Below are 50,714 nucleotides of genomic sequence, written 5' to 3' on the forward strand. Positions count from 1 at the left end.
CCAATGCTTGTTTCACAACTGTAGGTACTAAGCCATCTAACTTACCACCATACCTAGCCAATTCCCGTATACCTGTAGAGCTTACAAAGGCATATTTATTATTGGTCATAATAAAAACAGTTTCAATCTCATCATCCAAATATTTTGAAAACAAAGCACGTTGAAATTCATATTCAAAGTCACTTAAAGCTCGAAGTCCACGGATGATGATATGACTATCTCGTGATTTCACATACTCATTCAACAAACCGCTTCCAAAATCAACTTCAATGTTAGAAATATGTGATACAGATTGACGAATTAACTCTGCCCTCTCATCCAAAGTGAATAAATACTTCTTATTTGGATTTTCTAAAATTACTACTATTAACTTATCCACTAATTTACTAGCGCGCTCAAATATATCTATATGTCCATTTGTAACAGGATCAAAACTACCTGGACAAACTCCAATTCTCACAGTATAAGCCCCTTTCTATGGTTCTCGACAAAGAATGTCAACGCGAGTATACCCAAAGGATAAAGCTTTCACAACCACCCACTTAGGCAATAATTCTAGAGTTTCATTCTTATGGCGTTCTATAATTAAAAAGCCATCTTCGGTAAGTAATTGTAACTCGTCCACTAAGTCCAAAGTTTTTTGAACATACCCTTTTTCATAAGGGGGATCTGAAAATATTAACTGAAACTGCTTTCCTTGTAACCGTGTAAGTGCTGATTCCATAGTACATTTCATAATTTCTAATCGATCATCTACTTTACAGTGTCGGCTATTACTTTGGATACAATCAACAGTGCGTGTATCTACTGCGATGGCATGACTAGCACCTCGACTTAAGGACTCTATGGCTAATGCGCCAGTACCCGAAAACAAATCTAGCACCTGAGCTTCAAAAAATCCTCTTCGACTTTGTATAACATTACAAATACTCTCACGCACTCGATCTTGTGTAGGTCTTGTATCCATCCCCTTCGGAGCCTGTATAGTATGCCCTTTGGCTGTTCCTGAAATAATTCTCATATAATTTACTACCTATACTTGTATATTCTACATGATTTTACTATGGGGTACAATAGATTTTTTATAAAATCTTCCTCATAATCTGTTACTTATTACAAACTTCTTGTTTTACATCTCGCATCATTAACTGCATCAACACCTCAGCAGGAGAAACTTGATGATATAATACCTCATACAAAGCATTAGTAATAGGCATATCAATCCCTTTTACTTTAGCTATGTCATATATAATACGTACTGCAAAAAAACCTTCTACCACCATTTGGGATCGATTAATGATATCCTCCATAGTTTCTCCATTTGCCAACTTTTGTCCAGCTCGCCGATTCCGACTATGGGGACTCATACAAGTAGCGATTAAATCTCCCATTCCTGAAAGCCCTGCATAGGTTTCTGATTTTGCTCCCATGGCAACACCAAACTTTGTCATTTCATGAAGACCACGAGTTAATAAGGCTGCTAACAAATTATCTCCTAATTGCATGCCATGTGCAATTCCCGCTGCTAAAGCAATAATATTTTTTGTGGCTCCTCCTAGTTCTACGCCGATTACATCTGTATTCCCATACACTCGAAAACTAGGACCTCCCAAAGCACGTTGCAAACTACATATAGCATCTTCATTTTGACTTGCTACAACTGTGGCAGCCGGCAAACCACTGCCTACTTCTTCTGCATGATTAGGCCCAGATAAAATAGCCGTTGCTTTCACTAAGCCCTGTACCTCTTCTTCAATAACCTGAGATAATCGCTTTTCACTATCTTTTTCCAATCCTTTAGAGCAACCTACTATAATCATAGAAGGTCCTAGATAGGGCTTTAATTCTTGTAGAGTACGCCTCACATAAGTTGATGGAGTAACCATCAATACCACTTCTGCATCTTGTAAAGCTTTGCTATAAGAATGTTGAAACTCTAAAGTAAGTGGTAAAACTACATCTGGCAAATAAGGGTTAATACGATATTCACGCAAATAATTTGCTTTTTCTTCCGTGCGACAATACATCGTCACTTGATGCCCCGCCTCTAGCCCTTTTAGAGCTAATGCAGTGCCCCAGCTACCTGATCCAATGACTGCAATTTTCATAATTACTTATCCTTTGTAATACGTTTAACAGCTAATTCTTTTCCTTGCAAAAGACGTACAATATTTTCTCTATGACGGAATACGACAAATAATGCCGCTATAGCGCCAAAGATGATGTATGGTAAAGGTTCAGATAAACAATACATCACAATAGGCACAAGAGTAGCTGCTACGATAGATCCTAAGGACACATAGGAAGTAAACTTGACAATAATGCCCCATACAGCAAAGCAAATTATAGCCGCTATAGAAGATAATGCAATGAGTACCCCCAATCCTGTCGCAACCCCTCTACCGCCAGAAAAGCCAAGAAAAATAGACCAATTATGACCAATCATAGCACATAAGCCACCTACAATCATCCATTCTGGATTCGGCGAAAATAAGAGAACTCCTATGGCACCCTTTCCAGCATCCCCTAGGAAAACAGGCAAAGCAGCTTTCATCCCTAGTACACGATACGTATTGGTAGCACCAATATTTTTACTACCATATTGACGTACATCTGTATGAAAACATAGCTTTCCAATAATTAAACCTGTAGGAATAGAACCTATTACGTATGCAAGTAAAACTAATACAACAATTTCCACCGTTATCATTCTTCATCAGATCCCTTCTTACCACGAAGTACTAAGCGAATTGGAGTTCCCTCAAATCCAAAGGATTCTCGAAGTCGATTTTCTAAGAAACGCATATAGGAAAAATGAATCAATTCAGGTTCATTCACAAATAATATAAATGTTGGCGGTTTTACACTAGCCTGTGTCATATAATAAATTTTAGGAATACGTCCACCACGAGATGGCACTGGATTAACTGTTTGTGCATCCGATAACAATTGATTCAACACACTTGTAGAAATACGCATATGTTGTTGCTCAGATACATATTTAATTAATTCTGCTAAGCGATGAACACGTTGTTTCGTTAAAGCTGAAGCAAACAAGATCGGAGCATAACGCAAAAATCCCATTTCATCATATATATCTTCTGTGAATCGCAATGTAGTTTTATCGTCTTTTTCAATCAGATCCCATTTATTGACAACGATGACTAAACCTTTTCCAGATTCATGAGCATAGCCAACAATTTTTTTATCTTGTTCAGTTACTCCATCTGTAGCATCTAATACTAAAACAACAATATCAGAGCGATCAATAGCACGGAGAGAACGAACAATACTATATCTTTCTACAGGTGCATCAATACGAGATTTACGTCGCATACCTGCTGTATCGATTAATACAAAATCCTGTCCATCATGACTCCAATGGGTGTCGATAGAATCACGTGTTGTACCAGCCACATCACTAACAATAACACGTTCTTGACCTAATAAGGCATTTGTTAGAGATGATTTACCCACATTAGGACGCCCAATCAAGGCTACATGGATTGTATCTTCATCTTCCTCACTAGCACTTTGTGGAGGAAAATGTTTCACTACATCATCAAGTAAATCACCTAAATTCATCAAATTTTTAGCAGAAATACCAATTGGATCACCAATACCTAAATTATAGAACTCATAAATATTAGCCTCTTGATTTACACTATCGATTTTGTTAACTACTAAAATCACAGGCTTACCACTAGCACGCAACAAGTTGGCCACTTCTTCATCAGCAATGGTAATCCCTTGCTTACCATCTACAACAAAGAGAATCACATCAGCTTCTTCAATCGCTAGTTGTGCCTGAAAACGCATCATTTTAGGAATTTCATGACTTTCTGCAGTAATAAACTCAATCCCACCAGTGTCAATCATAGTAAATTCACGTTGTAGCCATTCTGCATCAAAATAAATTCTATCCCGTGTAACACCTGGAATATCTTCTACGATCGAAATTCGTTTATTAACAATGGCATTAAATAATGTAGACTTTCCTACATTCGGTCTTCCTACGACCGCAACTAATGGTTTTGACATGCTTTCACCTCATATTTCAACTTCCTCAAAGGAAGAGTAAGAACACATAGTTTATCAACTTATATTGTATCACATAAACGAAAGCAAAAAAGAACAGTAAGTCCATTGGACCTACTGTTCTTCTATTATCTAGAAATTATTCAGCTTCTTCTTCAGTTGCTACTGGTTCCATTAACTCAGTTAATTTTAAACCTAATTTCTTTTCATCTTTGTTGAAAGAAATTACTTCTACTTCTACTTCTTGACCGCGGCTCAAGTAGTCTTCTACTTTTGCATTACGTTGTTTAGTCACTTGAGAGATGTGAAGTAAACCTTGGATATCATCGTTGATAGCAACAAATGCACCGTATTGTACTGTGCGAACTACTTTACCAGTTACTACATCACCTACATGGATAGTTTCTTCTGCAACGTCCCATGGGCTTTTGGATAATGCTTTTAAAGATAAAGAGATTTTGCTGTTTTCTTCATCAAAGGATTGTAATTTAACATCGATTTCTTGACCTACCGCTAACACGTCTTCAACGCGTTTAATTTTTTGCCAAGAAATGTCGGAAATGTGAAGTAAACCTTCGATTCCTCCGATATCAACAAATGCGCCATAAGGCATGATTTTACGAACAGTACCTTTGTAAGTACCGCCAACTTCTACATTTGCTAACGCTTCTTTTAATTTAGCTTGGCGTTCCACTTCAAGTACTTCACGACGAGAAAGAACTAAACGGTTTTTCTTTTCTTCAACTTCAAGTACTTTAGCTTCGAATTCTGTACCTACTAAGTTATCAAGGGATTTCACGAAGTGAATGTCACCTTGGGAAAGTGGAATAAAACCACGTAAAGACTTAACAGTTACGACTAAACCTGCAGGAATTGCATCCACACCTTTACAGATGATTGGTTCATCTTTTTCTTGTGCTTCAATAACATATTGCCAATCTTCATCTTTAGCCAAACGAGTGATAGAAAGATAAATTGGGCTATCTTCTTTGATGTGGTTAAGGATAACAGCTTTGATTTTATCGCCTTCCTTTAATACATCTTTAGCAGAAGCTGGTGTAGGGTATGCCATTTCTTTTCTCTCTAGTTGTGCTTCTGTTTTGTAGCCAAAGGATACATATGCACGTTCGTCATCGATTTGTACAACTTCCCCTTCAATCACATTACCTTTCTTAAATTCTTCTGCTTGCGCTTCTGATGCTGCAAATAATTCTGCAAAATTTTCCATCGTCTGAATGACCTCCTTAATTATCCAGTCTGGTGTCGATGCACCAGCCGTGACTCCTACTGTTGTGACGTCTTTCAACCACGTCATTTGTATTTCAGTAGCAGTTTCGATGTGGTATGTAGTACACCCTACATCACGACATACTTCTGCTAATCTAGTCGTGTTGCCGGAGTTCTTCCCACCTACCACGATCATAAGATCCACTTCTTTCGCCAAAGCTACAGCAGAATTTTGACGTTCCTCAGTAGCCTGACAAATTGTCTTGAAGATCTTTTGATCATTAGATTTTTGTTCTAATATTTTTATTATACTTTGAAACTTAAATTGTGAAAAGGTAGTTTGTACTACAACTCCAATTTTTTCCACGAATTGAATATTTCTAGCATCCTCTTCTGTTTCTACTATAATACCTTTATTACCTGCCCATAGATTAATACTCTTTACTTCTGGATGTTTCTTTTCACCCAAGATAATGAGCGTAAGCCCTTCATCAACAACTGACTTCGCATCTCTTTGTGCTTTTTGCACATGAGGACAGGTGGCATCTATAACTGGTAAACCTCTTGTTTCTGCCTCTTCATATACTTCTGGACCAACCCCATGGGAGCGAATGATAATAGTACCTTCTTCTACATCACTCAATTCATTAATGGCATAGACACCATTATCTTCTAACCGACCTACTACTTGAGGGTTATGAATAATTGGTCCCAATGTATAACTCAAATCTTGTGAGTCTGCTGCTTTTTCTGCCATAGTAACAGCACGCTTTACGCCGTAGCAAAACCCACAATTTTCTGCTAATCGTATTGTAAACATAGCATTCCCCTATTTATACTTACCTGCTTTATATTCATCAATCATAGTTTGGATAGCTGTTTTTACCACATTATTCACGTCTGCAATAGCCTCTACAGTTGCTTTTGCTTTTGCTACTACAATCGGTTTTCCAATAATAACAGCTACTTCTCCACGAATCATTTTATCGCTTCCTACAATGGCTATCGGTACTACTGGTACCCCTGTACGCAACGCCATCGAAGCTACGCCATCGTGAAAGCGCCCTAAAGAATCACCCTTTTGTCGTGTCCCTTCTGGAAAAATACCAAGCATTAAATTATCCTTCAATAAATTCATAGCATGACGAATAGCTAATTTATCGACTCCACCTCGTCGCACCGGAAAGGCTCCTAGCCAAGTACAAACTAATTTAGAAATTGGATTTCTAAATAGCTCTTCTTTTGCCATGAAGTTCACATGACGTGGTAATGCAAAGCCACATAAAGGAGGGTCATTATTACTCTTATGGTTTGGAGAAATGATGACCGGCCCTTCTTTAGGTACATTTTCTTTCCCATATACCTTTGTGCCATACCACCATCCATAAACGATGGTAAACGCAGATCTCCATAAGCATTCAGAAAATTTATCCATGATGCCCTCCTAGTTCCGCTTTACGAATTAAGTCAACAAGAGTTTGAACAGTTTCTTCTATACTAAGATGATCCGTTTCTACAACCACTGCATCATCTACGCATACAAGAGGAGATTCCTTTCGATTCATATCCATGGCATCTCGCTCTGCTACAGTACGACATACTTCTTCCAAAGAGATATTCTCGGAATCTTTCAACTCCAACCAACGTCGATGCCCACGAGTCTCCACAGATGCTGTTAGATAGACTTTTAATTCCGCATTAGGTAACACAACAGAACCAATATCCCTACCATCAAGAATCACACCGCCCGCTGATGCCATGTGACGTTGCATTTCTACCAACTTAGTGCGCACTGCTTTTTGTGCAGCCACTTGAGACACGTGACTTGTCACATATTGCGTACGGATATCTTGGGATACATCTGTTCCATTTACCCATACAGATAAACCCGTTTCTTCTACACGTAGTTCTAATTGAATCTTAGACAAAGCAGCTTCTACTGCATCTACATCATCAATAGATATACCCGCATTCAGTAGTGCCCAGGTAATGCCACGATACATAGCTCCTGTATCAATATATAAATACCCTAATTTCTTGGCTACTACTTTAGAAATACTACTTTTACCTGCACCAGCAGGACCATCAATGGCTACGGAAATTCGTCGATTCATATTAGACTCCTCCTTCTGCTGCATGAGTAGCAGCTACGTAGGCTGTAGAAAACGCAACTTGCAGATTATAGCCCCCTGTGAACGCATCCACATCCAAGACTTCTCCTGCCATATATAAACCATGCACCAATTTAGATTGCATCGTTTTTGGATCTACTTCTTTTACAGAAATGCCACCAGCTGTCACAATGGCCTCCGCTATAGGGCGAGGTTTATGTACGGTGAGTCGCATATGTTGTATGGCATCCACTAGTCGCAAGCGCTCCTCTTTGGTAATATCGTGAATCGCCTTGGTTCCTTCTAATTCTGCTAATTGACATATAACTGGAATTAACTTGGATGGCAATAAACCTTTCAATACGTTCACTAATTGCTTATTTTGAGACTCACTGAAATCACGTTGTACCCGCTTATCTAAAACCTCTTTAGTTAATGCTGGTTTTAGATTAATTTCAATAGTAATGGGATCTACCTTTTTCTTCAATAATTTGGTCACTGTATGAGAAGCTGATAAAATAATCGGTCCTGTGACCCCAAAATGGGCAAATAGCATTTCTCCAAATTGTTTTGTCTGCACTTTATCTTTCGCAATAATAGAGACTTCTACATTTTTAAGGCTCAGCCCCATTAAGTCTTTCACCCAATGTTCTTTTGTTTCTAAAGGAATTAAAGATGGTCTCAATTCCACGATAGAATGTCCCACAGAAGAGGCTAATTCATAGCCATCTCCAGTGGAGCCAGTCAATGGATAGGACATCCCACCTGTTGCGATGATGGCTGCATCGCACTCATAGGTTCCTTTATCTGTAATCACACCTGTAATAGCGCCATCTCGTACGATTAAATCCTTAACACTTTCTTCTAAGTGAAGTTGTCCACCTAATTTACGATACGTGTCTATAAAAGCATTGCGCACATCCGTTGCTTTATCAGACTCTGGAAACACACGGCCACCGCGCTCAACCTTAGTAGGGACACCCCAACTATTGAGCAAATGAATCATATCTTCATTTGTCCATTGTTGGTACGCACTATATAGAAATTTTCCATTTCCAGGCGTTTGCTTAATAAAATCTTCTATAGGAGCTGCATTGGTCACATTACAACGCCCTTTTCCTGTAATCCCCATTTTAAGGCCCACCATCTTCATTTTTTCAATGATACGCACAGAGGCACCTAATTGTGCAGCTCGGACGCCAGCCATAAGACCTGCAGCGCCACCACCGATGACAATAATTTTTTTCATATGTATCCTTATTTTATCGCTTGTAATTGTTTCACTTCTTCACGAGTTAATTTACGAAAAGCCCCACGTTTCAACCCTTTCAAATTCAATCCCGCATAATTGATGCGTTTCAAATTATGAATAGAGTACCCAAAGTGTTCAAACATACGGCGTACTTGACGATTACGCCCTTCATGGATGGTAATTTCTACAGTGGTAAGACCTGTTTTTCCATTAAATCCGTAGTCTGTAATTTCGCAAGGCGCCGTCATACCATCTTCTAGTTTGATACCTACTGCTAACTGTTCTAAATGTTCATCAAGCACACGATCTTTTACTTTTACTTCGTAGGTTTTCGTCACACCTTTTGATGGATGCGCTAAATTTTGCGCCATAGTTCCATCATTCGTCAATAGTAATAATCCTTCTGTATGGTAGTCTAATCGGCCTATAGGATAAATACGAACTTTTACAGAGTTAATATAATCCATAACAGTTTTGCGTCCTTCAGGATCTGTAATAGATGTAATCACCCCTTTTGGCTTGTTAAAAATATAATATTCCAATGCCTCTGGCTCCAATAGTTGTCCATCCACTTTAACGCGGTCCCGTGTAGGATTTACCTTTGCACCCAGTTCTTTTACATATTTACCATTCACAAGTACTTTGCCAGAAGTAATCAATTCTTCTGCTTTTCGTCGTGATGCCACACCACAACGGGCAATATATTTTTGCAAACGTTCTAGTTCCATATTAATCTCCTTCTATATCTATGGATAACCCCGCTGAAAGAGGCATAGACTGTTGCAATTCTTCAATAGAATTGGCACCTACAGTCCTTAAAAAGTTATCCGATGTTCCGTAAATTACAGGACGTCCGATAGTTTCCTTTCGTCCTAACTCTACAATCATGTCACGGGCCAATAATTGTTTTAATACTTTTTCACAGTTCACACCACGAAATTCTTCTACTTCACCTTTTGTGATAGGCTGTTTGAAAGCAATTACAGCCAACGTTTCCATAGCCGCTCCAGATAGCTTTTCATCTCTATGGCGAATTTTAGTAACAAATTCACTGCATTCTTGGGCGCTCACTAGTTCTATGCCCGATGCACTTTTACGAATCCTAATTCCTCGCCGTTCCTGTACTAACCTTTCTTCGTAACCTTTGATAGCTTTTTCAACTTCTGGTGCATAGACTTCAAAAATATCTGCTAATGTATCTATCGTTAAAGGGGTAGCTGCTGCAAATAATACAGCCTCTAACTGCTGAAATTCAATGCTATTCACAGCGCATCTCCTTCTTCTATACCTTCTACAATCACGTTATATATATCGTGATTGCCCACTATAATTCGCAATAGTTGACGTTTCATTAACTCTAATAATGCCAAAAATGTAACCACACTTTCTTCCTTCGTCTGTACCGAAGCAAATAAATTTACACAGGGCACTTGTTGATTCCTCGTCGCTAGTAATACATCTTCAATCCCTTGTTCCAATGTATATTCTTCACGTTCCATCATAACTTTGGGAGCTTCTACCTCAGGTCGATCATATCGTTCCTGCACTTTCTGAAAGCATGCCACTAATGCATCCCACTCCACAGTACAAACAAGATCTAATCCCACTTGGCTAAGCTCTTCCGGTCTATTAAATACATAGGATCCATCGGATACACGTTCTTCTAGGAGCTCCGTCAATTCTTTGATGCGTTTAAACTCCACCAATCGATTCACCAATTCGTCTCGTGGATCTTCTGTATCACTTTCATCCTTATGATTTATCTTAGGCAATAAAAGGCGTGACTTAATCTGCAACAACGTAGCTGCCATCACTAAAAACTCACTACTATAGGCAATATCAAATTGATTCCAAGTTTTGAGTATATCCATATATTGTGAGGTGATATGCACAATGGGAATATCGTATATATCAATCTGATTCTTTTCAATCAAATGCAACAAAAGATCCAAAGGGCCTTCAAAAATATCCAGTTTAAAATCGTAGGTATTCATGAAAACTCCTTTCTACCAAAAATAAAGGTATGGCTTTCACCACACCTTGTATGAAAAAATTGCATTTCCTATTAGAAACAGTTAGAATAATACATAGACATACCAACGTATGTATCTAATAAGTATTATAAATGAAATGGGCGAAAATTGCTACACCCAGAAAGAGAGGCGACACTATGCATCGTCAAAGATGGAAACAGTTGGGACTGTATACCATCGTGTCCACTATCATCGCAGTGGCACTATTTTACATCTACGAACCAATTACTTTAGGGTTTGACATAGAAGATATCCTTACCTTATTCGTTCCTACTATTGTAGGCTTAACAGTCTTACAATCGATCATTCGTAGTTCCTTTACAAAGGGATATATCATTGGTCATGGCATCGTAGGTATCAGTTGGGCATTAACATTCCCGCTCTTATTTCACTGGTCTTATGAAAAGCCTTTTTACTTCTACGAATTCGCCAACGATTTTTTATTTGGTCTAGTCTTATTCTGTGGTCTTAGTGTCACCCACTATTGGCTACTACAATGGGGAAAGGCAAAACGTATTTGGTCTGCTCTATACAGCATCCTTGACGTAGCATTGCTCCTTATACCAGTTGGTCAAATCGGGTACTATCTATCCACTTGGCATTGTATTACTCCTGCCACTATGATGGCATTGTATCAAACCAACCCCGAGGAAGCCTTAGGATTTGTAAAAAATATTATCGGCGTAGGTGGCATCGGAGGGGCTATCATAGGTATCGCTATCATACTTGGTCTTTTATACTTTGCCAATGTAAAAGCTCAAACGAACGATGAGCCTACTGTGTTCTATTCCTCTTTCTTTCAGCGATATCAAGATGATATAAAATGGATTCTATCCATCGCCCTCATCGTGTATGGTGGATATTACCTTTTCCCTCGTACAGATATTGTCAGCAATTGGCTAGAAGTTCGAGCCTATATGAAAGAGTTGCAATCTTATAATGATAAGCATGTTAGTGTATTTAACAATTTACAATTAAGCACTACCGAAACAGCGGCGCAAAAAACTCCAGGTACTGTCATCTTAGTCATTGGAGAATCTTCTTCTAGAGATTACATGAAAATGTATACTCCTGGCTTCCCTTACGATGATACTCCATGGCAAGGTTCCCTGTATCAAAATCCAAACTTCAATGTCTTTAAACACGCTTACTCTTCCTATGTGCAGACTGTACCAACCTTGGAAAGAGCCTTAACAGAGCGCAATCAATATGACGACAAACCATTCTTTGATGCCACAACCATTATCGATGTAGCAAAAAAAGCTGGATATCACACCTCTTGGTTATCTAACCAAGGTGTATATGGTGAATACGATACAGCTATCTCTCTCATTGCAAAAGCAAGTGATACGCCCCGTTGGGCTCATGAATCCTATGCCTTCTCTGATCAATATGATGGCGCTTTGTTACCACTTTTAAAAGACGTACCAAAGAACCAAAATAATTTCATCGTCATCCATATTATGGGTAGTCATATCTACTACAACGATAGATATCCTCACGAGTTCAGCAAATGGAAACAAGGTCCAAACCCTGAAGGAATTGAAGCTTATGCAAATAGCCAACTATATACTGATTGGCTGTTACAAGAAATTTACACCTATGCTAAGGATAACTTAAACTTACAAGCCATGGTCTATTTCTCTGACCACGGAGAAAATATTAAAACATCTCACAATCCAGACATTTTCAACTTTGGAATGACACGGATACCAATGTGGGTGTACTTATCTCCTACATATCGTAATGCGTATCCAGAAACAGCAATTACCCTACGCAATCATGAACAACAATATTTCACCAATGACTTATTGTATGATATGCTAGTGGGCATCATACATGCTCCATCTGGTAACTATGATGTAACACGAGATTTCTCCAATAAAGCCTATCGCTTTAATATCAATAACTTAACTACAATGTTAGGTACACAACCGTTGTCCTTAGATCCTGAGGCGAAATAAACTACTACAAGCACAAAACAGGCACCAGCTATTGCGTTGGTGCCTGTTTCATATCTATTTTTGTATATAAACATAAGCCTTTTAGAATCGCTTTCTCTGTCCTCCTTCATTTATTATCGAGTCATACAATATTTCTTGAATGTAGGTCTCATGCCGCCTGTCCTATAGTAACAGAAACTTATAGGGGATACTCCCTAGGAGCATCCCCAATACTATAATTACCATTATTTCGCTTTGTAGAAGACTCCTAGAGAATTTCTTTCTACAAGTTGAACCTGGTTATATAAATTTGTTTCTTTGAAATAAATTGTGTATTTATTTGGCACATAAATTAAAGCATGTGATAGTTTCTCTGTATCCTTTGCCAAATCACTAGGTTTCACCTTAGGCATGATGTTTTTCCCATCTTCCCAAACGCTTTCGTGCTCTTTGTAATGTATGAAGGAGGTAGTCCGTCCCAAATAATAGGATAAGGATGTACGATAATTGCCATATTGATACACCTCTACTGGCGTAGCTCCTTCTAGTGCCATTATTTCATTGGCTAATATTTTTCCAGATTGGTCTTCCATAACTGTCACTAAGTTAGGAATTAATGCTAAATAGAATACAATAGCACTCGTTGCCATACTGCGTACTAAGGCATGCCCAGTTCGTTTGGTTCCAACATAAATAAAAGTCAACACGGTTACAACCAAGCTTATCCAAAGATACGCACTATGTGACAAAGACATACTCAATCCCACTATGACTAATCCTAGTAAAAATGGAAATCCACCCAGTGCATATAGGGTAAACACCCTCCATGTCATCTTACGCTCTTTGTATCCTTCTATACAAGCATGAATGCCCATGCCTGCCCATAATGCCAAAGGAATCAGCATAATAAATGTGTAGGTAACATATTTAGTGGCCATACACGTGTAGAACAGAACGGTTCCTACAAACCAAAAAATAGACCAATACCAAATATAGGCGTGTTTCTGTTTATTGATACCACGAACTACAAAGCTAGTCCATGGCATCATGCATACTGGCAACAAGGCAAAATATAAATACCACCAATTATGTTCAGGATGTTCTGGTACAGTAGCCCTCGTTATATTATGTAGGCCTAAAAATCCTTGGATAAATGTATCTCCATGAACATGGTACATATATCCATACCAAGGTACTACGACTAGGATAAAAGCAAGAATACCTTTCCAAGAAAAGACATATTTAAACCAATCCATACGACGATTCAAGGCCACATATAGAATTAAAATAATCCCTGGTAGCACAATCCCTACAGGGCCTTTGGTAAGTACCGCTAACCCAGCAAACATATACGCATAGACCATATGGCGATGACTTTCACCAGTGATACCACGATATAAATAGTAAAAAATACCCATAGAAAAGAGAAATAAATATCCATCCGTCACGACAGCATGACCAATGTACCAAAATTCTAACGCCGTTCCTAGGGCAATGGCACTCCACATAGCAATCCGTTCTACTTGATATATACTGAAAGCCATCCGATACATCGCTAATACTGTACAAGTAGAAACGACAATGGATGGCAATCGAGCAGCTAAATCAGAGATACCAAACAAAGAGTAGGACAGTATAAGCCCCCAATATGCCATAATTGGTTTATCATACCAATACATGTCATAAATCATAGGAGACAAAAACTCTCCATGTTTCATCATGGTCACGGCAGACAAAGCGTAGTTTGATTCCACTGTATCCGTCACAGGCAGCGCCCATGCCATAAACAGATAGAACAAAAACGTTCCTATCCCTAGCCATGCAAACCGCTTCCATGAAAATGTTTGTTCCATAGTAATACAACCTCTGTATTTACATTTAAAAAAATAACTTTCCCAACAAGCGCATTACTAGCCAAGCTAAAATAATCACAAAGGCACCAGCAATGATAAATTTAGCTAGTGCAAATAACACTATAATAAGCATCACGACGCCTACTGCTATGCCTAGTTTCCACTTCCAACTAAGAGCATTCCACAAAAATATCTTCATATTAGGAATGGTTTGAAATTGGTCTTGTTCCTGTTGAGAAGATTGATAACGAGGAGCGTCATATGTACGCCCCTCTTCATCTATTGTTGTACCATCAAAGTCACGCAATTCCTCTTCTGAAAGAACGCGCGTTCCTTCATCATACTTTTGTTCTTGACTCATAGTCACTCCTATAGAGCTTATAAATGTTTTTCCAACAATTCATTCACTACGCCAGGATTGGCTTTACCTTTAGAGGCACGCATCACTTGGCCCACCAAGAATCCGATAGCTTTACCTTTACCAGATTTGAAATCTTCCACAGATTTTGGATTATCTGCAATGACTTGTTTTACAATTTCTTCAATAGCTCCTGTATCGGTAATTTGAACTAAGCCTTCTTCTTCTACAATTTTGTCTGGATTTTTACCAGTTTCAAACATTTTGACAATCACTTGTTTTGCAATTTTACCAGAAATCGTGCCTTTTTCAATTAGGCTAATCATATCAGCCAATTGTTTTGGTTGTACTTTGCTATCCGCATAAGAAATACCAGCATCGTTCACAAGTTTTGCCAAATCACCGATGATCCAGTTAGATGCCGTTTTTGCATCTGCTCCAGCCTCTACGACAGCATCGAAATAGTCCGCTGTACCGCGTTGGCTCGTCAATGTACGCGCATCTTCACTAGACAATCCATAGGATTCCATGAAGCGTTGTTGTTTCGCTTCTGGCAATTCTGGTAAGCATTGACGAATTTCTTCTACATAGTTAGGGTCTACCACAATAGGTACCAAATCTGGTTCTGGGAAGAAACGGTAGTCATTTTCCTTCTCTTTCTTACGCATGGAAAGAGTGATACCTTTACTATCGTCCCAAGTACGAGTTTCTTGAACAATCGTTTCTCCGTCTTCCAATGCTTCTGCTTGACGAAGTGCTTCGTATTCAATGCCTTTTTGGATACCTGTTAAAGAGTTCATATTCTTGATTTCAGTTTTTGTGCCTAATTTAGTTTCCCCTACTGGTCGAATAGAAATGTTCGCATCACAACGCAAACTACCTTCTTCCATACGTCCGTCAGATACGCCTAAATATTGTACAATAGCACGAATTTTATCCACATATTGGCGCGCTTCTTCACCAGAACGAAGATCAGGTTCTGATACGATTTCTAACAATGGTACACCTGTACGATTGTAGTCTACATTGGAGCTATCAGAACTAGAAATAGTAGCACCACTATGCACTAATTTACCAGCATCTTCTTCCATATGGATACGGTTGATACGAATGCGACGAGTTTCACCATTCACCTCTACATCAAGATGACCGTTTACGCAAATAGGCAAGTCAAATTGAGAAGTTTGCCAGTTTTTAGGCAAATCTGGGTAATAATAGTTTTTGCGGTCAAATTTATTGAATAGTACGATTTCACAGTTTAATGCTAAACCGACTTTGATAGCATATTCCAATACTTTTTGGTTAAATACAGGCATGGTTCCTGGCAAACCTAAGCAAGTTGGACATACATGTGTATTATGGTCGCCCCCGAAGGCCGTTGTACAGGAGCAGAAAATTTTTGAATTTGTTTTCAGTTCAGTATGAACTTCAAGGCCTACTACTGTTTCATATTTCATAGTTTCAATTCTCCCATAGTTGGCAATTTTGTAAATTCAGGACATTCTTGTTCAAAACTATAGGCTGCTTGCAACAATGTACTTTCACCCATAGCAGGCGCCAATAATTGCATACCGATTGGCATACCATTAGAACCAAATCCAGCAGGAATACTGATACCTGGGATACCTGCCAAGTTAACTGGCACTGTACATACATCCTCTAAATACATAGTCAATGGATCGTTGATTTTTTCACCAAATTTAAAAGCTGTATTCGGAGCGGTTGGTGTTAATAATACATCACATTCTTGGAATGCTGCATCAAACTCATTTTTAATCAAACGACGAGCTTTTAGAGCTTTTAAATAGTATGCATCATAATAACCAGAACTCAATACATAGGTACCTAACAAGATACGGCGTTGTACTTCTTCACCAAAGCCTGCCGTACGAGTTTTAGTGGACATTTCCACTAAATTATCTGCTGGCACGCGAAGGCCGTAGCTAACTCCATCATAACGAGCTAGGTTAGAACTTGCTTCTGCTAAAGCGATGATATAGTACGCAGACAAGGCATATTTTGTAGTTGGCAAGGAAATATCTACGATTGTAGCACCCATATTGCGATACGTTTCGATAGCTTTTTCCAAAGCTGCACGCACTTCTGGATGTAAACCTTCACCAAAATATTCTTTAGGCACACCGATGCGCAAGCCTTTTACATCTTTCACAAGAGCTTTTGTATAATCGACACGATCTCCTGGGATGGATGTAGAATCATGGAAATCATGGCCTGTAATAGCATTCAACACGATAGCTGCATCACGTACATCTCTTATCACAGGGCCAATTTGGTCCAACGAAGATGCATAAGCAATTAATCCATAGCGAGATACATTGCCATAGGTTGGTTTCAAACCAACCACGCCACAGTAGGATGCTGGTTGACGAATGGATCCACCTGTATCGGAACCTAATGCCCAGATTGCACTACCACTTGCTACAGCAGCCGCACTACCGCCAGAAGAACCGCCTGGTACATAGTCTGGATTCCATGGATTTGTCGTTTTGCCTAAGGCAGAGTTCTCTGTGGAGCTACCCATAGCAAATTCGTCCATGTTTAATTTACCCAAGATAACAGCATCTTGAGCTTGTAATTTTTCGATAACCGTTGCATTGTAAGGAGGCACAAAATTTTCTAACATATGGGATCCACATGTAGTAGCCACCCCCTTTGTACAAATATTATCTTTAATCGCCCCAGGAATCCCTGCTAATGGCGAAATAGTTTCTCCTTTTGCAATTTTAGCATCTACAGCCTCTGCTTGTGCTAACGCCGCTTCATGAGAGTCAGACAAGTACGCATGTACTGTTGGCTCTACATTACCTTTATGTGCCAATACAGCTTTTGTAAGCTCTAGGGCAGAAATTTCTTTATTTACTAATTTTTGATGTAATTCAAAAAGAGTCATGTATCTTCTCCTAGTTCTGTACAACACGAGGTACTCTGAAATACCCATTCTCTTCTTCAGGTGCATTTTGTAACGCCGCTTCACGCGGCAATGATTGTTTCATCTCATCTGGACGATACACATTTTGTAATGGCACCGCATGAGCCATTGGCTCTACATCTGTTAAATCTAATTCTTCTAATTCCTCCACATAGGTAAGGATATTACTGAGGGCTTTTTCAGCAGCCTCTAAATCTTTAATTTCTAATCGGGATAATAAGGCAATATTCTTAATTTCCTCTTGACTAATTTTCATAGACACACATCCTTTCAATTTATATATTATACCATATTCTCTCGGGAAAAAGAAAAATACCAATATATAATAGGCCTAGTTTCCTATATATATTGGTATTTAATCAGCTATTCATAATGTAAGGCATCAATAGGATTTAACTTAGCTGCTTTTCTAGCTGGATATAAACCAAATACAAGACCTATCGTCATAGAGAATCCAAAGGATAATAAAATAGGGCCTGTGGTCACTACAGTTTTTAACTTAGCTACTGTAGCAATCAGTTGTGAAGCCCCTATTCCTACCACAATACCAATAGCACCTCCTACGAGAGAGATGACGATGGCTTCAATTAAAAACTGTGTAATAATCGTTCGATACGTCGCTCCTAAGGCTTTACGAACACCAATTTCTCGAGTACGTTCTGTGACAGACACAAGCATGATATTCATAATACCAATGCCCCCAACTAATAAAGAAATCGCTGCCACAGCACCTAGGAATAAGGTCATGGTAGCCGTATTTTCTTCTACCGCCTTCATAATGGACGCCATATTGTTCACATTAAAATCATCGAGATCAGGATTTTTAATGCCATGACGGACACGCAAAATATTTTCTATATCTGCTTGCACCCGTTCTAAGTCTTCGCCCTCTTTTGCTTGAATGTAGATCATACGCAAATAATCAACACCCATCACACGTTCCATCATAGTTGTATACGGTACTACAATGACATCATCTTGATCATTCCCCATAGTACCAGAACCCTTTTCATCAAGGACACCTACTACTTTAAACGAATTTTTATGAATCCGAATATCCTTACCAATGGGATCTTCATTACCAAACAAGTTTTTTGCCACTGTGGCACCTATAACTGCCACCCGTTCACGGCGTTCAATTTGACTATCTGTAATAAAACGACCTGATTTCATAGTCCAATTGTTTACATACTGAAAGTCAGCATTAGCACCATTCACAGTTGTGGTCCAATTCTTGCTCATGTACACAGTTAAATACGAATTAGCTGCTACTGGTGAAGCTGCTTGCACGCTATCCATCTTCGAAATAGCTTCATAGTCGCCCATTTTTATCGTTTTATTAGCACCAGATACAGGGCGTACCCCTGGTGTTCTAGGAGCCCCTGGATAGACCATTAATAGATTACTACCCAAACTGGAAATAGATTCTGTGATTTGTTGACGAACCCCATATCCAATAGATACCAATGCAATCACAGCCGCTACACCAATGATGATACCTAGCATCGTCAATAATGACCGCATCTTATTGGCTATTAGAGATGACCAAGCCATTAAGAAACCTTCCTTATACATGGCTTTCACCTCCTACCTGCAATCCTTTCAGATGAGGATTTATTCTATCTTCTACAATAAGACCATCTTTTAAAACCACATTGCGACCTGCATATTCAGCAATATCTGGCTCATGGGTGACTAAAATGATGGTCCGTCCTTCTTGATATAATTCCGTAAAGATATGCATCACATCTAAACTTGCTTTTGAATCAAGGTTACCTGTAGGTTCATCCGCCATAATAATAGCTGGGTCATTTGCCAATGCCCTGGCAATAGCAACACGTTGTCGTTGTCCCCCTGATAATTCTGCTGGCATATGATCCAACCGAGTACCGAGCCCCAAATCTATCAATAACTGACTAGCCCTAGCTTTACGTTCTGCTTTAGACACTCCTGCATAGACCATCGGTAATGCTACATTATCTAGAGCCGTTAATTTAGGCAATAAATTAAAACTTTGGAACACGAACCCAATTCGTTTATTTCGTACATAGGCCAATTCATCGTCCCCCAGATGGGCTACTTCTTCTCCATCTAATCGATAGGAACCACTGGTAGGTCTATCAAGACACCCTAAGATATTCATAAACGTAGACTTCCCCGAACCAGAAGGTCCCATGATAGAGGTAAACTCTCCTTCATAAATGGACAAATCAATACCATGTAATACTGGTACCGTTAACTTTCCATTCACATAGGTTTTCGTAATCCCCTCCAAGGTAATGGCTGCTTTTTTTGAGTTTCCATTAGAATGGCCCCCTCTGTTGTTGTTTTTTCGTCGCACTTACATCACCACTGATAATGATTTCATCACCTTCTTCTACTCCAGAAATAATTTCAATTGTAGAATCACCAGTCATACCAGTTTTTACACTGGTTCTAAGAGGTTTACCATTTTTGATGACATACACAAATTCTCCCACTTTATCAGAACGAACAGCAGCCAATGGAACTACCAATACATTTTGTCGTTCTTCTCCATGAATCGTAGCACGTGCGGTCATACTAGGAAAGAAATGACTTACATCACCAGCAGGAATTGCTACGCGCACTGTATAATACACTACAGATGAACTGGTCGTTCCCATACTACCTTTTGTACCTAAAGAAATACTTTTAACAGTACCCGTGAAAGTCTTACCAGGATGCGCATCGACCGTGAAATCTACTTTGGCACCTTCTTTTACATTTCCAATATCTGTTTCGTCAACTGTTAAATAAATTTCTAAATCAGACAAATCAGCGATAGTGGCAATGATCATTTGTGTAGAAATACCAGTGGCGATAGTTTGACCTGCTTTCAAAGGTTCTCCAATAATGGTCCCATCCATAGGAGCTGTAATAGTACTATCTGTTAAGTTTGCTGCTACTTGATCATAACTAGCTTTTGCTTTTTCATAGGCTGCTAAGGCATTATCATAGGTTTGCTGTGAAATTGCACCTTGTGACACTAACGTACGGTATCGATCCAAATCTGTGGCTGTTTGGTTAAGTGTGGCCCTTGCATTATCTACAGAAGCCTGTAATTGACGAGAATCAATAGTAGCGATGACCTGACCTGCTGTTACATGCTGATTGGCTTTCACCAAAACAGATTCTAATTTGCCAGGAATATTGGTAGATACATCTACATAGCGAACAGGATTAATCGTTCCCGTTGCATTAATAGTAGATGAAATACTACCTTTTCCTACTTTTCCCGTCGTATAGGTAGGTGCCTCTTTTGTTTGGCTACTGCTATACCATTGCCATCCACCAATAGCTACCACTAAGATAGCCACAATGGCAATCCATAATTTTTTATTTTTCCACATAAAATATCTCCTTTCGTCCATCGATTATATATAGAATACCACCAAAATGGTGTTTCCTTACTCTAATAGGCCCAAGCCCCAACATATAGTATAGACTTTTATCTCCTTAAACTGGTTTACGCCTGCTGATAGCTTCCTTTTATAAGTAGCCCTTTACTATAGTATAAAACAAAACATACCATAGATAGAGGATAAAAAGAAAAGAAAACTAAAGTTAGTTTTCTTTATCTTATACAATACAATAGCAAAACAACTATGAAATTATTGTCCTAATACTCGTATTAATTGGTATAAAGAAGTATCTAAAGGATACTCACATGTAACTGCTTCCTCATAGGCTATCGCATCAATATGATTGCAATGAACCCCTATTAGATGATGAGTATGTCCCTCTAGCAAGGCACGTACTCCTGCCTCTCCTAAGCGAGCAGCCATTAATGCGTCATAAGCAGACGGTGATCCACCACGTTGTAAATAACCTAACACTGTCACAGAAGGTGCATAGGATGTATGTGCTTTAATATATTGAGCCACTTCAAAAGCGCTATAGGCTCCTTCCGCAACGATAATAATACTATTCTTTTTACCATTACGAGTAGTATTTTCTAATGATTCTTTTACCTCTTCTAATGTCATTGGCACCTCTGGTGTCAGTACCACCTCAGCACCGCATGCGACGCCAGCATACACAGCAATATGACCTGCATGTCGTCCCATCACTTCTACAATGGCTACACGATCATGAGCCGTAGAGGTATCACGAATTTTGCTCACCCCATCAATGATGGTATTAAGAGCTGTATCAAAGCCGATTGTATAATCGGTACCATTCATATCTTTATCAATAGTGCCTGGAATTGTCACCGTAGGTAATCCTAGGTCAGACAACACCTTAGCACCACACATAGAACCATCTCCACCAACAACGACTAATCCGTCAATACCATGACGACGTAAATTATCATAGCCTCTTTGTTGATGTTCAGGTTCTTTAAATTCAAGACAACGGGAAGATTTTAAAATCGTCCCTCCCTTGTTCACAATATTCCCTACACTACGCCGAGTCAAAGAAATAAAGTCTTCTTCTAAAACGCCCAAAAAGCCTCGTTGTATTCCTACTACATCGAGGCCTTCATATATTGCACTTCTTGTGATAGAACGAATGACTGCATTCATTCCTGGTGCATCTCCACCACTTGTTAAAATAGCTATACGTTTCATGTTATTCACCTTGGTGTACTTTTCGCCGTTTAAAATATATGCCCTTAGACTTTATGGATCCGTCAATACTCGTCACCAATTCATCAGTATGACTGTATGTAGTATCTAACACATGGTCACATTTGCGATATAAGGGTTTCCACCGTCGCATCATCCATGCTACATACCCAGATACATCATCATAATTCATAGTCGGCCGCTTACCAATCCACCGATTGACACGATTTACAATCCGATAATGTGAAGCGCGTATACCTACAATAAAAGAGTATTTTTGCATATATCGTAATGTACGCATGTCAATAGGGAAGTTTCCACCTACAGAAATCACCGCTTCATGATACATGGCCACCTTTTTAATTACTTCAAATTCTGCACGACGAAATGCCTTTTCACCTATTGTCTTAAAAATATCAGCAATAGGCATATTATATCGTTTTTCTAATATTCGATCCGTGTCAACAAACTGCCAGCCTTTGGCATCCGCTAAATTTCGACCTAAGTGACTTTTTCCGCTCCCCATAGAACCAATGAGGATAATGTTTCTCTTGATAGTCGTTTTCATGTTTTATAATATCTCATTCTTCCATCTAGTAGTAAATTTTAACTTTATTTTACTATACTCGACTATACTTTGACAAACCATTAGGACTAATTTTTGGTATTTTCATAAATCTTACATTGTAAAGTAGTCACACTTTGTGAGTGAATAATTTTCTCTATCCTAAAACGCAAGGTAGGATGTACCTTTTGCATCCCCACCAACCACTGCACCATATCTAGGGTAGACCCTTGTACTACCACATCTAGAGCTCCCTCTTCTTTATGTGTACTGACCATGATTAGAGGTGTATCTTCTATGGAGGATAGCACCAAATGATACAGACCTTCTAGGTCTAACACAGTATCATCTAATTGTTTCACAAATTGATAACTTTCACTATTTAAAAATGTTGTTTCTGCCTCCTGTGAAAGTATCTCTTCATCAATCTCTGCGGAGATTCGTTTTGCTTCTCCCTGAAAGTACACCGTCATACTAATGCTTATAGTTACCACACAACAGTACACACTAACGACTAGAAGTAGACTTCTTTTGGGAATTGGTAAGGCTTTCCATAGTGGCTGTAATACGACTACGATATAGTGCAGTTCCGGATTCTTTTTCCACCACTTCATCATAATGACGGTGACCTCCTAATCGACTCAACACTGAACTAAACTGATGCAATTCAGTTTCACTACTTCCTCTAGCTTCCACATACCATTGGTTCATGGTAGACCACTCGACCAATTGAATGTGATATGTATTCGATGCATCTAATACATATATACATTCCTTCAACGTCCCCTGTGGCAATGGTTCTTCTTTTGTTTTCTCATGAACCATAGAATCATACACACTATGAGCCTCCTTAGCATCAATATGGTGCGATATTGCCTCTTTCTGTTTCTCTACAATGTCTTGATACTGTATATATGCTTTTGTACCCATCGCTACTGCACCTATTAAACCAGCAATCAATAGAACCAATAAAGCCCACCATATGTGTTTGTACCGAATATACCAACACATCCACTGTATATCCGGTTCTATAAAAGTAAGATTTGCCTTATTTTCCATCAGTAAGTAACCTAATCGCTAAACCAAATGCCATTTCATGATTTATATTCTGTGGATTATAATCTTCTCCTTTATCTACTATATGAAGGGGTACCTGATCAATTGTTCCATAAGTTTCTAAAATAGACTCAAAGGCTTTAGATCTTGTTTCATCAAAACCAACTACAATAGCTCCCTTAGGATAGGGTACTTGAAATTGTTTACTATCTTCATAGACCGTTTTACATGCTTCCAATACTTCGTTCACATCTAATGACACTAAGGTATGCCCCGTACAGAATTTATCATTCCATAACGATACTCGCACCTTATCCTCTTCTGGAGTGATACAAAGCATAGATGATTCTCGACCACGGCTGAACGCAAGAGGTGCTGGCCAGTAATCGATAACACGAAGATCGCCTCCGCCTTGTTGAATCCCTTGCGCCACCTGTTTCACTTGTTTTCGTTCTAAGGCTACGATGAGCATACACATTAGCTCCTCCGTTGTACCTGGTCTAGAGGCAAAATCGATAGCATTAGGGAAATCTTCATTCTGAAAGATTCGTTTTCCCTCACGGTGGGCAAATAAGTACTGATCTATTTTATGCATCATCGGTGTTTCCATGTATACTGATTGAAGTGGCGATTCAAAAACACAACCAATAGATATACCAACTTCTCCATAATATTCAAAAAATTCTTTCACATCAGTTCCCTTATTACTGTGTCGTTTTTGAACGATTACATCTTCTAGCACAGCAGTGCCTTCAATTTTGTAGGCTTTCACCCCCACAATTTCATCATGTCCAATGGCAATAGCCATTACTCGTTTACTTTTCACTACAAACCTCCTTACTCTCTGACCCATTCTATTTGTATCGTCTCTAGTATGTCATTTTTATATATGGTCTTAATGTATACATCTTTTTTTATATTCGTTTCTGTTTCTACATCAGTACATAAGAGCCGTAAACAATAAAGTTGCTCTTCTTGTTCTTTATATAAAATAGCCTCAATCCGTTCCGTATCCGTTTCTTCTAGTACATATTTCGGTGAACCACTACCAGTTATTTCCTTTTGATGAGCTAAAAAGAATTTTTTATTTGTACCTAATACTATGCCTCGCTCTATGCCATATTGACATCGAACAAAACGATATTCATCCATCATGCTTTGATACGTAATCTGCATCGTATGTAGCCAAGCCACCCAAGTACCAATGGTCATCATCGCTATTAGTAATATCATGTATGATACAAAGCCATTTTTCTTTTGCCCTTTCCAGCGCAACATAATAGTTAACCTCGCATACATTACCTAATATAAGTGCTCTACAAGCATCTATTTCTAACTAACTGTTTTTTTGTATATATTTTACGGCTTCTGACATAATTCATAACCCTATAGATAGATTATGCATATTAACATGTATGCTTAGTATTTCTGCTCATATGCGTATTTCTATCTATTATGACAAAGTACCAACTTACTTTGCTATATGTTGTAATCTCTGAAGATAGGTGGCATACGGCAGAATGCCTGTCTGTACATGATATCGGTTCTGTCCACCTTCCATAAGTTGAATATGATCTCGCCGCCAATAGGGACGTACCTCTGAATACCAATGTAAGTCAACAAGACCATCTGATCGTTCCTGAAAAAATGTAGACCCTTGCGGAAATACATGTATTTTTCCAATCTTGGGACTAATTTCATTTTCTGTAATATCCTGCAATTGTCCATCAGATAATATGGTCACAAAGGCATCTTGATAGACGCGTATCCTCCAGTTTGATGGAGATACTAGCCATGACCCATCTTTACTAACTATCGGTCTTTTCTCACTATAGCGAAGGCGATTCATAATCTGTATACGACTAAACCTAGCATCTAACAGCAACTCATGACGATGATGCAACATATGTATCCACTTCACACTATGTGATGTGATTAAGAAAAAACCTGTTACGATGGTCATTAATAACAGACTTCCTAATACTGCTTCCACCAGTAAAAATCCTGCTGTTCCCTGTTTACCCTTGGGTATCCAACAAAAAGTCCTCGTCTTTTTCAAGCGTAATACCATACCCATGCATTTTACCTCGCCATTGCACATCACAATTTTTTATATACTTATCTCGAAATCATAACAATTCGTTTTTTAATCTATATCAGATAACTGCACTATATTTTCAGTTTGCCTCTTTCGTCATCTTGATGATGTATCTCATTGGCTAGAAGGCAATAAATAAGTAGTGAACCGATGTATTTCTTCACCATGACGATAGGCTATTACCATTAATATACGTACTCCTTCTTGATTTATTTCTGTCTTACGCTGAAAAGTAGTTGTTCCCACAGTTGGTGGTTCACCAGACTCCGGAATCTGTCCATGTGCCCAACTAGCCTTCCCCTCTTCCATATACAAAATCATAGCTTGTAATATTCTATCTTCTTCCATCATTTTTCCATATTGTTGGATACTGCTCATCATGAGTACGAATAAAGTTGAACATAATAGACTCATTACAAACAACGAAGCTAATACATCCATATAGAGAAATCCTTCCTCTTTTAGTTTCAAAATTTTGATTCCTCCCAACGTATACGCCCTGATTGACGGGCAAAAATGAATGTACGTTTATAGCGAATTAGATCATCTACTAATGTAACAGTAAATACTTTCCCAACTCCTTTATGAGCTATAAATCGAATACTGGGGTAAGTTCCAGTAAATTCGATATGCATAGATTCTGGTAAATTACGGTACACTAAAGAGTTATTTGTATTAATATATCCATATCGCATACGCTCTAGGACAACACGATTGGCACCATTATTATTCTGTAAGTTTCCATACAAAGTAGCAAGTTGCATACGTTTCACATGGGCAAATAAGATACGACCTTCTCGATCAAATACATGATACTCTCGTTGCTCTTCATTATGTAATAATAAAACCATGCCTATAACAAGAGAAAAAATAGTCATATATAGTACAACTTCCACTAATAAGGACCCTTCTATATTCTCTTGGCTTTTCACCAAAGCCACCTCCCTACAGGGCATATGAATAGTAATATGGTTGCCATACTGAAAGAAGGGCCAAAGGGAATATAGGTATGATTCGGAGATGTAACACGCCACACACAACTGTACAAGATGCCAATGACAGAGGAAAGTCCGCATAATGCCAAACATTCCACTGATGTGAGCCAACAACTAATGGCAATCAACCATTTGATATCACCTAATCCCACACCACCACGACTAAACCACCGCAATGACCACCACAATCCGCCCATACAGAGGGCATTGACTACTATCATCAATACATCACCATTACCTATCCATTGGTAAACAAATCCACATATACAAATTAGAATAGCTCCCTCATCGGGAAGAATGTAATATAGCTTATCGATGGTTGATCCCCAAAAGAGCGTTACCTCCAGCATATAAAGAAGTGCCAGTTCATAGATATTCGTAATGTATCCAACTTGATAGGTATAGCAAAGCCCTACTGTCCCTATGACATGAGCAAAAATGGACATAAGGCACCACATACTATGTGTTTTCATATAGGTCCAAGAAACAATGAGATAGAGGCTTGCAACTCCTGTGATACCAGCAATACCTCCTAATACATACTCCATATTTCCCTCTTCCTTTAACTAATTAATTAGCCGCATCAGGTGCAGTGACAGCAATATGTTTACCTTTACCGCCTTCATTTTGTACACTGGTGACTGTATATTCTCCACCCTTAGGAGTTTTCACATGTTCTGTTAAATAGCCTTCTTTGTACAATGTCTCTACCGTAGGTACTGTATCAGTAGATTGTTCCATCATATACAACTGTGCTGCATTAGAAATCGTTGTAACATCTGATTTAATTTTCGCTTCCTTCGCCTTATTTGAGGCATTTAAAAACTGTGGCATTGCCAAGGATGCTAAAATAGCAATGACTGCTACCACAACCATTAATTCCACTAAGGTAAATCCATCTTGTTGCTTCCGTTGTCGTAAAGACAAACGTTGTCGTACTGCTTCCATAATTCCTCCTATTGAATAGCTGAAATTGAATTAAACATCGGTAACATTACCGCTACCACAAGTAAAGCGATTATACTGCCCATAATGCTGAGCATAATAGGTTCTAATAATTGTTCTCCTCGTTTCACAGTCCGGTCCAAAATCCCCTTATAATACGCATGCCCTTGGTCTAACATACTTTCTAGGTCACCCGTTTCTTCTCCGATACGAAGCAAATCCCATAAAAAAGAAGTTCCTAATTGCACCTTTTCTAATGAATCCGTAAATCCATGCCCTTGGGAAATACGAGTTTTCACCTCTTTTTGTAGCGCACTTGCCCAGCGGTTGCCCCACAGCGATTCTGTCATATCCAACAGTTGTAACAAAGGTATACCGCTTTTTAAAAGTAGCTTCCAAATCTGACACATGCGTACCATCGTATACGCCATAAGCCATTCCCTTTGTGCCATACATAGCCAAACCTTACGATGCACACTGAATTTCACAGATTCTCGTTCGTACGATTTCCAGAAAACCATACCGAATACTAGCAAGGTAATCAGGAGATATACTCCTTTATCTTGTAACCATGTGCCTCCTGCAAAAAGGGCTGCTGTAAGCGGTGGCAATTCGATTTGCATGCTCTCAAAGACAGCTTTAAATTGCGGTAAAATAAAACCTACTGCAACACCTACAAATATTATCATAAGTACCACCAAAAACGATGGGTATGTAATGGCTGATACTAATTGTTGGCGTAAACGATGCTCTTCTTCGTACATACTTTGAATCATGCCTAACGATTCAACTAAGGTTCCTGATGCTTCCCCCGCCTCCAGTATAGTGGTGACAATGATAGGACACTGGTACTTGGATAAACTCTTTGATAGTGCCATGCCACGTCCTACATCTTCACGAATATCTTCATAAGGGATGGTAGCTCCTTTGGTATTGACCATCATATCTAAGGCTTTTCGTAAAGAAATACCTGCGCCCAACAACATATGTAATCGATAGGCAAAGTGAATCATATGTGCTGCTTTCCATTGCTGTTTTCTTGACTTCACAACAACACATTCCAAATGAATCGGTGTAATAGATTGATAGGCTAGCTTTGCCTGCACTTCCTCTTCAGAGTCGCCCCATACTTTGCCTGACACTATTTTTTATCCGTCGTAAATCCTTCATACGTATACCAACTCATAGATATTCTCCACTAATTTACCTGTAATACAGACTCTAACACTGGCGATGAACCATAGATTGACCTTAACTCGGCAACTGCCATTTCCAGTGTTTTCATGGGCCTTTGCGTTTCTTGTATGGATACGATTTGTGGCTCCTTTCGTTGCCGTATCAAGTTAGCCACTGCAGGGGTATTAATCAAAATGTCTCGTACCGGTATAAATCTATCGTCGATAACAACCAGTCGTTGGCAGATGACGGCTCGTAATATCTGTGAAAGTTGTGTCCGAACTTCCTCTTGTTGGTGTGCTGGAAACATGGAAATCATCCGATTAATGGACATAGTAGCACGTTGCGTATGCAAGGTAGCAAATACGAGATGCCCCGTTTCCGCCGCATGTAGTGCCGCTTCCAATGTTTCCTTATCCCGTACCTCACCGATTAAAATCACATCTGGATCTTCTCGCAATGCATCTCGAATACCGTCTGCCATATGATGAAAGTGTGTATGCAATTCCCGTTGATGTATTAAGGACTGTTGATGTTCCAATACATATTCTATGGGGTCTTCTAGTGTAATAATATGGCGTCGCATACTTTCATTGATGTGCATTAAACAAGAGGTAAGAGTGTAAGATTTTCCTGAACCAGTAGCACCAGCGATAATGACTAAACCTTCTTTGAAAGAAGATATACGGCGCAATAAATTGCCCTCTTCCGATGTATCGAGACCTGTTTTAGGGGGATACAAAATACGTAAGGTACCGCCCCAACCAGAACGCCAACGGAATAGATGAACCCGAATGCGTAAGCCTTCAAAGGTCATGGCTCCATCATAGGACATCAAAGTATCCGATATGGTATGTACTTGGTCGGTTATAAACCTTAGCATGTCTTCATCAGATAAGTGGTACTCTGTAGGTACTACGTCCATGCCCAAGCGCCAAAAGACCGTACCACTTTGTACATGAATATCTGTAGCTCCTCGCTTGATAGCTTCGTGTAATACCTGTGACCAAATCATAGTACTACCCCCACACGAAGTACCTCTTCTTCCGTAGTCAAACCTTCCTCGATGGCTTGCCGAGCTGACTCTTCCAAAGAACAAAGCAGATAGGAATCTAGCTGTTGCCAATGGCAATCATGGTTCGGAATGGCTAGTAACTCATACAATCCACAGCGACCATGATACACTCCATCTACTAGCGTTCGTACCAATCGTTGCGAGATAACACCTGTCAAGGTGGCACGTACAAGATAGTCTTCTACCCCCATATCCACCAATCGTTCCACCACACCTAGGGCATGGTTCGTATGAATTGTGGAGAGCACACGATGCCCCGTAAGCGCTGCCTGTACCGCTAGCTGCGCCGTTTCTTGGTCACGAATTTCACCAACTACTATGGTGTCTGGATCATGCCGTAAAATAGCACGTAATCCCTTACTGAAAGTCATACCAATCTGTGGCTGTACACCAATTTGAACGGCTTTTTCTACGATACGTTCCACTGGATGCTCTAAGGTAATGATTTGCTCCTCTTCTCCATTAAGTTCTTGTAATAATGCATACAAGGTAGAACTTTTACCAGAACCTGTAGGTCCACACACAAGCAGTAACCCATGTGGGCGTGCCAATAACCTGCGCACCTCTGCACTGATATGAGCAGGCATCCCTAATTCTTCTAAGGATTTTATTTGTTCATCATGCCAAAAGAGTCGACATACAAGACTTTCACCATACACAGACGGCAGGGAAGACATATGTATCGTTCCTGAGTGATTTCCATGAGTCCACACATACCGCCCATCTTGAGGTAATCTTTTTTCACTAATATCTAAAGATCCTAACACTTTCAAACGATTCATCAGCTGCTCACCTTCTGGCATGGGAATCCGATCTATCTCTTGCAAACGGCCATCCAAGCGGAATCGAACTTGCACCTCTTTTTCTAAAGCATCAAAATGCATATCACTGGCTCCACTTTCATAAGCACGCTGAAAGAAATGATCCAGCTCAATCTCCACATGGTACATAATTTCACCTCCTTTACTTGCGTACTTAGGATTTCTCTATACACCCTCTAAAACCCTAGAAAACACTCCTACCAGTCAACGTTGACTAGTAGTGCTATTTTAGGAGTAATTAATCAAAAAAGGGCCATAACAAAGATGTAGAATCTACATATTGTTACAACCCTTATATATTGGCATGTCTAGCTAATTCCCCTTATCGTAAGATAAGTACTTAGCGCTTTTTCTGTTTTTTATTTGTTTCTTCTTGTTGGAGCAATACTTTTTTTACTTCATCATGGATAAATTTAGAGTATTCTTTCACACCTGTATCATTAGGATGGATACCGTCATCTCCAAGCCAGTCACGATGTTTTGCTGCTAGGCTAGCCCAGTCGATGATATGCACATTCGGATGTTCTTTGGCAAGCTTAGTTAAGTATGTATTATTGGCTTCAATCCATTGGATGCCTGGCGCATAATTGTTGATCCAGAAAATCTGACGATTGGACCCTAAATACTGCACTAATGCTTTTGTTTCATCTTCATAATAGCCTGTAATGGGACCATTCGTGCCAAGGCCAATAAGGACCGCATTGCCTAATTGTTGCTTAGCATCCATTTGCTTTGCAATCCCTAAACCTGCTCCTACATAACGAGATACTTTGGCATCAATTTGTATACCTGCAAAGTCCTTTCGTAATGCATGCGCGGAACCAAGCATGACGGAATCACCAATGGCTGCCATATGCACCATATCTTGTGGATCGCTGACAGTAGACAAATCGATTACCTTCGCATTTTCTGCAGCTTGGGATTCTGCATTCTTCGCCAATCGCACTTGCAATTCTGTCACATCTTGTTGCTTCTCTTCTGATGCTGTAGCAAATGCATACATACCTAGGACAATACAAATAGCCCCCACGATAGAAACAACTTTCACATAGTAGGAACGAACGACATCCACAATAGCACGGACACTATGTTGACGGACACACCAATTCGTCACCGCTTCAGACCAAAGTGTAAGGCCTATGATAGCCGATACTAAGACGATATAGTAGGCTATGGGTGATGCAAAATATTCCATGAAACCCATATGTTCAAAGAGATAAATCATTGGATATTGCCATAAAAATAATCCATAACTATGTTTACCAAACCATGCGAGGAGTGGCACATCAATCAGTTTTCCAAGTGGCGTGTTAGGACGTTCTACTAACCACACCATGAACCCAAATAGACAAGTAAATGCTACCATGCCATAGGTGTAAAGAGAAGGGCTTTGCCCATCTAAATAGATGTACCCTAGCACTGTTACAATGATACCTACCAGTAGGAGTACACTGCTGATAACATTTCCTTTCATAGTGCCCAAAGGATATAGTTTTTGTTCACTCCGGTGCAATCCCAAAAAGGCACCCAATAGCAATGCGAATAGCCGTGTGTCTGTGCCGTAATAAAAACGAGATACGTCCATACCCTCTGTATATAGTAGAGGCATAGTGACAGAGGAACCTAATGCTAACACCAACATCCATACTAGACCGATGGTATAACTCCATTGTCTTTTCAGTGCTGTATAGATCCAAAATAGAATTGGCCAAATGACAATGTATTGAATTTCTACCCCTAAGAACCACATATGGGTGAATGGCGATGTGTTTACTAAACGGGTAAAATAGTCCGCATTTTGTGCGATTTGCCACCAGTTATTATAGCCCAGCAAAATGGAAATCACTTCTGGGCGTATGCCCGCTAGTTTTTCAGGTAATAGTAAATGCCATAGCCCTAATATGACCGTCACCATCAACACTAAGGGGATAAGAATCCGCTCTGCTCTACGCTGAAAAAATTTGGAAATGCTATAATTTCCCACCTTCCATTGTTGATTTGTGGTGAAAGCTAATAAATACCCCGATAAGACAAAGAAAAGGGAAACCCCCATGAACCCGCCACTGGCTGCATGGGGAAATAAATGAAAGATCGTGACCCCTAGAATGGCTAACCCTTTTAGCCCGTCAAGGCCTTTCACAAACTGACCTGGTTTGACTCCTATAATACGTTTTTTCTGTCTTGAACCGAGCCCTTGATGCGGTTCTTCTAACTCTGGTGGCATCATTTGTCTTCCCTTCCATTATGAATAATATATACTACATTATTTGATACGTAATATACATTATAGCATAGAGAATGGGCACTGCGTAGAGTAAATTTTAAGAATAGTAAGCACTTTCTTATTACAAAAAAAGCAACAGAATTTTCACATCCTGTTGCTCTTATCATATCTTATTCTTTTGTTTTTCGACTGGTATCGCCCATACGGGTTAGTTTCACTTCCCCTAGTTCTACCCCACGAGTATGTTGTGTATGAGACCATACTTTATCGTGGCGATTCAAATATCCTAAGAAGGTAACGGGTACCCAAGAATAGATGAATAGCGGATACAATAGATAATAGATCCAAACTTTTGGTGGCACTTTAATTTGTGCTAACACAATGAGTGGAAATAAATATTGTCCAATACCGATAATCTGCCATACTTGCACTGGCAAAATTTGGTAAATAATATTCGTATACAACGGTACAATACCATTGATATAGGTCATAATAATATAAAAGGCGGACAGTAACAAGAAATAGGGCTGTGTAATCTGCACAATCCCATCTAGAATCGTCCATTTTCCTTTCTTAATACCTTGTACAAAGAGTTTCGGAATATACCGTTCTCCTGTATCAAAATGCCCTTGAGCCCAACGTTTCCGCTGATTCCAAGACTGCATAAAGGTCAGTGGCTTTTCATCATATACGATAGCATTGTGAGCCCATGTTGTTTTCACCCCATGAATCAACAATTTCAAAGAAAATTCCATATCTTCTGTCAAGCTATTACAAGACCAACCATAATCACGGATGATATCTGTACGAATACACATACCTGTACCACCCAAGGCTGTGGAAAGTCCCAAGTTATATTTCGCCAAGTGCCACATATGATTGACCATCCAAAAGGCAATGGCAAAGGTACCAGCTACCCATGTATCGGTTGGATTCTTCGCATTCAAGTACCCTTGAATCACTGGCTCCCCTTTTTCCAAATGACGATTCATTTCATAGAGGAAATGAGGATGCACTAGATTATCCGCATCAAAAATTACGAATGCATCATACTTGCGTTCCATGGCGAATACTTTGTCAAACATCCAGCCCATGGCATAGCCTTTACCCACTTCTTCTGTGTTAAAACGTTCATACACTTCAGCACCAGCTTCACGAGCAATCTTAGCGGTGTCATCTTTACAATTATCTGCCACCACAAAGATATCATATAAGTGGCGAGGATAATCTAAGACTTGTAGATTATTCACCAATTGACCTATCACGGCACTTTCATTATGGGCACAGACAATAATAGCAAAGGAATGTTTCGGCGGACATTCTGTTTTATCACTTTTATGCCACATGCCACAGACCATCAACACAAAGTAATACAAGGTATAAAATACGATAATTACCTGTATGGGAATCATAATTAGGTCAAACCAAACGTAATTCATTCTAGTTCCTTCCTATTTACGAATGTTGTTGATGATAGTATTACTAATACCATATACAGCATATAATACAAAAATCAAAACCGGCCAGGAGCGATAGTCCATCAATAAACAAAACACACCACAACCTACAGTAATACCTACAGCAATCGGTTGCACTGGATCGCTACCTTTCCCTTTGAAATCTGGATGATGCACATTGCTAACCATCAAGTAACCTACGAATATCATAGCTAACATCAACGCCACATCAGGAATACGAACACCACTTAACACATAGGTAGCTGCCATACAACCTGCTGCAGGAATCGGTAACCCTTGAAAATAACCATGTACTTCTTCTGTCATAATATTAAATCGTGCCAATCTGAAAGCTCCCAACACAGAGAATACCAACAATGGCACATAGCCTAACCAACCATAGTGATCCAAACTCATCATATACAGCATAAAAGCTGGAGATACGCCAAAGCCAACTACATCGGCTAAAGAATCTAATTCACGGCCAAAATCTCCAGAAACACCCAAAGCACGAGCAATACGTCCATCTAAGCCATCGGCTAATAAGGACAAAAGCACACATATGGCTGCCCAAGTAAAATTACCTGTAGCAGATAAACTAATGCCTATCACACCGAAGGCTAAATTTGCTGCTGTGCAAAGATTGGGAAATATAGACTTATTCATCTTTCACCCTCCCAATAATCGTTTCTCCACCAACTACATGTTGCCCTTTTGTGACGCAAATCTCTACGTCTAATGGAACAAATAGCTCTGTGCAAGAACCGAATTTAATCATACCATACAAGGTACCTTGCTCCAAGGTATCTCCTACATCTGTCCAAGACACGATACGTCTAGCCAACAAGCCCGCAATCTGTGTCACCACAATTTCCATCTTGTCATTTTTAATGCTAATTGTATGACGTTCATTTTCATATCCTACTGAATCTTTATAGGCAGGTAAGAAACGACCTTCTGTATATTGTCGAAACGTAATTTCACCTGCCATTGGCGCCCGATTCACATGGACATCAAAAACAGATAAAAAAATCGTTACTTTTTTACATTGTTGATGTAAATATGTGTCCTCAAACACCTCTACTACTTCCATTACTTTCCCATCTGCAGGTGATACTAACACCATTGGATCATGAGGAATACGGCGATTAGGATTTCTGAAAAAATAAGTAAAGAATAATGCCAGTACAAATGATATAATTCCTAACCACCATGATAGAAAGTAGCCTACCAGTGCTGTCACAACAAGACAAGCACCGATTAAAGGATATCCTTCTTTAACAATCAAACCCATACTAAACCTCTCTTAACTAGTGATGGCTCCAACAAGATACAACTTCTCTGTATCAATGTTTATGGCGCCATACAGTCCACATAAATTTAGGCAATGCTAACATACGAATGATACGTTTCGGTTGTAATGCCAAGCGATATAACCACTCTAAGCGGTTTTCTTGCATCCATACAGGAGCTCGTTTCAACATGCCCGCTAACACATCGAAAGAACCGCCCACTCCCATGGCAACTACACCATCTAATTGGGCTAATTTTTCTTGAATCCAAAACTCTTGTTTCGGCACCCCAAAGGCAACAAACACTAATTGAGCGCCACTACGTTGAATCTCATCAAGAATGTCTACTTCTTCCTCCGCTGTGAAATATCCAGAATGATATCCCACTACCGGCAATTCTCCAAGTTCTGCTGTCATATTTTCTAAGGCTTTTTTGACAACTCCCTCAGCTCCACCTAAACAGTATATCTTAACATTATGTGCTTTAGCTGCCTTCAATAACTGTTGCAATAGGTCACAACCTGTCACTCGTTCTGGAAAACGCTGTCCTTGTTGCTCAGCTGCCCATAAAGCACCTGCTCCATCCGGTACAACGAGATCCGCTTGTTGCAGAACCTCTAACAATCTTTGATCATCCTGTGCCATCATAATCATTTCTGCATTGGCCGTTGCCACCATATGTAATTTTGGCTGTCCCACTAATGAAAGCACTCTATCTACGGCTTCCGTCATCGTTACCACATCAATTGGGACGGATAGCACATGTATTTGATTCTGCACCATTCACCTCATCTACTCTAGTATGTAAACAAGAAGGACAGGACATATGAAAGAGACTATACCCTGTCATAGACCTATCCTTCTGGTAGGTAATTTTCCTAATTATTTCTTTTCGCAGCGCATAACGCCAGCTTCCATATAGTTATCAGCTTTCATGTCCACGAAAATTACTTTTACTGCTTCTGCCGGTACTTTTACAGTTTCTACAGTTGCTTTTGTAATCGCTTCGCCAAGAGCTTTCTTTTGTTCAAAAGTACGACCTTCAACAAGTTCTACATGAATAATAGGCATGAGTCTTTCCTCCCTCACCACTAGATATCTATAGCACCATGCTACAGATAAAATCTCACCTTATTGTATCATAGATAGCCCTTAATAAACAACTTTAGCTATACAAAATACGCATATATTGTGGACCAAAACGAGATTCCATTTGATGTCGTAATATTTCTTGCACTTCATCAAAGCCATGAGCTTGCAAATAAGCCTTCGCATCTTCACGTGCCTCTACAAGAATCGGTATATCTTTGATAATGTTCGCAACTTTCAAATCTGGCAGACCTGACTGAGCCAAGCCAAATAATTCCCCTGTGCCACGGATAAGCAAGTCTTGTTCTGCTAGTTCAAATCCGTCTTGCGTTTGTTCCATCAGTGAAAGTCGAGTTTTGCTATCAGGATTTTTACTATCACTAATCAGAATACAATAGGCCTGTGCTGATCCACGACCTACACGACCTCGCAATTGATGCAACTGGGATAAACCAAACCGTTCCGCATTATGGATACACATAATCGTCGCATTCGGCACATTCACGCCTACCTCAATCACCGTAGTCGATACTAACAAATGAATCTCTCGACGATAGAACGCATCCATAATTTCTTCTTTTTCCTTTGGACGCATGCGACCATGCACCAAACCTACACGATAGTGTGGCTCAAAGTATTCTTTATATTCATAAGCAATCTGTTCCGCAGCTTGCAAATCCATTTTTTCAGACTCTTCCACTAATGGGCACACGGCATAGACCTGACGACCCGCTTGCATTTCTTTTTCAAAAAAATGCAACAATCGCTCTTTATAGGACGAATCCACGGCGTAGGTCTTCACTGGTTTACGACCAGGAGGCATTTCCTTAATCAAAGAAACTTCTAAATCTCCATAAATGGATAAGGTCATAGTCCGTGGTATAGGGGTTGCCGTCATGATTAGCACATGAGGATGGTCTCCTTTTCGTTGTAGTTTCGCCCGCTGCTCTACACCAAATCGATGTTGTTCATCCACTACAATTAACCCTAATTGATGAAATATAACCCTATCTTGAATCAATGCATGGGTACCTACTAAGACATCGATATCTCCTCGTTCTAAAGCTTCATAGAGATCTTGCTTTTTTTTCGTTGAACCCGTCAACAATGCCATTCGTATCGGAGCATCTTGAAAGAGTTCCTGAAAGCTTTCAAAATGTTGTGTGGCTAAAATTTCCGTCGGCGCCATAATCGCCCCTTGAAATCCATTTTCTACTGCTTTAGCTAGCGCCAAAGCAGCTACTACCGTTTTACCAGAGCCTACATCACCTTGTACTAACCGCTGCATAGCTTGGGGCTGCTCCATATCCTTAGCAATCTCCCCTAATGCTTTTTCTTGATCCCCTGTCAAAGTAAATGGTAAGCCTTGCCTAATTCGTTCCACCAAAGATCCATTCTTTGTCATAGGAAAGCCTCCTTGACCTTGCTCGTGAGCTCTTAGTAGTAACAATCCCATTTGCATAATCCATAGTTCTTCATAGGCTAATTGTTTGCGTGCCTCTTGGTAGCGTTCCCACGATGTAGGAAAATGCATTTCTCGAAAGGCATCATAGCGGCTCATAGTAAACTTGTCTCCCATCACATCTTGAGGGACCACGTCTTCTAACGTGGAATTATGGTCAAACCAATTTTTAATGGCTACGCGAATCCCCCACTGTTTCATGCCTTCCGTCAAACCGTAGACAGGTACAATACTACGATCTATGATTTGTCCTTCTTCTATCATTTCCACTTGTGGTGTATTCATTTGGTAAGCACCATAGGCATGTTCTATCTTCCCATAGGCATAGATATGTTGACCTGGTTTATAAAAGTTTTTCTTATAGGCTTGGTTAAAAAAGGTCAAGTTTAATTGACGTATTCCATCAGATAGAGTAACCGTTAAAATATGCATACGTGGTCTTGGTCGCTTTTCACTGACCCGTAATACCTGCCCTGTCACACCTACCATCTCTCCTATAGGAGCTTCACAGGTCGTATACACTTGCCGTCTATCTTCAAAAGTACGTGGAAAATAATGCAATAAACCTGTTACCGTATAGATTCCTAATTTATTCAATTGTTTCACTCGTTGCGGTCCCACACTTTTTATAGATTGCAATTGTTCGTTCATATTCTATCTGTACTCTTTCCTTTTTTCTAAAAGTACCCTCTACTCTATCAACTCTGAAAGCCTGCTACATGACTAATTTGTATTGGTTGCTTAATACATAAGAATCGCCATGCTGTAAACACTCGCTAATACTCTGTCATAACCAGCCTCACTGTATCTATGTATGGTATGCATCTATGTGTGTATCTATCCTATGACACACTATCATACGTAGCAGCTACTTGATGTTTTATATTATACCATAGAGAGACAATACAATATGAACTCTGCCTAAAAATAGGTGCAAAAAAAGAAGGGCACTTTGTAAAAGAGTTACGTGAGTTAGGTTATATAACAAAGTGTCCTTCTATGATTAAATTATACATCTTGTTTAAATTAAACGCAAGTCATATTTTAATAAAATTTGACAGTGTTTACTATTTTAGTATATAGTTAATAAGCTAGTATAATCTTATCTAAAAGGAACAAATGCACTTGCATTGTTATGCCCTTTTATGATAAAATACATATGTTATATTAGTAGTAAACACTTTGGAGGTGGAAACAAATGGCAAACCTTTGCGAAGTATGTGGTAAATCCACTACTACGGGTATGAATGTTTCTCATTCCCATATCCGTTCCAAACGAACTTGGAAACCAAACATCCAAAGAGTACGAGCAATTGTAGACGGCGAAACTAAACGAGTTAACGTTTGCACACGCTGCCTTCGTTCTGATAAAATTACACGCGCGTAAGATTTTGAAGGTACATGTACTCAAAAAAGAGGCTATCAGTCAGGAAGAAATTTCTTCAGTACTGATAGCCTCTTTTGCTATGTTTAGCTTTATTATTTTACTCTATTTTTACACCCGTGAAACTCAGGGCTCAGTATAAGCCTAACTGTATAAAAAGTAAGCCTCTCCTTTATTTTGCTAATAATTGTAAAAAACTTTCCCCTGCAAATGATTCTTTAACCCCAAAGTTTTTCAATATAGTTTGTCCAATATCTGCAAAGCTACGTCTATCCCCTAGATCAATGGGCCCTGTGAAAGATGGTGAGTACGCCAAGAGTGGCACGAGTTCCCGTGTATGGTCTGTTCCCTTCCAAGTCGGATCATTACCATGGTCTGCCGCAATCAGTAACAAATCATCTTCCGTCAATAGTTCTAGTAATCCCCCTAGTTGATAGTCGAACATTTCAAGCTCACGTCCATAGCCCTGTACATCACGACGATGTCCATACAAGCTATCGAACTCTACTAGATTGACCATCATATAGCCATGAGTAAATCTACCTTCTAACGTAGTATCTGATGTATCTTGCATACTATGTGTACCATCTGCAGTATGCCCCAACAAGGCAGCTACTAGGTTCATGCCATGAGAATTAGATTTTGTTGGAAAGGATTGATCCAAACCGATATGAGCGTATATATCTCCAATCTTTCCTACTCCGATAGTCGGCACTTTCGCATCTTGTAAGGCTTGCAACACGAAACGTCCTTCTGGCAATCGACTATAGTCATGACGATTTGAGGTACGCACAAAACGACCTGGCTCCCCTACAAAGGGACGAGCAATGATGCGCCCAACATAGTAATCCCCAATACATACTCGTTCCCGTGTAATTTGGCACATCTTGTATAGGTCCTCTAAAGGAATGATGCTTTCATGAGCGGCGATTTGAAACACCGAGTCGGCAGATGTATACACAATGGGTTTCCCCGTTCTCATATGCTCTTCCCCTAGGCGCTCAATGATTTCCGTCCCCGATGCCGCTTCATTGCCTAGGAATCCATAGCCAGTTTCTTTCGTGAAAGTATCCATTAACGCCTGTGGAAATCCATCATAAAACGTTGGGAAAGGAACTTTCACAGGATGACCCATCATTTCCCAATGACCACTGGTGGTATCTTTCCCTGTACTTTGTTCATGCATGCGACCAAAGGCACCCACCACTGTATCTTGTTGCGGTGTAATATCTGCAATCCTACTGATACCTAATTTTCGTAAATTCGGAATCTGCAAAGGCCCTACGGCCTCTTCAATATGGCCCAAGGTATTAGCATCCGTATCTCCAAAACGTTCTGCATCTGGGCTGTGACCTATTCCTACACTATCTGTAACGATAGTTATAATTCGTTTAAACATAGAGACCTCCTCTTTGTTAAACACTCGTAAACAATCTATGCCTAGGAAGTTAGACTCCTAGGCATTCTTTCGTTATTTCAAATACGGCATAGCTAATAACAACGCGGATAAAGATTTACTATCTTTGATTTTCTCTTCCTTAATGCGTTGTAGCAATTCGTCGAACCTATATCGCTCAACTTCCACATATTCATCTTCATCCCAATGGATTTCCCCTTTGGAAAGCCCTTTTGCCACATACAAATGAATGACTTCATTACAAAAGCCAGGAGATGTTGCAATAGTACCAAGACTAATCCATTCCGATGCGATAATGCCAGTTTCTTCTTCTAGCTCACGTTTCGCACATACCAAAGGATCTTCACCAGCATCTAATTTACCGGCAGGAATTTCCAATAAATAATCGTTCAATGCATAGCGGAACTGTTTTTCCATAATAATGCGATTGTCTTCATCAATGGCTACCACTGCACTTGCCCCTGGATGATGTACCACCTCACGCCAAGCTTCCTTGCCATTGACCTCTGCTACATCATAAGTTACCTTAATCAATTTACCATCGAATTTCATTTCCGATGAAAGTTTATGTTCTTGCATGGGTCCTCCTTAATTTACGATAATAGGTTCTATTTGATTATGAAAAATAATAGTTCCTTTATTAGTCCATCGTACACTCATCTGCCACAACACATCTTTATCAATCGTCGCTAAATATCTGTTTTTACTGTATTCGTTTTTAAATTCTTTTTCTACTATTTGTAGCATATACTGTAGTTCTAATAAAACTGCAAATTCATGTTTACAATGTCCATCACAATAACAACTACATGAGATATCTTCAATGATTCCATTATTATATTCAAATTCTACCTCATAGTACTCTGATCCACGTATAATGGCATATCCATATCTATCATCGATACACATATATACAACTCGTTGTTCTTTATAATATTGTAATCCTCTCTCTACTCGAGCATGCTCTATAGGAAACTGAGTTAGATCATCTAGTGGAAATGGATCCGGTCTATATGTAGAAATATATGGTTCTTCACCTTGGGGAGGAAAAAACCATTGACTGATTTTTTCTTTACCTAAACTTTTACGGTCAAAGCTCAATAACAGTCGATTGAAGATTTTAAATTCCCCTTGTAATTGGGTATCGATCTTAGCAATGACTCGTTCATATTTTGAAGGTCTTACTTTAAATTGATGACGTACATCTACAACTATACCTAACGTATCCTTCATTTTACCAGAAACATAGACATGATCTCCCTCATGAAGAATTATATCTTCACATAAGTATAAAAACGCATCATCTTTTGCCACAAAATATACCTGAACTAAAGTCATATTTCGGTGAGACAACATTGATTTGGAATGTATTAACTCGGTTGTATCACTTATTTCAGACTCAAGAAACTCTATATCCTTTAGATCCATATGATGTCCTTTCTGGGGAGCTATTATTTACCCTCTTGTAAAATTATTTCTTTTAGGTATGGCTCTAGTCTACTTATTACACCTGTTACTAAGGCATTCCCCATCATAAAATATCTATTTCGTTTTGTCATTCCTGTATTAGTCCAATTAGGCGGAAACATCTGTAGTAGTTCTGCTTCAACTTCTGTAATAGTTCTATACTTTTGAGAATCTTCATCTAACACAATATGAGATGATCGATTAACTGTTCCTTCGCTAGTTAACATCGTTCGACCTGGCACATCTACATCATCTGGGAAGTTCATGCTTCCCTCTGAATAGTAATAAATACCACCATCAGGACGAATGCGCTCAATCCGCTTGCCACCTTTTAGATACTTCCATTTCTCTACCTTGTCATCACTAATAATATAGGAAGTATACGATTGTGTTTCATTTTTCTTTGCAATATCTATTACTTTTTTCAGCGGATATACTTCTTCAACAATAGATTCTACATCGCTATTATAAATTTCACCATCAGCCATATAACCAGATAATAAAAACTTACCCTGGTTATAACTATCACTAACTTCGACAATATCCTTATACTGTTGTATATGTTTTTGAACTAAATTTTTTGAAACTTTTTGCACTGGAAATATACTATTAAAAAACTCCTGTTGATAGAACCACTCTTCAATACCAATTTCTTGAATTTTTTGCTGATTAGTATTTGCATAAAAGGTATTTCTCTTATAGGCAAGAATAAAAACCCTTCTACGCTTTTGTGGCATCCCATAATCAGCTGCATTGATAACTCGCCAATGAACATGATATCCTAACTCATCAAATGTTTTTAACATAATAGCAAAGTCACGACCTCTTTGATTAGCTGGTGACTTAAGTAATCTATCTACATTTTCTAATACAACAAAGGATGGCTGTTTTTTTTCTACAACATCTTTTATATCCCAAAATAAAACACCTTTTTTACCTTCAATGCCTTTTTCCTTCGACAGTGTTCTTGCTACAGAATAATCTTGACATGGAAAGCCACCAACTAATAATGTGTGATCCGGAATAGTCTCTTTATCTACTGTATTAATATCTTGATTACTATGATTTCCCACACCAAATCGAGTAGTATAACAATTGAATGCTGGTTGCACTTTAGTAGATGGCTCCCACTGATTAGCCCACACAAAACTCCAATCACCTTGCTCAATGGCAAGACCTGTCTCGGAATCAAATTCATTTACATGATTAAGACCAACCCGAAATCCACCAACACCCGCAAATAGTTCAACTACGGTCAGTTTCATTACTTTCTCCTTTTGAATTATCCTAATCATATACACTAATTAATAGATTAAGAAAATTATAATAAATCTTTAATAACACTTAATACATACGAATTATTTAGCCAAAAACACTGCTTAGTCATAAAACGACCATCTGGTAACTCATCAGCATCTACCAATGATCCTTTTCCATAGGTTATTCCATTTTCTAGTTGATAAAATGCTCTAGATGCATGTGGTCTAATATGACTAATAGGGTGACTATTTTTACCAGGTAAATTATTTTTAACTACATAATCACCTTTTTTATTTTTTGTAGGAATCAGTTCTATACCATCCTTAATAATCTTTTGTACGTCTTTCCAAAACTCTTCTAATAAAGCTATATCCTTAGCTGGCATATTCCAAAGCTTAACACCTTTTAATACACATTCTCCTGTATCATTTTCAGTATATACAACAAAGAATAGCTTAGTTTCTTCAAAGTATTTACATAAATCAGATTCTTCCCATTCTTCATCTACTAGTTTCTTAAAACTAAAAGATGGAAAAGACATGCTTTCTTTGATTTTATTATTTTTGTTAACTCGAATCGTCTTGACAACAATATTAGCCTTAAGAAACTCCTCAGCTTGATTAGAAGATACACCCAACATCCGATATACTAGTAAACTCAGTCGAGCTTTATTAGAAGAATCCATTAAGTTAAAGATTTGACATAATTCTTCTTCCGTTTTACCTATATATGGTTTAATCTTATCAGTTAATACCTTACCTAGATTTGTCTCGTTAGTATCAGTTAGGATAGACTCTGCCACATCATGCTTTCCTACATAATAATTATTTAGTACATAGGTCATATAACTTTGTTTAAAAGCAAACGCACGACGTTTTGCTGGTACATCAGGATTATAATATTGTGTAGACATACTAGATGCTGCCGTTGCACCTTTTGTGCATGCTCCTAAATATAGTGTATCTCCTTCAGAAAGCTCATGAGCCTTTCCCGATTTTATTTTATCAATAATAAGTTGGTAATCATTAATTATAATCTCTAAGTCTTTATCAACTGGTTCAAATAGACCTACAAAGTTAATACCATAATCTAGTTTATCAGCTAGCAATCTATCTCTTAAGTAGAACATTAAAAGCATGAGTCTACATTTTTGCCAAAGGTGGGATTTATAGAAATCATCCTCTACTGGCTCAGTATTGGATATCATAGTTAATACCAATCGTTCACCAGCTTTATAAGTATTCTTTTTTGTCATTTCATAAGGAGTAACTTTTAACTCGACCCCCGCCTTTTCAAAATCTGCTTCAGAGTTACTATTAATATCATATTGAAAGAAATGCTTCTCTACTAAATTTCCTAGACCACCCTTTCTAGCAAAGTTTGCAAAACTAATAAACTCTTCATCATTCAATTCTTCGCTACAAATAATATCTTTAAAGGTCTTTCCTATTAATTGTTTCGCATAGCGTTCAATAGATTTTGGGTCTGTTTCATCATATAGAATATTTGTATCGTCCATACTTCACCTATCACTTACACATTCATTAATTACAAGATAATAACAATTTAAATTCACCTGTACAGAAAATATGTCAATACAAAAGGTATCAAAATTGTACCCATTTATATCAAAATTAAGAAACGCTAATATCTTAATTTACTATATTATATCATATTAGTTCAGTTTTAAATTAAAATAAAGACTTATCTATTAATTAGAAAAGCTATACTCAAATTAGCTCTTCAAGTATAGCTTATGATAGTTTTATGTATACAGTTATTGTCTGTACAATACTATTTATTAAAAAATTCATTTAACAAGGTTACGTCATCACTATCCATATATGTATCATATAGAGTATGTAATTTATCTTTATTGGTTTCTCCTGTTTCAATACTAACAAGAGCTACTATGAATGAACGGTAGTCGATGTCCATCATTTCTTGGATTTGTATTTTAAAGTTGTCGAGTGTGGTCATAATATAAACTCCTAGAATAAATGTAATCGTGGATTCATAGTTACTAATCCGATCAGATTATATCATAAATAACTAAGTAAACTCTAGAGAAATATACAGCTATAAAAAGCATTTTAATTACTACTATCCCACTGTAGACTGACATAACTTATAGATAAAGCTTTATCATTTGCGATTTCCTGTTCCTAGCTGTGGATTTTGTGCGCCCCTTTGGGGCTTCAAAATCTTACGCCAGGAACTAAGCGATGCTCTATGATTTATGCGTCGCTTCTTCTTTTTTTACCTTTTTATATTTTCCTTTTCCTGCTTTGTTCCTGGCTGTGGATTTTGTGCGCCCTTTGGGCTTCAAAATCTTACGCCAGGAGCTCCCCGATTCACACACTTTCATGCGTCGCTATACTCCTATGAAAGTGGTTCACTGGGGATCCCAGCCCTATGGTATTCTTCCATAGATATTACTTGAGTCATGTTGGCTGGAAACGGCCAGGCCAAAATAATATATTGAATGAGAAAATAAAAAAGACGCCTTTCGGCGTCTTCTTTATTTTCTTAATCAGCAACTTCCTATCCTCCCAGGCCGTTTCCAGCCAAGTACTTTCGGCGTTTACGAGCTTAACTACTGTGTTCGGGATGGGAACAGGTGGTTCCTCGTAGCCATCGTCACTGAATTTGTCAGGGTGTTCCCTGAAAACTACATAGAAAGATAATATAGTAACTTACAAGTTTATTGTTTAAGTAAAGCCCTCGATCTATTAGTACCAGTCAGCTCCATGCCTTGCAGCACTTCCACACCTGGCCTATCAACCATGTCGTCTACATGGGATCTTACTAGCTTATGCTATGAGAAACCTCATCTCAAGGCTGGTTTCACGCTTAGATGCTTTCAGCGTTTATCCGTCCCGAACGTAGCTACCCAACTGTACCCTTGGCAGGATAATTGGTACACCAGCGGTTCGTCCACTCCGGTCCTCTCGTACTAGGAGCAGCCCCCTTCAAGTTTCTTTCGCCCGCGATGGATAGGGACCGAACTGTCTCACGACGTTCTGAACCCAGCTCACGTACCACTTTAATCGGCGAACAGCCGAACCCTTGGGACCTACTTCAGCCCCAGGATGTGATGAGCCGACATCGAGGTGCCAAACCTCCCCGTCGATATGGACTCTTGGGAGAGATTAGCCTGTTATCCCCAGGGTAGCTTTTATCCGTTGAGCGATGGCCCTTCCACTCGGCACCACCGGATCACTAAGCCCGACTTTCGTCCCTGCTCGACTTGTTGGTCTCGCAGTCAAGCTCCCTTCTGCCTTTACACTCTTCGAGCGATTTCCGTCCGCTCTGAGGGAACCTTTGGGCGCCTCCGTTACTCTTTAGGAGGCGACCGCCCCAGTCAAACTGTCCACCTAGGACTGTCCGGAAGGTCGTTACTCTTCCCGTTAGATTTCAATTAATCAAAGGGTGGTATCCCAACAGCGACTCCACTAAGACTAGCGCCCTAGCTTCTACGTCTCCCACCTATCCTGTACATTCATTAACTAAAATCAATCCTAAGTTACAGTAAAGCTCCATGGGGTCTTTCTGTCCAGTCGCGGGTAACCTGCATCTTCACAGGTACTTCAATTTCACCGGGTCCCTCGTTGAGACAGTGCGCAAGTCGTTACACCTTTCGTGCGGGTCGGAACTTACCCGACAAGGAATTTCGCTACCTTAGGACCGTTATAGTTACGGCCGCCGTTTACTGGGGCTTCAATTCAGAGCTTCGGATTACTCCTAACCCCTCCTCTTAACCTTCCAGCACCGGGCAGGTGTCAGCACCTATACGTCAGCTTTCGCTTTAGCAGGCACCTGTGTTTGTGGTAAACAGTCGCTTGCGCCTCTCTTGTGCCACCCATTCATGCTCCAGCCGTTACAAGCTTTCACACTACATGGGTCATCCTTTTCCCGAAGTTACGGATGCATTTTGCCGAGTTCCTTAACGAGGGTTTTCCCGCGCACCTTAGGATTCTCTCCCCGCCTACCTGTGTCGGTTTTGGTACGGGTAGTATGTCTCTACCTAGAAGCTTTTCTCGGCAACTTAGGATCAATTACTTCGCTCTTTTGAGCTCGTCATCACGCCTCAGCTTTTAGAGTAACGGATTTACCTATTACTCAACCTACACGCTTAAACATGCACTTCCAATCGCATGCTAACCTACCTGTTTGCGTCACTCCATCGATCAAACAATTCATACTAGTACAGGAATTTCAACCTGTTGTCCATCGCCTATGCTTTTCCGCCTCGGCTTAGGTCCCGACTTACCCTGAGACGACGATCGTTGCTCAGGAACCCTTAGGCTTTCGGTGGAAAGGATTCTCACCTTTCTTTTCGCTACTCATACCGGCATTCTCACTTCTTACCAGTCCACAGCTCCTTCCGGTACTGCTTCAATCCAATAAGAACGCTCCCCTACCCAATGGTATTACTACCATTGCCACGACTTCGGCTCTGCATTTTAGCCCCGGACATTTTCGGCGCAGAGTCTCTCGACCAGTGAGCTATTACGCACTCTTTAAATGGTGGCTGCTTCTAAGCCAACATCCTGGTTGTTTTGGAAACTCCACATCCTTTGCCACTTAATGCAGCATTGGGGGCCTTAGTCGGTGGTCTGGGCTGTTTCCCTCTTGACTATGGGCCTTATCACTCATAGTCTGACTCCCATGTATAAGTATAGCCATTCGTAGTTTGACTAGGTTCGGTACCCGGTGTGGGCCCTAGCCCGATCAGAGCTCTACCGCCTATACTCTTTACCATGAGGCTAGCCCTAAAGCTATTTCGGGGAGAACCAGCTATCTCCGTGTTCGATTGGCATTTCACCCCTATCCACAACTCATCCCAAAGCTTTTCAACGCTCACGAGTTCGGTCCTCCACACAATTTTACCTGTGCTTCAACCTGGCCATGGATAGATCACTACGGTTTCGGGTCTACTACCACTAACTCCTCGCCCTATTCAGACTCGCTTTCGCTTCGGCTCCACGTTTTCCGCTTAACCTCGCTAGTGACAGTAACTCGCCGGTTCATTCTTCAATAGGCACGCCGTCGACCTGCAATTATACGGTCTTCGACTGTTTGTAGACATACGGTTTCAGGTTCTCTTTCACTCCCCTCCCGGGGTGCTTTTCACCTTTCCCTCACGGTACTATGCGCTATCGGTCCATACTGGTATTTTGCCTTGGAGGGTGGTCCCCCCTGCTTCCCACAAGGTTTCACGTGTCTCGTGGTACTCTGGATACTGCTCCACATATGCAGGATTTCGACTACAGGGCTGTCACCTTCTTCGGCCGACCGTTCCAAGTCGGTTCGTCTATCCCATTTATGCTTGTTAGCAGTCCTCAACCCCGGTCTGGCGAACCAGTCCGGTTTGGGCTCTTCCCCGTTCGCTCGCCGCTACTAAGAGAATCTCGTTTGATTACTTTTCCTCTGGGTACTTAGATGTTTCAGTTCCCCAGGTGCCCTCCTCATACTCTCTGGTATGGGTGACAGAGCTTTTCTCTGCCGGGTTCCCCCATTCGGATATCTACGGGTCAATGGTCGCTTGCACCTCTCCGTAGCTTTTCGCAGCTTACCGCGTCCTTCTTCGGCCAGTATAGCCAAGGCATCCACCGTATGCCCTTACTATCTTTACTTGATAGCGACATATGGTTATGTCTTTTGCTTTAGAGTCATCCTTTCGGATGCTCTCACCTTATAAGTTAATTTAGAGAATCTATGTGCTTGGTCTAACCCTTAGAGTCAACTCTAAGAGACCAAATCATAAATAATTTATTATCTTCTATGCAGTTTTCAAAGAACATCTTCATTTTCTATAAAATCACGCCTAACTTCGTCAAACTCATTCCGCTTGTCTCACGTAATTACCATTACGCTTCGACTTCGCCTCATTCGTTTTCCTTGTTATCCATCGATTTTCTTAGAAAATAGTGCTTAGTAAGTATATAAAGCATTTCACTACTTGTCAATACTAACTTTTGAGAGTTGACCTCTCAAAACTGAACAATAAAAGTGACCAAAGTGTCGACCTAGTGTGACATCTAGCATCTTGTGCTAGTGTATGTCTCCCTAGAAAGGAGGTGATCCAGCCGCACCTTCCGATACGGCTACCTTGTTACGACTTCACCCCAATCATCGACTTTACCTTAGACGGCTGGCTCCCGAAGGTTACCCCACCGGCTTTGGGTACTTCCGACTTTCGTGGTGTGACGGGCGGTGTGTACAAGGCCCGGGAACGTATTCACCGCAGTATGCTGACCTGCGATTACTAGCGATTCCGACTTCACGTAGGCGAGTTGCAGCCTACGATCCGAACTGAGAGCTTGTTTCTGGGGTTTGCTCCACCTCGCGGCTTCGCTTCCCTCTATTAAAGCCCATTGTAGTACGTGTGTAGCCCAGGTCATAAGGGGCATGATGACTTGACGTCATCCCCGCCTTCCTCCGCATTGTCTGCGGCAGTCTCTCATGAGTTCCCACCCGAAGTGCTGGCAACATAAGATAGGGGTTGCGCTCGTTGCGGGACTTAACCCAACATCTCACGACACGAGCTGACGACAGCCGTGCACCACTGTTT

Annotated in this window: 49 protein-coding genes and 3 rRNA genes; 2 read left to right on the forward strand and 50 right to left on the reverse strand. The window is 39.7% G+C overall.

Translation table 11 applies throughout. The annotated features are described in order from the left end of the window. The 12 genes from coaD to HMPREF9200_RS05515 form a co-directional block, all read right to left on the reverse strand. A partial coding sequence (coaD, locus tag HMPREF9200_RS05460; protein ID WP_009353837.1) for a pantetheine-phosphate adenylyltransferase occupies window positions 1-460 on the reverse strand: 460 nt, incomplete at its 3' end. Window positions 461-475: 15 nt separating this feature from the next. Further along, entirely contained in the window at window positions 476-1,021 is a 546-nt protein-coding gene (rsmD, locus tag HMPREF9200_RS05465; RefSeq protein ID WP_009353851.1) for a 16S rRNA (guanine(966)-N(2))-methyltransferase RsmD, read from the reverse strand. 85 nt (window positions 1,022-1,106) lie between these two features. After that, the gene (locus tag HMPREF9200_RS05470) at window positions 1,107-2,108 is read right to left on the reverse strand and encodes an NAD(P)H-dependent glycerol-3-phosphate dehydrogenase (protein ID WP_009353856.1); all 1,002 of its coding nucleotides are present in this window, start codon (window positions 2,106-2,108) and stop codon (window positions 1,107-1,109) included. A 2-nt stretch (window positions 2,109-2,110) separates the two neighbouring features. Beyond that, window positions 2,111-2,707 (reverse strand): glycerol-3-phosphate 1-O-acyltransferase PlsY, encoded by a 597-nt coding sequence (gene plsY / locus HMPREF9200_RS05475; RefSeq protein WP_038144957.1) that lies wholly within the window; start codon window positions 2,705-2,707, stop codon window positions 2,111-2,113. Then, window positions 2,707-4,041, reverse strand: a complete 1,335-nt coding sequence (gene der / locus HMPREF9200_RS05480; protein ID WP_009353825.1) for a ribosome biogenesis GTPase Der — start codon at window positions 4,039-4,041, stop codon at window positions 2,707-2,709. Before der ends, plsY begins: the two co-directional genes overlap by 1 nt. A gap of 136 nt (window positions 4,042-4,177) precedes the next feature. Then, the gene (locus HMPREF9200_RS05485; RefSeq protein WP_009353850.1) at window positions 4,178-6,085 is read right to left on the reverse strand and encodes a bifunctional 4-hydroxy-3-methylbut-2-enyl diphosphate reductase/30S ribosomal protein S1; all 1,908 of its coding nucleotides are present in this window, start codon (window positions 6,083-6,085) and stop codon (window positions 4,178-4,180) included. Window positions 6,086-6,094: 9 nt separating this feature from the next. Next, complete coding sequence (locus HMPREF9200_RS05490) at window positions 6,095-6,700, reverse strand: 1-acyl-sn-glycerol-3-phosphate acyltransferase (protein ID WP_009353861.1); 606 nt, start codon at window positions 6,698-6,700, stop codon at window positions 6,095-6,097. Further along, entirely contained in the window at window positions 6,693-7,379 is a 687-nt protein-coding gene (cmk, locus tag HMPREF9200_RS05495; protein ID WP_009353847.1) for a (d)CMP kinase, read from the reverse strand. Before cmk ends, HMPREF9200_RS05490 begins: the two co-directional genes overlap by 8 nt. 1 nt (window position 7,380) lies before the next feature. Further along, complete coding sequence (locus tag HMPREF9200_RS05500) at window positions 7,381-8,625, reverse strand: NAD(P)/FAD-dependent oxidoreductase (protein ID WP_009353864.1); 1,245 nt, start codon at window positions 8,623-8,625, stop codon at window positions 7,381-7,383. Between the two features lie 8 nt (window positions 8,626-8,633). Next, window positions 8,634-9,356: a pseudouridine synthase gene (locus tag HMPREF9200_RS05505; protein ID WP_009353834.1), complete on the reverse strand. Its 723-nt coding sequence runs from the start codon at window positions 9,354-9,356 to the stop codon at window positions 8,634-8,636. 1 nt (window position 9,357) lies between these two features. After that, entirely contained in the window at window positions 9,358-9,894 is a 537-nt protein-coding gene (gene scpB, locus HMPREF9200_RS05510; RefSeq protein ID WP_009353824.1) for an SMC-Scp complex subunit ScpB, read from the reverse strand. Further along, window positions 9,891-10,622, reverse strand: a complete 732-nt coding sequence (locus HMPREF9200_RS05515) for a ScpA family protein (RefSeq protein WP_009353860.1) — start codon at window positions 10,620-10,622, stop codon at window positions 9,891-9,893. The genes scpB and HMPREF9200_RS05515 overlap by 4 nt, the downstream gene beginning before the upstream one ends. Before the next feature lie 176 nt (window positions 10,623-10,798). On the opposite strand from HMPREF9200_RS05515, the gene HMPREF9200_RS05520 reads away from it, so the two are divergent. Beyond that, window positions 10,799-12,625, forward strand: coding sequence for a phosphoethanolamine transferase (locus HMPREF9200_RS05520; RefSeq protein ID WP_009353854.1), 1,827 nt, complete (start codon window positions 10,799-10,801; stop codon window positions 12,623-12,625). A gap of 224 nt (window positions 12,626-12,849) precedes the next feature. Here the strand turns inward: HMPREF9200_RS05520 and HMPREF9200_RS05525 are convergent, their stop codons facing one another. The 29 genes from HMPREF9200_RS05525 to recG all read right to left on the reverse strand — a co-directional run bounded on the left by HMPREF9200_RS05525 (window position 12,850) and on the right by recG (window position 39,260). Continuing rightward, window positions 12,850-14,457, reverse strand: a complete 1,608-nt coding sequence (locus tag HMPREF9200_RS05525) for a glycosyltransferase family 39 protein (protein WP_009353855.1) — start codon at window positions 14,455-14,457, stop codon at window positions 12,850-12,852. 25 nt (window positions 14,458-14,482) lie between these two features. Continuing rightward, entirely contained in the window at window positions 14,483-14,818 is a 336-nt protein-coding gene (locus HMPREF9200_RS05530) for a hypothetical protein (RefSeq protein WP_009353859.1), read from the reverse strand. Between the two features lie 17 nt (window positions 14,819-14,835). Beyond that, window positions 14,836-16,272 (reverse strand): Asp-tRNA(Asn)/Glu-tRNA(Gln) amidotransferase subunit GatB, encoded by a 1,437-nt coding sequence (gene gatB, locus HMPREF9200_RS05535; RefSeq protein WP_009353832.1) that lies wholly within the window; start codon window positions 16,270-16,272, stop codon window positions 14,836-14,838. Beyond that, window positions 16,269-17,726, reverse strand: a complete 1,458-nt coding sequence (gene gatA, locus HMPREF9200_RS05540) for an Asp-tRNA(Asn)/Glu-tRNA(Gln) amidotransferase subunit GatA (RefSeq protein ID WP_009353849.1) — start codon at window positions 17,724-17,726, stop codon at window positions 16,269-16,271. The genes gatB and gatA overlap by 4 nt, the downstream gene beginning before the upstream one ends. 10 nt (window positions 17,727-17,736) lie before the next feature. Then, entirely contained in the window at window positions 17,737-18,021 is a 285-nt protein-coding gene (gene gatC / locus HMPREF9200_RS05545; protein WP_009353857.1) for an Asp-tRNA(Asn)/Glu-tRNA(Gln) amidotransferase subunit GatC, read from the reverse strand. Window positions 18,022-18,128: 107 nt separating this feature from the next. After that, window positions 18,129-19,340 (reverse strand): ABC transporter permease, encoded by a 1,212-nt coding sequence (locus tag HMPREF9200_RS05550; RefSeq protein ID WP_009353865.1) that lies wholly within the window; start codon window positions 19,338-19,340, stop codon window positions 18,129-18,131. Then, the gene (locus HMPREF9200_RS05555; protein WP_009353843.1) at window positions 19,333-20,040 is read right to left on the reverse strand and encodes an ABC transporter ATP-binding protein; all 708 of its coding nucleotides are present in this window, start codon (window positions 20,038-20,040) and stop codon (window positions 19,333-19,335) included. The genes HMPREF9200_RS05550 and HMPREF9200_RS05555 overlap by 8 nt, the downstream gene beginning before the upstream one ends. Window positions 20,041-20,068: 28 nt before the next feature. Further along, window positions 20,069-21,136, reverse strand: a complete 1,068-nt coding sequence (locus HMPREF9200_RS05560; RefSeq protein ID WP_009353862.1) for an efflux RND transporter periplasmic adaptor subunit — start codon at window positions 21,134-21,136, stop codon at window positions 20,069-20,071. Window positions 21,137-21,397: 261 nt separating this feature from the next. Beyond that, the gene (gene pfkA, locus HMPREF9200_RS05565; RefSeq protein ID WP_009353853.1) at window positions 21,398-22,357 is read right to left on the reverse strand and encodes a 6-phosphofructokinase; all 960 of its coding nucleotides are present in this window, start codon (window positions 22,355-22,357) and stop codon (window positions 21,398-21,400) included. Window position 22,358: 1 nt separating this feature from the next. Further along, window positions 22,359-22,922 (reverse strand): shikimate kinase, encoded by a 564-nt coding sequence (locus tag HMPREF9200_RS05570; RefSeq protein WP_009353844.1) that lies wholly within the window; start codon window positions 22,920-22,922, stop codon window positions 22,359-22,361. Window positions 22,923-23,008: 86 nt separating this feature from the next. Further along, the gene (locus tag HMPREF9200_RS05575; RefSeq protein ID WP_009353846.1) at window positions 23,009-23,392 is read right to left on the reverse strand and encodes a hypothetical protein; all 384 of its coding nucleotides are present in this window, start codon (window positions 23,390-23,392) and stop codon (window positions 23,009-23,011) included. Window positions 23,393-23,426: 34 nt separating this feature from the next. Next, window positions 23,427-23,888 carry a hypothetical protein gene (locus HMPREF9200_RS05580; RefSeq protein WP_009353852.1) on the reverse strand — a complete coding sequence of 154 codons (462 nt, stop codon included), beginning with the start codon at window positions 23,886-23,888 and terminating at the stop codon, window positions 23,427-23,429. Window positions 23,889-23,967: 79 nt separating this feature from the next. After that, on the reverse strand, window positions 23,968-24,801 hold the full coding sequence (locus HMPREF9200_RS05585) for a hypothetical protein (protein WP_009353838.1): 834 nt from the start codon (window positions 24,799-24,801) through the stop codon (window positions 23,968-23,970). A gap of 11 nt (window positions 24,802-24,812) precedes the next feature. Continuing rightward, entirely contained in the window at window positions 24,813-25,208 is a 396-nt protein-coding gene (locus tag HMPREF9200_RS05590) for a hypothetical protein (RefSeq protein ID WP_127010860.1), read from the reverse strand. 238 nt (window positions 25,209-25,446) lie between these two features. Beyond that, on the reverse strand, window positions 25,447-26,052 hold the full coding sequence (locus HMPREF9200_RS05595; protein ID WP_038144945.1) for a hypothetical protein: 606 nt from the start codon (window positions 26,050-26,052) through the stop codon (window positions 25,447-25,449). A 135-nt stretch (window positions 26,053-26,187) separates the two neighbouring features. Further along, window positions 26,188-26,544 carry a hypothetical protein gene (locus tag HMPREF9200_RS05600; protein WP_038144948.1) on the reverse strand — a complete coding sequence of 119 codons (357 nt, stop codon included), beginning with the start codon at window positions 26,542-26,544 and terminating at the stop codon, window positions 26,188-26,190. Continuing rightward, window positions 26,541-27,005 carry a hypothetical protein gene (locus tag HMPREF9200_RS05605; protein WP_009353823.1) on the reverse strand — a complete coding sequence of 155 codons (465 nt, stop codon included), beginning with the start codon at window positions 27,003-27,005 and terminating at the stop codon, window positions 26,541-26,543. The genes HMPREF9200_RS05600 and HMPREF9200_RS05605 overlap by 4 nt, the downstream gene beginning before the upstream one ends. Next, window positions 27,002-27,616, reverse strand: coding sequence for a prepilin peptidase (locus tag HMPREF9200_RS08125; RefSeq protein WP_009353836.1), 615 nt, complete (start codon window positions 27,614-27,616; stop codon window positions 27,002-27,004). Before HMPREF9200_RS08125 ends, HMPREF9200_RS05605 begins: the two co-directional genes overlap by 4 nt. Window positions 27,617-27,638: 22 nt before the next feature. Beyond that, the gene (locus HMPREF9200_RS05615; protein ID WP_009353863.1) at window positions 27,639-28,016 is read right to left on the reverse strand and encodes a competence type IV pilus major pilin ComGC; all 378 of its coding nucleotides are present in this window, start codon (window positions 28,014-28,016) and stop codon (window positions 27,639-27,641) included. 8 nt (window positions 28,017-28,024) lie between these two features. After that, window positions 28,025-29,155, reverse strand: a complete 1,131-nt coding sequence (locus HMPREF9200_RS05620; protein WP_009353831.1) for a type II secretion system F family protein — start codon at window positions 29,153-29,155, stop codon at window positions 28,025-28,027. A 56-nt stretch (window positions 29,156-29,211) separates the two neighbouring features. Continuing rightward, window positions 29,212-30,204 carry a type IV pilus twitching motility protein PilT gene (locus HMPREF9200_RS05625; protein WP_009353826.1) on the reverse strand — a complete coding sequence of 331 codons (993 nt, stop codon included), beginning with the start codon at window positions 30,202-30,204 and terminating at the stop codon, window positions 29,212-29,214. Then, a complete protein-coding gene (locus HMPREF9200_RS05630) occupies window positions 30,201-31,214 on the reverse strand; it encodes a GspE/PulE family protein (RefSeq protein WP_009353830.1) in 1,014 nt (337 codons plus the stop codon). The genes HMPREF9200_RS05625 and HMPREF9200_RS05630 overlap by 4 nt, the downstream gene beginning before the upstream one ends. A 211-nt stretch (window positions 31,215-31,425) precedes the next feature. Beyond that, a complete protein-coding gene (locus HMPREF9200_RS05635; RefSeq protein WP_009353842.1) occupies window positions 31,426-33,312 on the reverse strand; it encodes an acyltransferase family protein in 1,887 nt (628 codons plus the stop codon). Between the two features lie 167 nt (window positions 33,313-33,479). Continuing rightward, window positions 33,480-34,748, reverse strand: a complete 1,269-nt coding sequence (locus HMPREF9200_RS05640; RefSeq protein ID WP_009353839.1) for a glycosyltransferase family 2 protein — start codon at window positions 34,746-34,748, stop codon at window positions 33,480-33,482. A 12-nt stretch (window positions 34,749-34,760) separates the two neighbouring features. Further along, complete coding sequence (pssA, locus tag HMPREF9200_RS05645; RefSeq protein ID WP_009353835.1) at window positions 34,761-35,432, reverse strand: CDP-diacylglycerol--serine O-phosphatidyltransferase; 672 nt, start codon at window positions 35,430-35,432, stop codon at window positions 34,761-34,763. Next, window positions 35,425-36,060, reverse strand: a complete 636-nt coding sequence (locus HMPREF9200_RS05650) for a phosphatidylserine decarboxylase family protein (RefSeq protein ID WP_009353867.1) — start codon at window positions 36,058-36,060, stop codon at window positions 35,425-35,427. Before HMPREF9200_RS05650 ends, pssA begins: the two co-directional genes overlap by 8 nt. 52 nt (window positions 36,061-36,112) lie before the next feature. Beyond that, entirely contained in the window at window positions 36,113-36,838 is a 726-nt protein-coding gene (locus tag HMPREF9200_RS05655; protein WP_141558207.1) for a WecB/TagA/CpsF family glycosyltransferase, read from the reverse strand. Window positions 36,839-36,940: 102 nt separating this feature from the next. Beyond that, window positions 36,941-37,129, reverse strand: a complete 189-nt coding sequence (locus HMPREF9200_RS05660) for a 4-oxalocrotonate tautomerase (protein ID WP_009353866.1) — start codon at window positions 37,127-37,129, stop codon at window positions 36,941-36,943. 94 nt (window positions 37,130-37,223) lie between these two features. Continuing rightward, a complete protein-coding gene (gene recG, locus HMPREF9200_RS05665; RefSeq protein ID WP_009353822.1) occupies window positions 37,224-39,260 on the reverse strand; it encodes an ATP-dependent DNA helicase RecG in 2,037 nt (678 codons plus the stop codon). Window positions 39,261-39,807: 547 nt separating this feature from the next. Here recG and rpmB point away from each other — a divergent pair. Continuing rightward, window positions 39,808-39,996 (forward strand): 50S ribosomal protein L28, encoded by a 189-nt coding sequence (rpmB, locus tag HMPREF9200_RS05670; RefSeq protein WP_038144954.1) that lies wholly within the window; start codon window positions 39,808-39,810, stop codon window positions 39,994-39,996. 169 nt (window positions 39,997-40,165) lie between these two features. Here the strand turns inward: rpmB and HMPREF9200_RS05675 are convergent, their stop codons facing one another. From HMPREF9200_RS05675 to HMPREF9200_RS05715, 9 genes are all read right to left on the reverse strand, one after another. Beyond that, window positions 40,166-41,392 (reverse strand): phosphopentomutase, encoded by a 1,227-nt coding sequence (locus tag HMPREF9200_RS05675; protein ID WP_009353827.1) that lies wholly within the window; start codon window positions 41,390-41,392, stop codon window positions 40,166-40,168. Window positions 41,393-41,464: 72 nt separating this feature from the next. Beyond that, window positions 41,465-41,989: an NUDIX hydrolase gene (locus HMPREF9200_RS05680; RefSeq protein ID WP_009353833.1), complete on the reverse strand. Its 525-nt coding sequence runs from the start codon at window positions 41,987-41,989 to the stop codon at window positions 41,465-41,467. 9 nt (window positions 41,990-41,998) lie between these two features. After that, window positions 41,999-42,838: an SWIM zinc finger domain-containing protein gene (locus tag HMPREF9200_RS05685; protein ID WP_009353858.1), complete on the reverse strand. Its 840-nt coding sequence runs from the start codon at window positions 42,836-42,838 to the stop codon at window positions 41,999-42,001. 23 nt (window positions 42,839-42,861) lie between these two features. Then, window positions 42,862-44,142 (reverse strand): DNA (cytosine-5-)-methyltransferase, encoded by a 1,281-nt coding sequence (gene dcm / locus HMPREF9200_RS05690; protein ID WP_009353845.1) that lies wholly within the window; start codon window positions 44,140-44,142, stop codon window positions 42,862-42,864. Between the two features lie 56 nt (window positions 44,143-44,198). Beyond that, window positions 44,199-45,656, reverse strand: coding sequence for a Sau3AI family type II restriction endonuclease (locus HMPREF9200_RS05695; protein WP_009353841.1), 1,458 nt, complete (start codon window positions 45,654-45,656; stop codon window positions 44,199-44,201). Window positions 45,657-45,931: 275 nt separating this feature from the next. Next, window positions 45,932-46,117, reverse strand: a complete 186-nt coding sequence (locus HMPREF9200_RS05700; protein ID WP_009353840.1) for a hypothetical protein — start codon at window positions 46,115-46,117, stop codon at window positions 45,932-45,934. 551 nt (window positions 46,118-46,668) lie between these two features. Beyond that, window positions 46,669-46,785, reverse strand: a 5S ribosomal RNA gene (rrf, locus tag HMPREF9200_RS05705). Between the two features lie 64 nt (window positions 46,786-46,849). Next, a 23S ribosomal RNA gene (locus HMPREF9200_RS05710) occupies window positions 46,850-49,776 on the reverse strand. 437 nt (window positions 49,777-50,213) lie between these two features. Next, a 16S ribosomal RNA gene (locus HMPREF9200_RS05715) occupies window positions 50,214-50,714 on the reverse strand; the annotation flags it as partial.

The sequence above is a fragment of the Veillonella sp. oral taxon 780 str. F0422 genome, assembly GCF_000221605.1.
Lineage (GTDB): Bacteria > Bacillota > Negativicutes > Veillonellales > Veillonellaceae > F0422.

Coding starts and splice junctions, on each gene's coding strand:
- rsmD (WP_009353851.1), bottom strand. CDS start 1,021: ATGAGAATTATTTCAGGAACAGCCAAAGGGCATACTATACAGGCTCCG.
- HMPREF9200_RS05470 (WP_009353856.1), bottom strand. CDS start 2,108: ATGAAAATTGCAGTCATTGGATCAGGTAGCTGGGGCACTGCATTAGCT.
- der (WP_009353825.1), bottom strand. CDS start 4,041: ATGTCAAAACCATTAGTTGCGGTCGTAGGAAGACCGAATGTAGGAAAG.
- HMPREF9200_RS05485 (WP_009353850.1), bottom strand. CDS start 6,085: ATGTTTACAATACGATTAGCAGAAAATTGTGGGTTTTGCTACGGCGTA.
- HMPREF9200_RS05490 (WP_009353861.1), bottom strand. CDS start 6,700: ATGGATAAATTTTCTGAATGCTTATGGAGATCTGCGTTTACCATCGTT.
- cmk (WP_009353847.1), bottom strand. CDS start 7,379: ATGAATCGACGAATTTCCGTAGCCATTGATGGTCCTGCTGGTGCAGGT.
- HMPREF9200_RS05500 (WP_009353864.1), bottom strand. CDS start 8,625: ATGAAAAAAATTATTGTCATCGGTGGTGGCGCTGCAGGTCTTATGGCT.
- HMPREF9200_RS05505 (WP_009353834.1), bottom strand. CDS start 9,356: ATGGAACTAGAACGTTTGCAAAAATATATTGCCCGTTGTGGTGTGGCA.
- HMPREF9200_RS05515 (WP_009353860.1), bottom strand. CDS start 10,622: ATGAATACCTACGATTTTAAACTGGATATTTTTGAAGGCCCTTTGGAT.
- HMPREF9200_RS05520 (WP_009353854.1), top strand. CDS start 10,799: ATGCATCGTCAAAGATGGAAACAGTTGGGACTGTATACCATCGTGTCC.
- HMPREF9200_RS05525 (WP_009353855.1), bottom strand. CDS start 14,457: ATGGAACAAACATTTTCATGGAAGCGGTTTGCATGGCTAGGGATAGGA.
- HMPREF9200_RS05530 (WP_009353859.1), bottom strand. CDS start 14,818: ATGAGTCAAGAACAAAAGTATGATGAAGGAACGCGCGTTCTTTCAGAA.
- gatB (WP_009353832.1), bottom strand. CDS start 16,272: ATGAAATATGAAACAGTAGTAGGCCTTGAAGTTCATACTGAACTGAAA.
- gatA (WP_009353849.1), bottom strand. CDS start 17,726: ATGACTCTTTTTGAATTACATCAAAAATTAGTAAATAAAGAAATTTCT.
- gatC (WP_009353857.1), bottom strand. CDS start 18,021: ATGAAAATTAGTCAAGAGGAAATTAAGAATATTGCCTTATTATCCCGA.
- HMPREF9200_RS05550 (WP_009353865.1), bottom strand. CDS start 19,340: ATGTATAAGGAAGGTTTCTTAATGGCTTGGTCATCTCTAATAGCCAAT.
- HMPREF9200_RS05560 (WP_009353862.1), bottom strand. CDS start 21,136: ATGTGGAAAAATAAAAAATTATGGATTGCCATTGTGGCTATCTTAGTG.
- pfkA (WP_009353853.1), bottom strand. CDS start 22,357: ATGAAACGTATAGCTATTTTAACAAGTGGTGGAGATGCACCAGGAATG.
- HMPREF9200_RS05570 (WP_009353844.1), bottom strand. CDS start 22,922: ATGAAAACGACTATCAAGAGAAACATTATCCTCATTGGTTCTATGGGG.
- HMPREF9200_RS05575 (WP_009353846.1), bottom strand. CDS start 23,392: ATGACGGTGTACTTTCAGGGAGAAGCAAAACGAATCTCCGCAGAGATT.
- HMPREF9200_RS05590 (WP_127010860.1), bottom strand. CDS start 25,208: ATGATATTACTAATAGCGATGATGACCATTGGTACTTGGGTGGCTTGG.
- HMPREF9200_RS05595 (WP_038144945.1), bottom strand. CDS start 26,052: ATGGGTATGGTATTACGCTTGAAAAAGACGAGGACTTTTTGTTGGATA.
- HMPREF9200_RS08125 (WP_009353836.1), bottom strand. CDS start 27,616: ATGGAGTATGTATTAGGAGGTATTGCTGGTATCACAGGAGTTGCAAGC.
- HMPREF9200_RS05615 (WP_009353863.1), bottom strand. CDS start 28,016: ATGGAAGCAGTACGACAACGTTTGTCTTTACGACAACGGAAGCAACAA.
- HMPREF9200_RS05625 (WP_009353826.1), bottom strand. CDS start 30,204: ATGATTTGGTCACAGGTATTACACGAAGCTATCAAGCGAGGAGCTACA.
- HMPREF9200_RS05630 (WP_009353830.1), bottom strand. CDS start 31,214: ATGTACCATGTGGAGATTGAGCTGGATCATTTCTTTCAGCGTGCTTAT.
- HMPREF9200_RS05635 (WP_009353842.1), bottom strand. CDS start 33,312: ATGATGCCACCAGAGTTAGAAGAACCGCATCAAGGGCTCGGTTCAAGA.
- HMPREF9200_RS05640 (WP_009353839.1), bottom strand. CDS start 34,748: ATGAATTACGTTTGGTTTGACCTAATTATGATTCCCATACAGGTAATT.
- pssA (WP_009353835.1), bottom strand. CDS start 35,432: ATGAATAAGTCTATATTTCCCAATCTTTGCACAGCAGCAAATTTAGCC.
- HMPREF9200_RS05650 (WP_009353867.1), bottom strand. CDS start 36,060: ATGGGTTTGATTGTTAAAGAAGGATATCCTTTAATCGGTGCTTGTCTT.
- HMPREF9200_RS05660 (WP_009353866.1), bottom strand. CDS start 37,129: ATGCCTATTATTCATGTAGAACTTGTTGAAGGTCGTACTTTTGAACAA.
- recG (WP_009353822.1), bottom strand. CDS start 39,260: ATGAACGAACAATTGCAATCTATAAAAAGTGTGGGACCGCAACGAGTG.
- rpmB (WP_038144954.1), top strand. CDS start 39,808: ATGGCAAACCTTTGCGAAGTATGTGGTAAATCCACTACTACGGGTATG.
- HMPREF9200_RS05675 (WP_009353827.1), bottom strand. CDS start 41,392: ATGTTTAAACGAATTATAACTATCGTTACAGATAGTGTAGGAATAGGT.
- HMPREF9200_RS05680 (WP_009353833.1), bottom strand. CDS start 41,989: ATGCAAGAACATAAACTTTCATCGGAAATGAAATTCGATGGTAAATTG.
- HMPREF9200_RS05685 (WP_009353858.1), bottom strand. CDS start 42,838: ATGGATCTAAAGGATATAGAGTTTCTTGAGTCTGAAATAAGTGATACA.
- dcm (WP_009353845.1), bottom strand. CDS start 44,142: ATGAAACTGACCGTAGTTGAACTATTTGCGGGTGTTGGTGGATTTCGG.
- HMPREF9200_RS05695 (WP_009353841.1), bottom strand. CDS start 45,656: ATGGACGATACAAATATTCTATATGATGAAACAGACCCAAAATCTATT.
- HMPREF9200_RS05700 (WP_009353840.1), bottom strand. CDS start 46,117: ATGACCACACTCGACAACTTTAAAATACAAATCCAAGAAATGATGGAC.